The following is a 54,077-nucleotide window of genomic DNA, read 5'->3' as shown; positions in this document are numbered from 1 at the left end:
CTTTATTGGTTTGGTCGTCCCCGCAGAGGTATCGGCCAATCCATCGGCGAGGCTTTTTTCTCTGCCGCCGGGACACCATGAGCGAGCGTGACCGTACGGGCAATCGACTTCGGCGTCCCGGAGCCGTCGCAGATCGGCTTCCGCAAGAGCTGTTGCCCGCCCGCAACGCTTTGTTCCCGCTGGAAAACAAATCTCGCTGCCGGCGCGCGGTTTCGAGCAATGATGTTGTCGTGCGCCGTCGACGGAAGCTGACGTCCGGAGCTGTCGCCAAGACGCTGCCTGCCCCGTCACGAGTCGAAGGCGGGGTTCGACTCCAGCCTCACTTGCCGCTGCCGGTGCGAAGTCCGGCTCAGGAGGCCTGCGACTCGCGCAACAACTCCAGGGCGAGCCAGCGGTCTTCGGCAGCGCTGAGTTCGGTCTGCGCCGCCGAGAGCATCGACGATGCCTTTTCGAATCGGGCGAAATCGCTGGCGTAGAGGTCGGGATCGTCGAGTACGGTCTTGAGGCGGGCGATGCCGGTCTCGAGTTCGCGCATACGCACGGGCAGCGTCTTGAGCTCGTGCTGCTCCTTGAAGCCCATCTTCTTGCGGGACGATTCGCCTGCGGGTTCGCCCCGGGGCTCCGTGCGTTCGCGGGCTCCGCCGCGCGTCGCCACCGTCCGGGCGTCGACGCCCTTGCCCCGCTGGGTGAGCATGTCGCTGTAGCCGCCGGCATACTCGGTCCAGCGGCCCTCCCCTTCGGAGACGAGGACGCTGCCGACGACGCGGTCGAGGAAGTCGCGGTCGTGGCTCACCAGGATCAGCGTACCGGCATAGTCGTCGAGCATTTCCTGGAGCAGGTCGAGGGTCTCCAGGTCGAGGTCGTTGGTGGGCTCGTCCAGCACCAGAAGGTTCGAGGGCTGGGCCAGGGCGCGGGCGATCAGCAGCCGGTTGCGCTCGCCGCCGGACAGCACCGAGACCGGCGTGCGGGCCTGCTCGGGGGCAAACAGGAAGTCCTTGAGATAGCCGATCACGTGGCGGCTGCGGCCGCCGACCATGATGCTGTCGCCGCGCCCGCCCGTGAGGACGTCGGTCACGGTCATCGTCGGTTCGAGCACGGCGCGGGCCTGATCGAGGAGCATCATCGACAGGTTGGTGCCGAGCCGCGCGACACCGGAATCCGGCGCGAGCTTGCCGGTCAGCAGGTTGACCAGCGTGGTCTTGCCGGCGCCGTTGGCCCCGACGATGCCGAGGCGATCGCCGCGGGTCACCCGGATCGAGAGGTTGTCGACGATGGTGCGCTCGCCGTAGCCTTTGGAGATGCCCTTGGCCTCGACCACCAGCGTGCCCGAGGCTTCGGCTTCCATGGAGGTCATGGTCGCGGTGCCGACCGGCCGGCGCTCGTCGCGGCGCTCCTTGCGCAGGGAATGCAGGTTGCCGAGGCGGCGGACGTTGCGCTTGCGCCGGGCGGTGACGCCGTAGCGCAGCCAATGCTCCTCGTCGGCGATCTTGCGCTCGAGCTTGTGCCGATCGCGCTCCTCCTCCTCGAAGAACGCGTCGCGCCAGGCCTCGAAGGCCGAAAAGCCCTGATCGATCCGCCGCGTCACGCCGCGGTCGAGCCAGACCGTGGCGCGCGTCAAGCCGGAGAGGAAGCGCCGGTCGTGGCTGATGAGCACGAGGGCTGCGCGCGTGCGGCCGAGTTCGCCTTCGAGCCACTCGATCACCGGCAGGTCGAGATGGTTGGTGGGCTCGTCGAGCAGCAGGATGTCGGGCTCGGGCGCCAGCGCCTGGGCCAGCGCCGCGCGGCGCGCCTCCCCGCCCGAGAGTTGGGACGGGTCCTCTTCGCCGGTGAGCCCGAGGCTCTCGACGAGGTAGCGGGCGCGGTACGGGTCGTCGCCGGGGGCGAGACCGGCCTCGACGAAGGCGAGCACCGTGTCGAAGCCGGAGAGATCGGGTTCCTGCGCCAGATAGCGCAGGGTCGTGCCCGGCTGCAGGAAGCGTTCGCCGCGGTCCGGCTCGACGAGCCCGGCCGCGATCTTCATCAGCGTCGACTTGCCCGAGCCGTTGCGCCCGACGAGGCAGGCGCGCTCGCCCGGTGAGATCGCAAGCTCGGCGGACTCGATCAGCGGCGTACCGCCGAAGGTCAGCGCGACGTCTTTGAGAGTGAGAAGCGGGGGAGCGGCCATGGCCGGGGCTTAACCCGGCGCAGGGCCGTGACGCCAGAGCGGTTCAGGCGGTGGGATTCGCCGGGCCGGTCGGGGTCGGCTCCGAGGGCGGCGGCAGCGGCACCTCGACAGGGCTCTCGGTCGGCGCTTCGGCCGGCGATCCGCCGGGGATCTCCGGGGACGGACCGGGCGGCGGTGCCTGCGGCGGATCGTAGGGGGTGTCCGGTGGCGGCTGCGGGGTCGGGGTCTCCGGGATCGGACCAGGATTCGACATCGGGACTCCAGAAGCGCGGGACGAGGCGCCAGAAGGCGCCTTCGGGTTCAGCCCAAACGGACGCGGCAGCGCGTCGGTTCCGGCTGTCTACTTCTTCGTGAGGAGCTTGGTACCTTCGTTGCCGACCATCTTCTGCAGCTTCTCGGCGAAGAACGAGAGCAGTAACGGCAGCCGGACTTCGACGCGGACGCTGTCGGGGTTCACGTCGACCTGCCCGCCCATCTTCTGGCCGAAGCTCGACACCGCGAAATCCAGGCGATCACCGGTCCAGGTCATGGTCTCGACGGTGATGCCGCTCTTCTGCAGGAGGGCCTTGCCCTTCTCGGTTCCCTCCTCGAGCCGGCGCTTGGCCTCGTCGCGCCCGAGTTCGTGGGGGATCTCCATCACCAGCGGCTTGGCCATCGCGCGGTCGTCTCCCTGTGCGTTGCAAGCCCCGCAAATGGGAACCGGCCAGCGTCTCGACAACGCCGGCCGGTGGGAGTCTGCGATGATGGCCCGTTCGGCCGATGCCTTCGAGGGCCGTCCGCCGCACCGGCGGCGGCGCGCAGTCGCGCCTGCCGACGGTGGTCGTGAACGCGTCAGTCGCCGAAGTTCAGCGCACCACCGCCATCGAGACGTAGCTGGTGCCGCTCATGCCGATGGCGCGGGCCGCACCCGCGGCCAGATCGATCTGGCGGCCGCCCACGAACGGTCCGCGGTCGTTGATGCGCACGACGACCGAGCGGCCGGTGGCGTTGTTGGTCACCCGGACGCGGGTGCCGAAGGGAAGGCTGCGATGCGCGGCGGTGAGGCCGCCCGAATTGAAGCGCTCGCCGCTGGCGGTCTTCCGGCCCTGGAAGCCGGGGCCGTACCAGGAGGCATTGCCGCCCGACGCGTGGCGGACATGGCGGACGCGGTTGGCGAAACGAAGGGCGAAACGACCGGAATGGGCCGAGCGGATGCGGTGGCTGAAATGCGCGTGACGGATGGAATGGACGTGATGTCCGCGAGCGTGAAAACCGGCATGCCCGGCCCGGGCTTCGGCAGGTGCAGCCAGCGTGAGCGCGGCGAGCACGAGGCCGAAGAGGGCCACGGCGTTTCGGATGACAACCTTCATGTGCGATCGCTTTCCCTTGTTGTTGCGAACGCCGCGGAAAATGATGCGGAAGGCGGCCAAATTACGACACCGATGGTGCGGCGCAAAAAACGTCGATATCAGGCTATTCGACAGTTTAGACTTCTGAGGTCAGCGGCGAAGCATCGCGAAGAATTGGGTTGTTGTGCCTCTGCGCTGCGGTGGCATCGCTCATCTTGGCCTGGAAGCATTCGCAAGTCGCTTATCGAGCATTTGGGATATCGATCCATTACTGCGGTGCATGCGCGGCGCCAGCCTTACGGTTGCAGCGAGCGCGGGGCTCGCCGGTCGCAGGAGACCATGGAGGTGAGGTGGAGACCGCGCAGCCGGGCACCCGGCAAAAACTGCAGCCCCAAACTGAGACGCGCCGACAAATTTTCGAGGAACCCGGCCTTTACCCTAGCTGGGCCATTGTCCGGTGGTCAGTCGCGTAACCGGTGTTTGCCATGGCTTCCCCGCGTACCGCGGTCGCCGGCGCCACCGCCCGGGTTCAAGTCTCGCGTTCCGGGCGGGCAGCGTCGGCGCCGCGGATGGGTCTCTCGCCCTCCGTCCAGCGTCTTCCCACCACTTTCCCTCTCGACGAGATCCTGGTCGGCGACTGCATCGCCTCCATGAACGCGCTGCCGCCGTCGAGCGTCGACTGCGTCTTCGCGGATCCGCCCTACAATCTCCAACTCGGAGAAGGGGGGCTTCTGCGTCCAGATCACAGCTTCGTCGACGCCGTCGACGACGACTGGGACAAGTTCGCGACCTTCGAGGCCTACGACACCTTCACCCGCGCCTGGCTCACCGCTGCGCGCCGCGTGATGAAGCCGAACGCGACCCTTTGGGTGATCGGTTCGTACCACAACATCTTCCGGGTCGGCAGCGCGCTCCAGGATCTCGGTTTCTGGATCCTTAACGACATCGTCTGGCGCAAGGCCAACCCGATGCCGAACTTTCGCGGCAAGCGGTTCACCAACGCCCACGAGACCCTGATCTGGGCCTCCCGCTCGGCCGAGTCGAAGGGCTACACCTTCCATTACGAGGGGCTGAAGGGCGGCAACGACGACGTCCAGATGCGCTCGGACTGGTTCATCCCGCTCTGCACCGGCGACGAGCGTCTCAAGGGCGCCGACGGGCTGAAGGTCCACCCGACCCAGAAGCCCGAGGCGCTGCTCGCCCGCACGCTGCTTTCGGCGACCAATCCCGGCGACGTGATCCTCGATCCGTTCTTCGGCACCGGCACTACCGGCGCTGTCGCCAAGCGCCTCGGCCGCCGGTTCATCGGCTGCGAGCGCGATCCCGTCTATGCGGACGCTGCGCGGAAGCGGATCGATGCGGTCGAGCCGCTCTCCACCGCCGCCCTTCTCGTCGCGCCGACCAAGCGCGCCGAGCCGCGCGTGGCCTTCCTGAGCGTGATCGAGGCCGGGCATATCCGCCCGGGCGAGATGCTGAGCGACGCGCGCGGCCGTCACACGGCGATCGTGCGTCCCGACGGCACCCTGATGGCCGGGCCGGTGGCGGGGTCGATCCACAAGATCGGCGCCCTCGTCCAGGGCCTCCCCTCCTGCAACGGCTGGGATTTCTGGCACGCCACGCGCGGCGGCAAGCCAGTGCTCATCGACACCTTCCGTGCCAAGATGCGCGCCGCGATGGGCTCGGCTGCCTGAAGGATTGCTCCGCCCTCGCTGACCGCGGGGTCGATCAGCGCGGACGCGTCCGAAGTCTTCCGCGCTTGCGCTTCGCGGCCGGGGGCGGTTCGGTCTCGGCGGGGCTTTCGAACTCTCTGTCGATCACATCCGCCGGCGGGGCCACGACGACGCGCGGTGCCGGCTTCGGCACCGGGCGAAAGGTTCTGTGCGGTCCGGCCGGCTGCGGTTCGGGCTCGGCGAAGAGCGGCGCGGGGGCCAATACCGGCACTGGATCGACCCTCGGTCCCTTGGCCTTCGGATCCGGCTTCGGATCGAAGGCGTGGGCGATCACCTTCTTGATCACGCCGGGCAGCGGCTCTTCGTCGAGATCGCGCCGGGGCGTGAAGCGCATGCCGGGCGGCGGCGCGGTGCCCAGCGAGACGCGGGCGGCGAACACCGTCAGTTCGAGCGGGAAATGCGTGAAGCCATGGCGCACCAGCCCCGGCAGGCGTTTCCAGCGGGCGTCGAGCGGCGCATCGAGCAGCGCGCGGGCCGGGTCGTAATCCGGCTCCCAGGGACTCATCGGCGGCTCGGCCATCGAACCGAGCAGCCCCTCGGGCGGGCGGGTCCGCAGCAGGATCGCCTCGTCGCCGGCGCGGATCGCCACGAAGGCCGCCCCCCGCCGCAGCGTGCCCTTCACCGCCTTGATCTTGCGTGGAAACGTCTCCTGCAAACCGAGGCCGCGCGCCCGGCAGGGCGCCATCCACGGACACAGCGCACACGCCGGGCGCTTCGGCGTGCAGATCGTCGATCCGAGATCCATCAGGGCCTGTGCGAAGTCGCCCGGCCTGTCCGCCGGGACGAGGGCCTGCGTCAGGGACCGGATCTCGGGGCGCGCGGCGGGGATCGCCGTCTCGACCGCGAACAGCCGGGTCACCACTCGCTCGACATTGCCGTCCACGGCCGCGGCCTGCTGGTCGAAGGCGATCGCGGCGATGGCGCCGGCCGTGTAGGCGCCGATCCCCGGGAGTTTTCGCAGGCTCTCCTCCGTGTCCGGAAAGGCACCCGCAGCGGCCACCGCCTTGGCGCAGGCGTGGAGGTTGCGGGCGCGGGAGTAGTAGCCGAGGCCCGCCCAGGCGGCCATCACGCTTTCCTCCGGGGCGGCGGCGAGCGCCGTAACGTCCGGAAACAGCCCGAGAAACTTGGCGAAGTACGGTTTGACCGCGGCGATGGTGGTCTGCTGCAGCATCACCTCGGACAGCCAGATCCGGTAGGGATCCGGCGTCTCGCCCGGCAGCGCCCGCCACGGCAGTACCCGGCGGTGGCGATCGTACCAGACGAGGAGATCGAGGGCTCTGGGCTGGACAGGCGCGCGAGAGGTGTTGGCGGGCGCGGGCATGGCAAGCGTCTTATCGGCAGCGCGGGTCGCGGCAAAGCCGGCAACGAGGCCTGATGAAGAAGATCGCGGCCGGTGTCGGAAGCCGGCGGGCTCGATCGTCCTGCGATGGTTCGATCGCCCCAACGAGGAGGTTCGCATGCCCTATGTCGACGGGTTCGTCGTGCCGGTGCCGAAGGCCAAGCTCGACGCCTACAAGGAGCTGGCCCGCAAGGCGCGCGACGTCTGGATGGAATACGGTGCCACCGGCTTCGTCGAGTGCATCGGCGACGACGTGCCCCATGGCGAGTTGACCTCCTTCCCCCGCGCCGTTCAGCTCAAGGACGACGAGGTCGTGGCGTTCTCCTGGATCCTCTATGAATCGCGGGCGAGCCGCGACGCAGTCAACGCCAAGGTGATGGCCGACCCGCGCATGAAGCCCGACCCGGACGGTATGCCCTTCGACGGCAAGCGCATGATTTTTGGTGGTTTCATTCCATTCCTCGACCCGTAGCGCAATCATCGCGACGCGCGGCTCCGCTTGCGCTATCCTCGGCGTACGGCGCGTTTCGCGCCGCTTCAGCGATGGGCACCCACAGACCATGGCCCGCGTCAAACCGCTCGCCGATCTGATCGAGGCCTGCATCGGCCCGGCCTTCGCCGCGCAGGGTTTCGCCTCGACCGACATCCTCGCGGCGTGGCCCGAGATCGTCGGCGAGCGCCTTGGCCGCGCCTGCCAGCCGGTGAAGCTCGAATGGCCGCGTCGACCGCGCGGCGAGGCCAATGGGCGCACCGAATCCGGTACGCTTGTGGTGCGGGTCGAAGGCGCCTTCGCGCTCGAACTCCAGCATCTCGTGCCGGTGGTGATACAGCGCATCAACGCACATTACGGATGGGCCTGCGTCGGCCGCATCGTGATGAAGCAAGGCCGCGTCCAGTCCGGCCGGCGCCGAACGGTACCGCCCACGATCGATTCGGCCCGGCGCGGCGAAATCGCGCTGGCGGTCTCACGGATCGAAGAGCACGGCCTGCGCGACGCCCTCGATCGCCTCGGCATCGCCGTGATCGCCTCGGAGCCGCCCCGGCGCTGATGCCGCACGGTTCCGCGCTCGGCCTTTCCGAGCCTGCCGGCGGCTTGCCTTCGCCTGTTCCCGGTTCTACCGCACGCCTATAGAGTGCGTGTCGTCCCAGCGGAGCCTGCCAACGCCATGATCACCCGTCGCGACGTCGTGAAAGCCACCGGTCTCGCCGTCGGCGCGGCCGCTCTCCTGCCCCGCCTGTCGCTCTCGGCGCTGGCCCAGTCGGCCGACACCGCGGCGCTGATGCAGGCCGGTCCCCTCGGCGATGTCTGGCTCGGTCCGGCGGACGCCAAGTGCACGATCATCGAATACGCGTCGCTGACCTGTTCGCACTGCGCGCACTTCCACAAGGTCACCTGGCCGGTTCTGAAGGAGCGCTACATCGATACCGGCAAGGTGCGCTTCACCCTGCGCGAGTTCCCCCTCGACCCCCGTGCGACGGCTGGCTTCATGCTGGCGCGCTGCGAAGGTAATGACAAATACATTCCGATCACGGACCTGCTCTTCGACCAGCAGGAGGCCTGGGCCTTCGTGAAACCGCCGGAATCGCCGATCGACGCCCTCGAGAAGCTGCTGCGTCAGGCCGGCTTCACCAAGGACAAGGTCGAGGCCTGCCTCAAGGACCAGAAGATCTACAGCGCCATCAATGCCGTGAAGACCCGCGGTCTCGACGTGCTGAAGGTCGAGTCGACGCCGACCTTCTTCATCAACGGCCAGAAATTCTCCGGCGCCATGACCATCGAGGACATCGAGAAGGTCATCAAGCCGATCCTCGGCGCCTGACCGAGCGCGAGCGGACCCCTGGCCGGGACGGTTCGAAAAATCGACGATTCTTCAGATTCTGGAATGACTTGGCGGAAAGCGTGGCCGCCTTGACTCGGCATGGGGGCGAAACTATGGTCCGCGCCGTTCGAGGGGTGACCGAACGGTACCCCTTGCTCCCACCGATGTGAGTGGCCTTTGAGCGGCAACGAAGCAGGGGACGGGAGCGGGAACACTCCCGGCGGCTCCGACGGCGACCTCTCCGAGAGGCTGAAGCGTCTCGGGACGCAACTCGATCGGAAGCGGCCCCCGGCCGCTCCTGCATCGTCGCCTCGCTCCGGTGGGTCCGACGGGTCCGCTCTCGGACGGGCCATGCGGCTCTCGACCGAGTTCGTGGCGGGCGTGATCGCCGGAGGGATTCTGGGATGGATCTTCGATCGGCTCCTCGGCACCGCGCCGTGGGGGCTGATGGTCTTCCTCCTGCTCGGGTTCCTCACGGGCATCTACAATGTGATGCGCCTGAGCGGGTTCACCGGGCAGGCGGGCGGAAAAGACCCGCGTTAGGGCATTTTCCGTCGAAACGACGCCGGGGGTCTTGAGACTCGGGGCGCATCGTGTATGGCCACGCGCACAGACCGGTGCGGACGTCGGCACGAAGGATAAGGGGCGGAACAAGGCATGGCGGGCAGCATCGACCCGGCGCACCAGGTAGCGTTGCGACCGGACCCGATCCATCAGTTCGAGCTGCATTCGCTCGTGCCGTTCGGTCATATCGGCAACCAGCAGATCGCTTTCACCCAGTCGGCGCTGTACATGTTCGCAGCCGTCGCGGTGATCACGCTGATCACCATCGTGGCCACTTCCTCGCGCTCGGTCGTTCCGGGCCGCATGCAGTCGCTGGCCGAGATCTTCTACGAGTTCATCGCCGATACCGTGCATCAGGCTACCGGCGACGAGGGCAAGCGGTTCATGCCGCTGGTGTTCTCGCTGTTCATGTTCGTGCTGGTCCTGAACCTCTTCGGCATGATCCCCTACGCCTTCGCGGTGACGAGCCACCTCGTCGTGACCTTCGGCCTCGCGGCCCTGGTGATCGGTGTTGTCGTGGTCTTCGGCGTGATGAAGCACGGCACCCACTTCTTCGGTCTGTTCGTGCCGTCGGGCGTACCGAAGCCGCTGCTCGCGCTGCTGGTGCCGATCGAGATCATCTCCTTCATCTCGCGTCCGATCAGCCTCTCGGTGCGTCTCTTCGCGAACGTGCTCGCCGGCCACATCGCGATGAAGATCTTCGCCTTCTTCGTCGTCGGGCTCTTCTCGGCCGGCGCCTGGGGTCTCCTCTTCCCGCTGCCGCTCTTCCTGACGATCGCGCTGACCGCACTCGAATTCCTGGTGGCGGCGCTTCAGGCCTACGTCTTCGCGACGCTGACGGCGATCTACCTCAACGACGCTCTTCACCCCGGCCACTAACGCCGGCTTTTCCCGCCCTAACGCACACCAGATCAAGGAATCAGGAGTTCATAATGGATCCCGTCGCAGCGAAGTACATCGGTGCCGGTCTGGCTTGCCTCGGTATGGCAGGCGCAGGCATCGGCCTCGGCAATCTGTTTGGTCAGTTCCTTGCCGGCGCCCTTCGCAACCCCTCCGCCGCCGACGGCCAGCGCGCCACCCTGCTGCTCGGCTTCGCACTGACGGAAGCACTCGGCATCTTCTCGCTGCTGATCGCGCTGCTCCTGCTCTTCGCCGTCTGATTCTTAGTGAGTGTGCCGTCCCGGGCTTCTGGCCGGGGACGGCGGCTCTCTTCTCAGATCGTGAAGGCGCTCCGCTTGTCGGAGCCGCAAAACTCCGTCACCGGACGAGGCCATGGCCGAGCACAAATCCCTCACGACCCCGCCTGCCAATTCCGACGTGAAGGTCGTCCCGTCTCAAGGCGGGCACGATGCCGGCCACGGCACGGCTCACACCGGGCAGCCCGCGCATGGCGCAGCCTTCCCGCCCTTCGAGACCCATACCTTTCTCGCGCAGCTGATCTGGCTCGCGATCTCCTTCGGCCTGCTCTACTACCTGATGGCCAAGATCGCCCTGCCCCGGATCGAGGCGATCCTGCACGCGCGCTCCAGCCGCCTCGCCACCGATCTCGACGAGGCGCAGCGCATGAAATCCGAGGCCGATGCCGCCGGCGTCGCCTACGAAACCTCTCTGCGTGACGCTCAGGGCAAGGCCCAGGGCATCGCCCAGGAGGCTCGCGCCAAGCTGGCCGCCGAATCCGACAAGCGCCGCAAGGACAAGGAAGCGGAGCTCAACGCCAAGATCGCCGCCTCCGAGACGACGATCCGCGAGAGCACCGCCCGCGCCATGGGCAACGTCCGCGAGATCGCCGGCGAGACCGCCGCGAGCATCGTCGAGCGCCTGACCGGCCACGCGCCGGATCGCGACAGCCTCGACCGTGCCCTCGGCGCCGTTCACTAGAGCGCTCTCAGCCGAAGCAGATACCGGTTCGGTGGCAGAGAGCGCGGCACAACAAAACTAGACGCGCGTATTTCGTAAGGACTTGTGACCGGCATGTTGATGACCGCGGAATTCTGGGTCGCCGTCGCCTTCGTGATCTTCGGCGGGATCGTCTGGAAGGTCGGCGGCTTCGGCATGATGACCAAGGGCCTCGACGGCCGCGCCAAGCGCGTCCGTCACGAGCTCGACGAGGCCAAGCGCCTGCGTGAGGAGGCCGCCGCCGTCCTCGCCGACTACAAGCGCCGCCGCACCGAGGCCGAGAGGGACGCCGAACGCATCGTCGCCGACGCCCACGAGGAGGCCAAGCGCATCGACGCCGAGGGACATGTCCGCCTCGAGGACTACATCGCCCGCCGCACCAGGTCGGCCGAACAGAAGATCGCTCAGGCCGAGGCCCAGGCCGCCGCGCAGGTTCGCGCTGCTGCCGCCGACGCCGCGGTGAAGGTCTCCGAAACGATCCTGCGCGAGCGTCTCCAGGGCCAGACTGCCCAGGACCTCGTCAAGTCGAGCCTCGGTGAGGTGAAGACCCGCCTCCAGGCGTGATCGACTTCGCACGTATGATCGACCAAGCCGCCTTCGGGCGGCTTTTTCGTTTGGGAGATATGCGACCGTGAGCGCGTTCCTGATCTACGGCGCGACCGGCTACACTGGCCGGCTCTGCGCTGAGCATGCGGTCGCGCGCGGGCTGCGCCCCGTCCTCGCCGGGCGGAACGTCGATACGCTGCGAGCGCTCGCCGAAGGCCTGGGGCTCGAATGGCGCGCCTTCGGCCTCGACGCGTCGGCCGTGGTCCGGGACGGCCTCGCCGGGATGAAGGTGGTGCTGCATGCCGCCGGCCCGTTCTCGGCGACCGCCCGGCCCATGGCCGAGGCCTGCCTCGCGACGGGCACACACTACGTCGACATCACCGGCGAGATCGACGTGATCGAGGCGCTCGCCGCGCGCGGCCGCGAGGCCGAAGCCGCCGGGGTGATGCTTCTGCCGGGGGCAGGGTTCGACGTCGTGCCCAGCGATTGCCTCGCCGCCCATGTCGCGGCGCGGCTCCCCGGCGCCACGCGGCTGCGAATTTCGATCGGCGGTTTCCAGGGAATCAGCCGCGGCACGGCCAAGACCATGCTGGAAGGCGTCGCCTACGGCACCCGCGTGCGCCGGGGCGGCCGCATCGTCGAGATCGCCGACACGCCCCGCGCCAGCGCCGATTTCGGCTCCGGCCCGCGCCCCACCATCGGGCTCGGCTGGGGCGACGTCGCGACAGCGTGGTATTCGACGAGGATTCCCGACATCGACGTGTTCTTCCAGGCCTCCCCTGCACTCGCTCGCGCGGCGGTGATGCCGCGTCCCTTCAAGCGGATCCTGGCGGCGGGGTTCAGCCAGCGCCTGCTCAAGCGCGGCATCGAGCGCCGCATGCCGCCCGGCCCGACGCCTGAGGAGCGCGCCCGTTCACGATGCCTGTTCGTTGCCGAGGCATGGGACGATAGCGGCCGCCGCGTCGCCAGCCGGATGGGATCGCCAGAGGGCTACACGCTGACCACGCTGACGGCAGTGGAGATCGCGCGTCGGGCTGCCGAAGGCATTGCCAAACCAGGATTCCAAACGCCGGCAACGGCTTACGGAGCAGACTTCATCCTGTCGTTCGCGGGTATCGAGCGACAGGACCTGTAATTTTTGCCTGTGCTGCGCTCGCAAAGACGGCGAGGACGGTCGGTCGGCTGGACGGCAGGTACCCTCGCCCGCTATTCCCCCGGCGAGCAAGGCGAGGGGCGGCGGCGACGCCGATCGAAGCATGCACGACGACGAGTCCCGGCCGCGCCGGCCCGCGACCCACGAGATCGGGCAGAAGCTCGACGAATTGTCCGTCGGCGACCTCGCCGAGCGCATCGCGCTACTGCGCGCCGAGATCGATCGGCTGGAGGCGGCGAAGACCGCGAAGGAGGCGGCACGTCAGGCAGCCGGCTCGATCTTCAAGAGCTGAACCGGGAGGCCATCGCCCGGTGCCGTCCTGCGACACCCACGGGTCCGACCGCGTCCCGAGGGACGTGCTATAGCCGCCCTCCCCGCGATGGCGGGTCGATTTTGCACATAAAGGCCGCGATGCAGCCGATCATCACGATCACCGATCTTTCAAAGACCTATGCCTCCGGCCTCGCCGCGTTGAAGAACGTGAATCTCGAGATCCGGCGCGGCGAGATCTTTGCGTTGCTCGGCCCCAACGGTGCGGGCAAGTCGACGCTGATCAACATCGTCTGCGGCATCGTCACGCCGACCACAGGCACCATCGTCGCCGACGGGTACGACATCGCCGCCGATTACCGTGCCGCACGCCGTCTGATCGGACTCGTGCCGCAGGAACTCACCACCGACGCCTTCGAGACGGTGTTCAACACCGTGAGCTTCAGCCGCGGCCTGTTCGGCCTGCGCAAGGATCCGGGCCATATCGAGCGGGTGCTCAAGGAGCTGTCGCTCTGGGACAAGCGCGACAGCAAGATCATGACGCTGTCGGGCGGCATGAAGCGCCGGGTGCTCATCGCCAAGGCGCTCAGCCACGAGCCCAAAATCCTCTTCCTCGACGAGCCGACGGCGGGCGTCGACGTCGAGCTGCGCCAGGACATGTGGCGGATGGTGCGGCGGCTTCGCGAATCGGGCGTCACCGTCATCCTCACCACTCACTACATCGAGGAGGCCGAGGAGATGGCCGACCGGGTCGGCGTGATCCGCAAGGGCGAGATCGTGCTGGTGGAGGAAAAGGCCGAGCTGATGCGCAAGCTCGGCAAGAAACAGCTCACGCTGCACCTGCAGGACAAGCTTGACACGATTCCCGAGCTGCTCGCCGACCACGACCTGAACCTCGCCGGCAACGGCAGCGAGCTGGTCTATACCTATGACACCAGGGGTGGGCGCACCGGTATCACCGGGCTCCTCACGGATCTCGCTGCCGCCGGCATCCGCTTCCAGGACCTCCACACCAGCCAGAGTTCGCTCGAAGAAATCTTCGTGGATCTGGTGAGGGAACAGGCATGAACGCCCCCGCGATCCGCGCCATCTACGGCTTCGAGATGACGCGCTTCTGGCGCACGGCGCTGCAAAGCATCGTCGCACCGGTGGTCTCGACCTCGCTCTACTTCGTGGTGTTCGGCGCGGCCATCGGCGCGCGCGTGCAGGAGGTCGACGGCGTCCCCTACGGCGCCTTCATCGTGCCGGGGCTGATGATGCTCTCGCTTCTGACGCAGAGCATCGCCAACGCCTCTTTCGGCATCTACTTCCCGCGGTTCTCCGGCACGATCTACGAGCTGCTTTCGGCGCCCGTCTCGCCCTTCGACATCGTCGCCGGTTATGTCGGCGCGGCGGCGACGAAGTCGATCCTGATCGGCCTGATCATCCTGGCCACGGCGGCCGTGTTCGTGCCGCTGCACATCGCGCATCCGGTCTGGATGATCTTCTTCCTGCTGCTCACGGCCCTGACGTTCAGCCTGTTCGGCTTCGTCATCGGCCTCTGGGCCGACGGCTTCGAGAAGCTGCAGCTGGTGCCGCTGCTGATCGTGACGCCGCTGACCTTCCTCGGCGGCAGTTTCTACTCGATCGACGTGTTGCCGCCGTTCTGGCGGGCCGTCAGTCACCTCAACCCCGTCGTCTACCTGATCAGCGGATTCCGCTGGGCCTTCTTCGGCCGCGCTGACGTGAGCATCGGCATCTGCCTCGCCATGGCGGCCCTGTTCCTGGTGCTCTGCCTCGGGGCGGTGACCTGGATGTTCAGGACGGGGTATCGGCTGAAGAGCTGACGGATCACGTCCGCTTCTTCAGGAACTCCAACACGCCCGCCCGGTGCGCGCGGTCGCCCACTGCGGTGCTGTGGTCGCGGTTCGGCAGTTCCAGATAGCTCGCGTTGGGCATCAGCTTGGCCAGCGCCTCGCCTGAGCCGGCCACCGTGTCGAGGGTTCCGACCGAGACCAGCGTGGGCGTCTCGATCAACGCCAGTTCCGCCCGCGACAATCGCTGACGCGCGCAGCGGATGCAGGCGGCCAGCGCGCGCAGGTCGCTCTTGGTCTGTTCGGCGAAGGCGCGGAAGGCGGCGGCCGTCGGGTTCGCGGCCGGCGTGCCGGGGGGCGCTTCCAATGCCTCGGCGATGCCGTCGGGCAGGCCGCCCTTGCCGTCGACCATGTAGAGGCCGAGCCCACCCATCAGCAGCGAGCGCACGCGGTCGGGATGGTCGAGCGCCAGCACCGCGCTGATGCGCGCGCCCATCGAGTAGCCCATCACGTCGGCCCGTTCGATGCCGAGATGGTCGAGGAGCCGAAGGGCGTCGCCGGACATGATGTCGGTGCCGTAGGCCTCGGGCGCGTAGAGTTTCTGGCTCTGGCCGTGGCCCCGGTTGTCGAGCGCGATCACCCGGTAGCCGGCATCCGTCAGCGTGCGCACCCAGAGCGTGTTCACCCAATTGACCGCGTGGGTCGAGGCGAAGCCGTGGACGAGCAGCACGGGATCGCCTGTGCCGCCTCTGGCCGAGACGTCGATGAAGGCGATGGTCACGCCGTCGGAATCGAAGGTCTGCACGGTGTTCGTCCTCGCTTTGCGGTCTCTTGGCGCGACGGCCGGCAAAAATCAAAGCGCCCGCGGCGCTTTGCACCCGACTTGCCGCGGATCGATCCGGCTGGCATCACCCCTCGGCATGAAGGACACGCAGCCCTACGGCACCTACGCCCCGACCGGGCTCGTCGCCCGCATCGCCGCTCACACGCAGACGCTGCCCGAGGGGAGTTGGCGCGGGCGCCGCACGGCGATGCTGCTGCGGCGGATCGCGATCTCGATGCTGCGGGGCAAGCCCCTCGACGTCGAGCGCTACGGCGCACGGATGCGGCTGCACCCCTACGACAACAATTGCGAGAAGAAGGTGCTGTTCACGCCGCAGTTCTTCGATTCCGAGGAGCGGGCGATCCTCAAGGCGCGGATGCCGGAGAACGGCGTGTTTCTCGACATCGGCGCGAATATCGGCGCCTACGCGCTGTTCGTCGGAGCCTTCGCCGGGCCGCAGGCCAAGATCCTGGCGGTCGAGCCGCAGCCGGCCGTGTTCGACAAGCTGATCTACAATATCGGCCAGAACCCCTACGGCACCATCAAGGCTGTGGCCTGCGCTGTCGCCGACAAGGCCGGCGAGCTGACCCTGTTCATCGACATGCGCAACCAGGGCGAGTCGAGCGTCAAGATCGTCGGCACCAACCAGGGCGCCGAGATCAAGGTGCCGGCGGTGACGCTGCTCGGGCTGTGCCACTCCGAGGGGATTTCCAAGATCGACGCGGTGAAGCTCGACGTCGAGGGCGCCGAAGACCTGATTCTCGAGCCGTTCCTGCGCGAGGCGCCGAAAAGCCTGCTGCCGAAGCTGCTCATCGTCGAGAACGGCACCGAGCAATGGCACATCGATCTGCCGGCACTGCTCGAAGGCTACGGCTACCGCCGTCTCGCCAAGACCCGGCTGAACCTGATGTTCGAGCGGGATTGATCTTTCGTACTTTGGCAGAGCTTGCGTGATGGTATTTGAGCACTGCGCTGTCTTTCCGGGGCTCGCCAAAGGCGAGAACCCGGAATCCAGAGCCGCACACGGATCCGAATGTTGCGGGACAGTGCGTTTTTCGGCGACCGTCGGCGGCTCTGGATTCCGGGTTCCGCTGCGCGGCCCCGGAATGACGGAGCGGAGCCCCGAGCCGTCAGATTCAGCCATGACAGCGGGCTAGCCGGGCGTGACCACGGGAACCGCGTCTGCGATGACGACCTCGTCCGGCCCGACCCGGCAGCGATAGGCGTGGACTTCGACTCCGGCCGCACGAGCCGCCTGAAACGCCCGGTCGAAGGCCGGATCGATATCGCGGGCGACGTCGAAGGCTTGCGCCCGCATCTGCACCACGACGATCAGCATCGCCCGGCCGCCCGACGCGACGACGTTGGCGAGTTCCGCCATGTGGCGGGCGCTGCGGGCGGCCTTGCAATCAGGGAACTCGGCGAGGCCGGCCTGCCGCATCAGGTGGCAGTTCTTCACCTCGACATGGCAGGGTGGCAGCCCCTCCCCCGTCGCCAGGAAGTCGACCCGGCTCGCCGTTCCGTAGGCGACCTCGGGCCGTAGCCCGGTATAGCCGGCGAGCGGACCCAGCGCCCCGGCATGAAACGCCTCCGCCACCAGGGCGTTCGGGCGCATCGTGTTGATCCCGACCCATTGCGGCCCGCCCGGCAGGTCGGCCTCGATGAGCTCCCAGGAATACGGAAGCTTCCGCGTCTTGCTGTCGGAGGTCGAGAGCAGCACGCGGCTCCCCGGCGCGTTCAGCCCGAGCATTGCGCCGGGATTGGCGCAATGGGCGGTGACGGTGGTGCCGTCGGAGAGCACCACGTCGGCGAGGAAGCGCTTGTAGCGCTGGACCAGCCGCGCTTCGATCAGGGGTTTCGGGAAACGCATCGCGGCCGCGTAGCACCGGAGTGCCGCGACGCGAAGCTGCTGGTGCCGAGCTCGGGGCGCGCTACTTGCCACGCTCTGCCGTCCCTTGCCCGCCCCAGAGTTCCGATGCCCGAGCCGACCCCCGCCGTCACCGCCGCCGTGCTCGTCATCGGCGACGAAATCCTGTCCGGCCGCACCAAGGACAAGAACATCGGATCGATCGCCGAGCGGCTCACCGCAATCGGCATCGACCTGCGCGAAGTCCGCGTCGTGCCCGACGTCACGGAGGAAATCGTCGCGTCGGTGAATGCCCTGCGCGCCCGCTACACCTACCTGTTCACCACGGGTGGCATCGGCCCGACCCATGACGACATCACCGCCGACAGCATCGCTGCCGCCTTCGGAGTCGGCATCGGCATCGACGAGCGCGCTCGCGCGATGCTGCTGGAGCGGCACAGGCCGGAGGACCTCAACGCGGCACGCCTGCGCATGGCCCGCATCCCCGACGGGGCCGACCTGATCCCGAACCCGGTCTCGAAGGCGCCGGGCTTTTCCATCGGCAACGTCTTCGTCATGGCGGGCGTGCCGCAGATCATGAACGCCATGCTCGACGCGATCCTGCCGGGCCTGTCGCAGGGCGTCCCCGTGCTCTCGGAGACCATCGAGGCCGGGAAGCTCCCCGAAGGCGCCTTCGCGGGTGGCCTCGCGACAATCGCGGCGGCGCATGGGAGCGTGTCGATCGGCTCCTACCCTTCGATGACACAGGAGGGTTTTGCCAACCGCATCGTCGTGCGTGGCCGGGAGGCCGAGGCTGTGGCGGCTGCGCGCGCCGAGATCGAGGCCCTGCTCGCCGGCCTGCTTCGGTGAGATCCGAACCGACGTTCCACGGCGCGCGCGTCCGGGGATAGAATCCGCCGTCCCGGACGTTTGGCTCCATCGTCGATCGTTCGAGAATGCCATGACCGAGGTAGACCGCGCCGAAGCAGCCGAAAAGCAGCGGGAGACCGAGGAGGAAGTCGAAGAAGCGCATCGCCCGGATGCGCTGTTGCTGCACGAGATCATCCGCGCCGAGGGCGAGGAGGAGTTGCGTCGCACGGTGACCGCGCTTGCGCTGTCGGGCTTCGCAGCCGGACTCACGATGGGCTTCTCGCTGATCGTGCCGGGCGTCCTCAAGGCGCACCTGCCGGAATCGCCCTGGGCCGAACTGGTCTCCAGCTTCGGCTACTCGATCGGCTTCCTGATCGTCGTGCTCGGGCGCCAGCAGCTCTTTACCGAAAATACGGTCACGCCGATCCTGCCGCTGCTGCACGAGCGCACCCTCGCCAACCTCTGGCGCGTGGCGCGGCTCTGGGTGATCGTACTCGTCGCCAACATCGCGGCGACCCTGCTGATCGCCTATGCCCTCGGCCATTCCGACGCGTTCAAGCCCGAGGTCCGGGCGGCCTTCACCGAACTCAGCCGCCATGCCGTCGAAGGGCCGTTCCTGACGACGCTGGTCAAGGCGATCTTCGCCGGCTGGCTGATCGCACTGATGGTCTGGATCCTGCCGGCCACCGGCTCGGCCGCCCCGTTCATCATCATCCTGATGACCTGGCTCGTCTCGATGTGCGGGCTCGCCCACATCGTCGCCGGCTCGGTCGACGCGTTCTACCTCGTCGTGACGGGCTCGATCGGGATGGGCGAATATGTCGGGCACTTCTTCGTCCCGACGCTCGTCGGCAACGTGATCGGCGGCGTCGCCCTGGTCTCGGTGCTGAACTACGGCCAGGTCGCGCCCGAGGTCGCGGAGAACGATGCGGCTGCGGGCAAGACCTAACGCAGCACGTAGCCTTTCGGCTTCGGTGGCATCGGTGCGGCCTCGCCCAGCGCATCGAACACCGCGGCATCGACGACGCTGAGCAGGGCGTCCAGCGGCAGGTCGTTGGCGTCGGTGCCGAAGGGCTCCTCCAGCTCGTCGCCCAGCGCATCGAGGCCGAAGAAGGTGTAGGCGACGAGGGCCGCTGCCAACGGCGTCGTCCAGCCGAGGGAGGCGGCGAGGCCGAAGGGCAGCAGAAGGCAGTAGAGCCAAGCCGTCCGGTAGAGCAGCAGCGTGTAGGCGAAGGGCAGTGGCGTGCCGTGAATGCGCTCGCACACCGCCTGGATCTGCGACAGAGCCGCGATCTTCTGTTCGATCACCCCGAAGAGCACGTCCGTGAGCGCCCCCGTGCGCTGGACCGTACCAAGATCGACGGTGAGATCCGCGAGGATGGCATCGGCCACGCTGGGGCGCTGCGCCAGCGTCCCGGCCTCTGCGACCGGGAGCCAGGGCGTGGCAGCGGCCACTACGTCGCCGCCCCGCAACGAGGCATGCAGCGCATGCGAAAACCCTGCGATCCGGCGCAGGGCGCGCCGGCGGAACGCTTCGTGCTCCGGCCCCGGCAGCAGCGCCGGCAGCGTCCGGGCGAGGCCGCGAACCTCGACGATCAGCGCGCCCCAGGCCTTCCGCGCCTCCCACCAGCGGTCGTAGCAGGCGCCGTTGCGGAAGCTCAGGAAGATCGACAGCGCCAGACCGATCAGCGTGAACGGCCCGACGCCGACGGCCTCCGGAAAGCGCCCCGGCCATTGCCGCTCCGCCGCCGTGACGAGGCAGGCGACGAGGGCGATGCCGAGCACCTTCGGCGCCACCTGCGGCAGAATCGAGCCGCGCAGGGTGAACAGGATCGCGACGAGGCCGGGACGGGGACGAATGATCATACGCCTCTGATCGACGAGGATCGGGCGTCGCGCCAGAGGGGTTTTTCAAGTCCGGCGACTTCGAGCATTTTCGAGCGAAGCGGCTGCCGGTTCGCGTGAAGAAAACGCGACCACCCATCGAGATTGGCGTGGATTTCTCGAACCGGAGATCACGAAAACCGCTCCAACCCCCCGCGCACGTAGCCATGCGAGATCAGCCGGTCACGGCGCAGCGTCCGGCGCTCGGCCTCGCAGAGATCGACGAGGGCGTCCTCGATCACCCGGCGCATCGCCTTGACCGGATCCTGCCCGGCGGCCTCCATGTAGGCGGCTGCGATGCTGTCGACCGTGGCGTGCGGGGCCGGCGACGGTCCGTGGGATGGGCGGACACGCGGGGACATCGGCACTCCGTCGGTAAGAACATAAAGCGAACAAACGCGCATGGCGTGATTCAGGCAAGTGGGCGGTTGCGATTTCGGTGAACGGTCGGTTGAAGCTGAACGGTTTCCGTGTGCCGGCGCACGGATCCGTTCAGCTCGGCGGCGCGATGATGCCTGTTGCAACGGCGGCGCGTCTTGCGACCGCTCGTGGCTGTTCAGGAATCTCGACCATGTCGCACCCTGTCGTGAGACGGCTTGCCGGTCTCGGCTTCGGCACCCTGGCTTTGCTCGCTGCCGTGCCCGCCCTCGCCGCGGATTTCGCCTATCCGCCCTATCCCGGCGTCGAGCCGGCCCCGCATCGGGTTTACCGGGAAGAGCGCATCGATGAGGAGCTGCCGCCGCCGCCGCCGCCGCCTCCCCCGCGCCGGCCCGTCGCGTATGGACCCCGCTTCGTGGCAGGTCCGCATTTCGCTCCGCCTCCGCCGCCCGACGAGGAGTGCCGGACCATCGTCAAGCACCGCATCGACGCGTTCGGCGAAGAGGTGGAACGGCGCGTGCGCATCTGCGACGAGCGCCCCGGACCGCGCTTCCGGCCGAGCTTCTACCGGCCGCATCCGGTGCCGCCGGCCGAGGTGCCGTATGGCGACTGGGATGGCCCGCCGCGCTGGTAGCGGAGGCTTCGCCATCGGAACGAGAAACGGGCGCGTCCGGTGAGGACGCGCCCGTTTTTTCCAGGTCTGCGACGGCTGCCTCCGCGGCCGTCATCCCAAAACCTCTACGCCCGCAGGGCGGCCGGCTTCGCCTTAAGGGCGGCGGCCAGCGCCTTGAGCTGGCGATCGAGGTCGGCCAGCTCGTTGAGGGCGATGGTCTTGTGACCGTCCTTCACCGCACGCGTGATGTCGCTGACCTGCGAGGAGGCCATGCGCTTCAGCTCGGCGGCGAGTTGCTCCCTGGTCATCGGCGCTCCTTGTCCTCACCGGGATCGTGAGTCCGGTGATACGGGCACATGCTTAACCGCTGGTTTTTCCGGCGCGGCTCCGTCGCCCGCCAGCCGCGTCCCGTCGGCTGCCGGTTCTGGCTCTTGCCGCTCGTAGCGTGCGTCCGGTTTAATCCCGCGCCTTCGCGATGACGGCCACAGTGTTGCGGTCGGGCGACAGACTTGGACCGAGCTTGGCCGCATAGATCCAAGCTCAGGCTTTAAGGACCGTCATGCGCGCCGCGCTCTTCGCTCTTCCACTGGCAGGACTGAGCGCCGCCGCGTTCGCTGCAGATCTGCCGGCGCGCGCCGCGCCGCCGCCCATCGCAGCGCCGTTCTTCACCTGGACCGGCTATTACGGCGGCCTTTTCGCCGGCCACGGTGCGATCTTCAACGATGTCGACCCGGTCTGTGTGAGCCCGACGGGGCTGCGCGGCGGAGCCGGCTGTGCGACGGTCGGGAAACTTCGGCCGGACGCCGGGGACTTCGTCGCCGGCAGCGAGCTCGGCTACAACTACCAGCTCACCCCCGGCTCCGGGTTCGTGCTCGGCGTCGAAGGCGACGTCCAGTTCCCGCGGCTTCGCGGGTACGGCACCGTGCAGGGCAGCTTCCCCGTGGTCGGCGGCGGCACTACCGGCCCGAGCATCGTCCATGCCGGCCAGCGCCTCGACTCGTTCGGGACCGTGCGCGCCCGGGTTGGCTACGCGCTCGATCACACTCTCGTCTATGTCACGGGCGGTGTGGCCGGCGGCGAGGTCCGCATCGACACGAACGCATCGTTCCCAGGGCCGATCGCCTATGATGGGCGCCAGGGCGGTTTCCGCTACGGCTACGCCGTCGGCGCCGGCATCGAACACGCGTTCACCGAGCGGCTCTCCGCCAAGGTCGAGGGCCTGTACTACGACCTCGGCACCCGCACCGTGCTCGGCACCGACACGCTCGGGGGCGCCACGGGCACGCTCTACGGCAGCCGCATCGAGACGAGCGGCTACCTCGCCCGCGTCGGCCTGAACTACAAGCTCGGCAACGAGATCGGCGACGTGCTGCCCGGTTTCGGCATCATCAACGACATCCTCCACCCAGCGACGGCCGCGCCCCGCACCGTGACGACCTGGGATTTCGAGACCGGCGAGCGCTATTTCTACAGCACCGGCACGCATCGCAACGGCGTGAGCGACCCGGCCGGATCACGCGTGAACTACGAGAACTTCGGCGCGCATTCGGGCGAGACCTTCGCCCGCCTTGATCACGTCCCGACCGGCTTCTTCCTGAAGGGCTTCTTCGGTTCCGGCTTCGTGAAGTCGGGACGGGTGAACGAGCAGACGCTCGCCTCGACGGCCACGCACAAGGTCAAGGACGGCGACATCGCCTACGCGACGATCGATGCCGGCTACGCCTTCCTGCGCGGCAGCAACTACCGCGTCGGCGGTTTCGTCGGCTACCAGTACTTCTCGGAGCTCGCCAACGGCTTCGGCTGCATCCAGAACGCCGGCGGTGCGGCCTGCAACGGCGCCGTGGCCGTGCCGAACAGCGTGAAGGTGCTGAGCGAGGACGCACACTGGAACGCGATCCGTGTCGGGCTGGACGGCGAGGTCCGCTACGACCGCTTCAAGCTCGCCGTGGAAGGCGCCTACCTGCCCTACGTGACCCTCGAAGGTTACGATCGGCATTGGCTGAACCCGGCGATCAACCCGACCCCGCAGCGGGGAACCGGCGACGGCTACTTCGCGCAGGGCCTCGTGTCCTACGACCTGAGCCCCGTCGTCAGCATCGGTGTCGGTGCCCGCTACTGGAAGATGAACGCCGAGAGCAACCGCAGCTCGTTCCTGGGTGCGATCGCGAGCCCCGCGAAGTTCGAGACCGACCGCTACGGCGGCTTCATCCAGATCGCTCACAAGATCCCGGATCTCGGGCTGAGTTCGCTGATCACCAAGTGATCGTCGGGGCTCGGCCCCAGGGTCCGAGCACCCACGCCCGCTTGTAAAAAAGCCGCCCCGGTTATCCGGGGCGGTTTTCTGTCGATCAGGTCCGCCAGGGGTGCTCGGGTAGCTCGGTGTTGCCGATGGCCTTGGCACCGGCCAGCGCCACCGCATCGTCGTTCTCGACCGACGAGCCGCTGACGCCGATGGCGCCGGACATCTCGCCGTCGGTGTCGACGATCGGAATGCCGCCGGGGAAGGTGATGAGGCCGTCGTTCGAGTGCTCGATCCCGTAGAGCGGACCGCCGGGCTGCGAAAGGCCGCCGATGGCGCCGGTCTTCATGCCGAAGAACACCGCGGTCTTGGCCTTCTTCTGCGCGATGTCGATCGAGCCGACCCAGGCGCCGTCCATCCGATAGAACGCCTTCAGGTTGCCGCCGGAATCGACGACGGCGATGCACATCTGCGTGCCGAGTTCGACGGCCTTCTGGCGCGCGGCTTCGATGGCCTTTTCGGCGTGTTCGATGGTGACGTGCATGGTTTGTCGCCTTTCGGACGGTGTGGAGGAGCGGAGGGTGACGTCGTCATCGCCGGCTAGGAAGGCAAGCCCTTCTCAACCGGCCAGAGTCGGATAGAGATCGATCCATTCGGGATTTCACTCTTCGATCAACACGACCTTCCAATCGCGGCGCCACGTCTTGAGCGCCTTCTCTCGGGTGATCGCCTCGTCGATACGTTCGTAGGTCTCGTACCAGATCAAGCGTTCGACCCTGTAACGGGCGGTGAAACCTCTGTGAGCCGTGGTTTTGTGCTCCCAGACACGACGCGCCAGGTCGTTCGTGACGCCGATGTACAACGTGCCGTGCCGACGGCTGCCGAGCATGTAGAAATAGTAGGGCATCGGTCCTTGAGCCCTGCTCCGTCATTCCGGGGCCGCGAAGCGGAACCCGGAATCCAGAAACGCCGACGGCGCATGGCTTGCCAAGACCTGTGTTTCTGGATTCCGGGTTCGCCTTCGGCGCCCCGGAATGACGGTTGTGGACTTGATTTCGGCTCTTACAAAAAAGCCGCCCCGGTTGATCCGGGGCGGCTTCGCAGTCAAAGCGAACGCGGAAAAATCACTTGGCGGACATCGCGTCGGCCTTCTGGATCAGGGCCTCGGCCATCTTGATCGAGGCGATGTCGATCAGGCGGCCGTCGAGGGCCACGGCGCCGCGGCCGGCCTTGGCGGCCTCTTCCATCGCCTCGAGGATGCGGCGGGCCTTCTCGACCTCCTTTTCGGAGGGCGTGAACACGTCGTTGGCGAGGTCGATCTGCGAGGGGTGGATCGCCCACTTGCCCTCGTAGCCCGCCGAGGCGCAGCGCCGGGCGGCCGAGATGTAGCCGTCCTGGTCGGAGAAGTCGCCGAAGGGACCGTCGATCGGGCGCAGGCCGTAGGCGCGGCAGGCGACCAGCATCCGCTGCTGGGCGAAGAGCCACGGATCCTGCCAATGCGTCTGGCGGTTTCCGGCCTCGTCCTTGTCGGTGAGCACGCTGTAATCCTCGTTCACGCCGCCGATCACCGTCGAGCGCGTCCGGCAGGAGGCCGCGTAGTCGGCGACGCCGAAGGACATGGCTTCGAGGCGCTTCGAAGAGGTCGCGATCGCCTCGACGTTGGCCATACCGAGCGCCGTCTCGATCAGAACTTCGAAGCCGATCTTCTTCTCGCGCTTCTTGGCCTGCTCGATCTGGGTCGTCAGCACGTCGATGGCGTAGACGTCGGCCGGCACGCCGACCTTGGGGATCAGGATCATGTCGAGACGCGGACAGTTCTCCACGATATCGACGACGTCGCGATACATGTAGTGCGTGTCGAGACCATTGATGCGGATCATCATGGTCTTGTTGCCCCAATCGATATCGTTGAGGGCCTGGATGATGTTCTTGCGGGCCTGCTCCTTGTCGTCGGGAGCGACAGCGTCCTCGAGGTCGAGGAAGATCACGTCGGCGTTCGACGAGGCCGACTTCTCCATGAAAGTCGGGTTCGAGCCGGGCACGGCCAGCTCGGAACGGTGCAGGCGCGCCTTGGCCTGCGGGATCAGGGTGAAGCTCATAGGTTTCCTCCGTGTTTGACGATTAGCCGGTGGCTCCGAAGCCGACGGCGATGCAGTTGATCGAGAGAAGCAGCGCGGACTTCACAGCCTCGCGTCGGTCCTCGTCCTCCTCGCTGCGATAACGACGCAGCAACTCGACCTGTTCGCGGCTGACCTGGTTGATGGTCGGCAGTCGCCCGTTGAGGCGATCGCGGAACAGCGGGAAGCGCTCGGCAAGCTCGGTGTCGCCGCTGACCCTCAGCACCATCTGCTTGGTCAGCTCGTATTCCGCCTCGATCATCGAGAAGACGTCGTGGCGGATCTTTTCGTCCGCGACGAGCCCGGCATAGTCGCGGGCGATGTCGAGGTCGACCATGAGCAGCGTCTTCTCCACCTCGTCGAGGACGAGGCGGAACACACGCGACTCCTGGAAGAGCCGCTTGAGCTGGCGTTCACCCTGCTCTCCGCGGATCTCGATGAAGCTCTGCAGGCCCGAGCCGACGCCGTACCAGCCGGTAATGGCGTGCCGGTTCTGCGACCAGGCGAAGACCCAGGGAATCGCGCGCAGGTCATCAAGCGACTTGGCGCCGAAGCGCCGGGCCGGCCGCGAGCCGATGTTGAGCAGCGCGATCTCGTCCAGCGGGCTCGCGGACTGGAAGTAATCGACCAGCCCGTCGTGCTGGAGGAGGTTGACGTAGGCTGCGCGCGAGGCGCCGGAGAGGGCTTCGAGGACGTCGTCGAACTCGTTGCGGGGCTGGTTGCGTGTCTCGCGCTCGGATTGCAGAGCGTGCTCCAGCACGGACGAGGCGAGCAGCTCCATCTGGTAGGCCGCGGTGCCGCGGTTGGCGTATTTGAACGAGACCACCTCGCCCTGCTCGGTGGTGCGGAAGCGCCCGTTGATCGAGCCGGGCGGCTGCGCCAGGATTCCGCGTCGCGTCGGCACGCCGCCGCGGCTGACCGATCCGCCGCGGCCATGGAAGAAGGCGATGGGCACGCCGGCCTGCTTGCCGAGATCGGTCAGCCGGCTCTGGGCCTTCGACAATTCCCAGTTCGAGGCGATGAAACCGCCGTCCTTGTTCGAATCCGAGTAGCCGATCATCACCTCCTGCACGCCGCCCTGCCAGCGGGTGGAACGGCGCACGACCGGAACGTTCAGGAGCTCCTTCATGATCGTCGGTGCCGCGCGCAGGTCGTCGATCGTCTCGAACAGCGGCACGATCGGCAGCGGGCAGATCTCGGTGCCGGCGGTATCGAGGAAGATGCCGGCCTCCTTGGCCAGCAGGTAAGCGCCGAGCACGTCGTTGGTGGAGCGCGTCATCGACAGAATGAAGCTGCCGAAGGCCTCGCGGTCGAGCTGCTCGCGCATCTCGCCGACGAGGGCGAAGGTCTCCAGGGTCTCGCGGGCCTCGTCGGGGAGGTCGTCGAAGCTGGCTTCCGGGTTGCGCGGCCGCCCGAGCTCGGTCAGCAGCCATTCGCGCCATTCCGGCGTGTCCTCCTTCGGCATCGGCTTGCGGTCGCCGACCTTCTGCTTCCAGAGCGCCTGCAGCGTCTTGGTGGTGCGCGTGGTGTTCTCACGCAGGTCGAGGCGGACTGTCGAGAACCGGAAGATCTCGACCATGCGGCGCGCGGGACGGACCATGTCGGTTGCGAGGGACTGGCACTTCGCGTCGGTGAGCCCCTGCTCCAGCACGCGCAGGTCGTTGATGAGGCCGTCGGCGCTCGGATAGTCGGCGCCGGTGGAGCGCGAGCCCTTGTTGCGTTGGATGGTGGCTTCGAGCTTGCGCAGGATGCAGGTGAGGAACTGCCGGTAGGGCTCGCCGGGATTGCGATTGGCTATGGCCCGGCCGTCGCCGCTCTCGGAGAGGGCCTGAGTCAGCTCCTTCTTGAACGACTCGGGCACCGGCAGCGAGCGTTCGGTGATCGAGAGCACGCGGCCGAGATGGGTGATGCGATCGCGGTAGCGTCGCAGGCTCGCCAGCGCGTTGCGCTGAAGCGTCTCGCGGGTGACCGAGGCGGTGACATAGGGGTTGCCGTCGCGGTCACCGCCGATCCAGGAGCCGAACTGGAAGAAGGCCGGCACCTCGAAGGTCTCGTCCGGATAGTACTGCGCCAGGCTTTCCTCGAGGGAATACAGCACCTCGGGCAGCATCTCGAACAGCGACTCGTCGAAGAAGTGCAGGCCCCAGGCGACCTCGCGCTCGACGGTGGCCTTTTCCAGATGCAACTCGCCGGTCATCCAGATCAGCTCGATCTGGTCGCGCAGCTCGTTCATCAGGCCGTTGCGCTCGCGCTCGGTCCAGCGTGGGATCTCGAGCTCGCGCAGGACGAGGTAGATCCGGCGCAGCTTCTCCAGCACCGTGACGCGCTTGCCCTCGGTGGGGTGCGCGGTGATGGTCGGACGGATGCGCAGGTCCTTCAGCAGCGCATGGATCTGCGGTCCCGCGATGCCGTTGGCGGATGCCTCCGCCAGCACCTTCGCGAAGGAGCCGCCCAGCGCCGAACGTCCCTCGTCGCGCTCGATATGGCGGCGGCGGCGCATGGCGGCGTTCTGCTCGGCGATCGAGAGCAGCTGAAACCAGATGCCCTGCACCTGGAGCGCGCGAGCCAGCATCTCGGGCGTGAAGGTCGAGATGTCTGCGCGGCCGTGCAGCACCTCTTCCAGTTCCGGATCGTGACGCCGGGCGACGTCGACCAGCGCGTGGAACAGGATGTCGAGGGCATCCTTCGACGACGTACCCGTGATCACGGGCGGGGCGAAGGTGTCTCCGATGCTCGGAGCCGGTGATGGGTGGAGGGTGACGGTCATTGGAGGGTCACCTTGGAATTGATGGGTGTCGCGATGCTAACCCTCCGCCCGTCTGTGGGAGAGGGTGGCCCGCGATAGCGGGTCGGGACAGGGGTGCGCCGGTTCCGGAAAGGGATTGCCCCTCTCCCGCCTCGCATCCGCGAGGCACCCTCCCCCGACTGGATCGGGCTTGCCCGATCCAGTCGAACGACTGCGTATATCGGGCGAGCCTGACGTCTGTCGGGGAGAGGGTTCGGCGCCTTTTCAGGCCGCCTTGCGCCGGTTCAGGACCTGCGCGACGGTCTCGCCGAACGAGCCGGGATCCGGCGCGACGGTGAGGCCGAAGGACTTCATGATCTCGGCCTTCTCGGCGGCGCTGTCGCCCGATGCGGAGATGATCGCGCCGGCATGGCCCATGCGGCGTCCCTTCGGGGCCGTGAGGCCCGCGACGAAGCCGACCACCGGCTTGGAGAAGTTGTCCTTGATCCAGGCCGAGGCCTCGGCCTCTTGCGGTCCGCCGATCTCGCCGATGATCAGCACAGCCTCCGTCTCCGGATCCTCTTCGAAGAGCGCGAGGTGGTCGAGGAAGGACGAGCCGTTGATCGGATCGCCGCCGATGCCGACCGAGGTCGAGATGCCGATCCCGAGGGCCTTCATCTGCGCCGCGGCCTCGTAGCCGAGGGTGCCGGAGCGCGAGATCACGCCGACATTGCCCTGCTTGTAGATATGGCCGGGCATGATGCCGAGCATCGACTTGCCGGGCGAGATGATGCCGGCGCAGTTCGGGCCGACGACCATGGTGCGGCGGTCCTTGGGGTAGCGCATCAGGTAGCGCTTGACCCGCATCATGTCCTGGGCCGGGATGCCGTCGGTGATCGAGCAGACGAGCTTCAGCCCGGCATCGGCCGCCTCCATGATCGCGTCCATGGCGAAGGGCGGCGCGACGAAGGTGATCGAGGTGGTGGCGCCGGTCTCGCGGACCGCGTCCTTGACGGTGTTGAACACGGGTACGCCGACATGGGTCTTGCCGCCCTTGCCGGGCGTCACGCCGCCGACGACGTTGGCGCCGTATTCGATCATCTCCTTGGCGTGGAACGTACCCTTGTCGCCCGTGATGCCCTGGACGATGATCGGGGTCTTCTCGTCGATGAGAATGCTCATGGCGTAATCCTCCCTTTCGCGGGCTTAGTGATTGGCGCTCTTGCTGGCTTCGACCGCCTTCTGGGCAGCCTCGGACAGACTGTCGGCGGTGATGAGGTCGAGCTTCGAATCCTCGAGGATCTTCTTGCCGGCCTCGACGTTCGTGCCGGCGAGCCGCACCACGAGCGGAACGGTGAGCTTCACCTCCTTGGCCGCCTGCACCACGCCCTCGGCGATCCAGTCGCAGCGGTTGATGCCGGCGAAGATGTTCACGAGGATCACCTTCACGTTGTCGTCGGACAGGACGAGGCGGAACGCGGTCGCGACGCGCTCCGGCGAGGCGCCGCCGCCGACGTCGAGGAAGTTCGCCGGCGAGCCCCCCGCGTGCTTGATCATGTCCATGGTCGCCATGGCGAGACCGGCGCCGTTGACGATGCAACCGATCTCGCCGTCGAGGCCGATGTAGTTGAGCGCGTGCTCGGCGGCTTGGGCCTCGCGCGGGTCGCCCTGCGACGGGTCGTGCATGTCGGCGATGTTGCGGCGGCGGAACAGCGCGTTGTCGTCGAACGACATCTTGGCGTCGAGCGCCAGGACGCGGTCGTCCTTGGTGACGACGAGCGGGTTGATTTCCAGCATCGTGCCGTCGCAATCGCGAAAGGCCCGGTAGGCGTTCATGATGGTCTTCACGGCGGCCGAGACCTGCTTGATGTTCAGGCCGAGCTGGAAGGCGATCTCGCGGGCCTGGAACTGCTGCAGGCCAACAGCCGGCTCGACGACGATCTGGATCAGGGCCTCGGGGTCTTTTTCAGCGATCTCCTCGATGTCCATGCCGCCGTGCTTGGAGGCGATGACGCGCACGCGCTCGGCCTTCCGGTCGAGGACGTAGCCGAGATAGAGTTCGCGATCGAAGGGGTCGGCGGTCTCGATGTAGACGCGCTGCACCGGCTTGCCCTCGGGGCCGGTCTGCGAGGTCACCAGGCGCTTGCCGAGCAGGTTCTTGGCGGCGTCGCGGACCTCGTTGTAGGTCCGGCACAGCTTGATACCGCCAGCCTTGCCGCGGGCGCCGGCATGGATCTGCGCCTTCACGGCCCAGAACGAGCCACCGAGCTCGGTCGCCGCGTAGACGGCCTGGTCCGGACTGAAGGCGACGGCGCCCTTGGCGACGGCGACACCGAAGCTCGCGAGAAGCTCCTTGGCCTGATACTCGTGAACGTCCATCGAAGACCTCCTTCGCGTTTCCTTTTGCGAAGCATCCTCGCGTAAAAATCAGTTCACGTGAAGCTGCCTGCGCCTAAACATTTTCTTGATTGAGAGTTTAATTTTGCCTGCTCAGCAGTCGTTCAGAGATTTTCTGAGAAAGGAAGCCGGCAGGATAAGCCGGCTCAATTGACCTTGTTCTTGACGACTTCGTAGACGCGCTCATTCAAACCAGCAGCTTCACCGAGCAAGCCTTCGAGCTCCTTGAGGCGCTCGTCGGCGAAAGCACGATCGTCCAGGCCCTTGGCGTTGACATAGACGTTGAGCGCCGCGCTGCGGAGACCGGCAAAGGCCGAAAGGACGGCCACGCCCGCATCCGAGATGACGTTGAGGTTGCCCTTGTCGGCGACGATCTCGGCGAGATCGATGACCTCGCGGCAGGTCCGGCAGCAGGCGAGCGGCACGTCGGTCGCCACCTTGAGCGCCGACTGGATTTTTTCCGCCCGCGCTGCCTTCTCCTCGTCGGTTCCCTTCGGCAGACCGTACGCCGCCATCACGGCATCGAAGGCCTCGACATCGTCGGCGATCATGCCGGTCAGGGTTGCGCGGAGCGCTTCAGACTTGGCGAGGACGTCCTTCAGCTCGGCCTCAACCTCGACGTACTTCTTCTTACCGATGGTGAGGTTGCACACCATCGATACGAGGGCCGCGCCCATGGCGCCGGAGATGGCGGCGGCACCGCCGCCGCCGGGGGTCGGGGCCGAACTCGCCAGCCCGTCGAGGAAGTTCGCGATGGTCTCGTTCTGCGCCATGGCTCAGGCCAATTCTTTCGCGAGGGCGTAGATCTCTTCGGCGTCGAACACCTTGTCGCTCGATTCGAAAAGCTTGCCGATACACGTCCGATGGAGCTTGAGCTTCAGGCCGCCGATGCCGAGGGCGCCGAAGGCGAGCTTGCCGGAATAGTCCTTGCCCTTGTCGGTGGCCTCGATGGCGCCGATGCCGAGCGGGGGCTGGGCGTTGTAGTCGGCGACGATCTCGATCGAGCTCTCGTTCTGCCAGGCGGCGGCAGGCACCAGTTCCAGGCCGATGGCGCCGGCGGCGAACACGAGATGCGCGCCCTTGACGATCTCGGAGCGCGAAGCGTCGTCCGGCGTCTCCGCCGCGGTGACGCTGACGTTGAAGCGCTTGTTCACGGCGTCCGCCGCAGCCTGCGCCTTGTCGAGCTTCCGCCCGCACAACACGACCTCGGCGCCTTCGCCGGCGAGCAGGGCCGCCGAGCGCATGCCGACCGGGCCGGTGCCGGCCAGGACGACCGCCTTCTTGCCCTTCACCGAGCCGCCGGCCGCCTTGACGACGAGGGCGACGCCGGCCGCGGCCGTGGTGTTCGAGCCGTTCGAGTCGAGCATCGAGGAGACGCGGAACGGGCCGAAGAAGCGCTTCTTCACCGCCTCGAAGACCTTCTCGCCGGCCGCCATGTCGCCGCCGCCGACGAAGATCGCCGTCGACTGCTTCTCCTTGCCGCCGCGGGTGTAGATCGTGCCGTCGACATAGGCGCCGACGTTCTCGGGCGTGACGTTGGCATAGCCGGTGATGTGATCGGCGCCACCGTCGTAGCCGACGACCACGTCGAACACGCTCGGCGCGGCATCCGTATCGAATTGGAAGAGAAGTTTCTTGGACATCGTTCCTCTGAGCTCAGTGCCCGCGTGATGCGCGGTGCGTTTCCATCGGGCGACTCTGCGGCCGCCAGTTTTCAATCGTCATTCCGGGGCTCGCCGGAGGCGAGAACCCGGAACCCACCCGTGTTACGGATGGTGGAGGTTCATGCCGTCGCGCCTGATCGTAGGTTCCGGGTTCGCCTTCGGCGCCTCGGAATGACGACGGCCAGGTATCTTTACGCCTCGACCACGTTCTGCGGCTTGCCCGCGACGTAGGCCTCGACATTATCGACGAGCTGGTCGGCGAGGATCTGCATCGCCTCCTTCGAGGCCCAGGCGACGTGCGGGGTGACGATGAGGTTCGGCAGATCCTGCTCGCACAGGATGTTGCCGTTCTTCGGCGGCTCCTGGGCGACCACGTCGAAGCCGGCGCCGCCGATCGTGCCGCTCTTCAGCGCCTCGACCAGGGCCTCCTCGTCGACGAGCCCCCCGCGGGCCGTGTTGATGAGGAGCGCATGCTTCTTCATCTTCTTCAGCTGCTCGGCGCCGATCAGGCCCTTGGTGTCGGGCGTCAGCGGCACGTGCAGGGTGATGACATCGCTGTCGCGCAGGATCGTGTCGAAATCGACGAGGCCCGGCTGCTCGAACACGTCGTAGGCGATGACCTTCATGCCGAGCGCTTCGGCGAGCTTCCCGATCGACTTGCCGAGCGCACCATAGCCGACGATGCCCAGCGTGGAGCCAGCGATGTCGTGGATCGGATAGTCGAAGTAGCAGAACTGGCTCGACTTGGCCCAGTCACCCCGGCGCACGGAATTCGCGTAGGGGACGATGGCCCGGCGCAGCGCGAACATCAGCCCAATCACATGCTCGGGCACGGTGTTGAAGGCGTAGTTGCGGATGTTGACGACCGTGATGCCCTGTTCCTTGGCCTGCTTCTTGTCGACCACGTCGGTGCCGGTGGCGGCGACGGCGATGAGCTTGAGGTCGGGAAGCTGCTTCAGGACGTCGGCGCGCATCGGCACCTTGTTGATCAGCGCGATCTCGGCGCCCTGAAGGCGCTCGACGATCTCTTCCGGCGTCCAGGTCGAGTCGTATTCCTTGTAGTCGTGCGGAAATCCGAACGCCCGCACCTTGGCGTCGAGGGACTCGCGGTCGAGGAAGACGACTTTCTTGCTCATCGGTGATCCCTGCTTTTGCCCGTGGCGGTGGCGCCCACCCGAGTCTTTTGATGGTCTCGTTCAGGGTACCCCGGGGCCAGACGGACCGGCCCCGGAGCCGTGTCTTACGACTTCGAGAGCGGGTTCTCGCGCAGGTAGCTCGACGCGGCGGCGACGCCCGAACCCGGGGTCACGTTGATGCCGTTGTCGATCATCGACATCTCCGCGCCGGCGATGGCGCCGAGCAGCGAAAGCTCGTTCAGGTCACCGACGTGACCGATGCGGAACACCTTGCCGGCGACTTCCGACAGACCCGCGCCGAGGGCGAGGTTGTAGCGGACGAAGGCGTGCTTGATGATCTTGGCGGCGTCGACGCCCTCCGGCACCACGATCGCGGTGACGGTGTCGGAGTTCCACTTGGGCTCCTTGGCGCAGGTCTTGAGGCCCCAGGCTGCGACGGCCTGACGGGTCGCCTCACCGAGCACGTGGTGCCGGTGGTAGACGTTCTCGAGACCTTCCTCGAACAGGCAGGCCAGCGCCTCGCGCAGGCCGTAGAGCAGCGGCAGCGACGGGGTGTAGGGGAAGTAGCCGAGGTGGTTCTGCTTCTTGTGGTCTTCCCAGTCGAAGTAGACGCGGGCGAGACGGTCGTTGCTGCCGGCGGAGCCTTCGGCGGCCTTGATCGCCTTGGGGCTGACGCAGATCACGCCGAGGCCGGCGGGGAGCATCAGACCCTTCTGGGAACCGGCGATGGCGCAATCGACCTTCCATTCGGTCGCGTTGAACGGCAGCGAGCCGATCGAGGAGACGCCGTCGACGAAGAGCAGGGCCGGGTGGCCGGCCGCGTCGATCGCCTTGCGGACGGCGCCGATGTCCGAGGTCACGCCGGTGGCGGTCTCGTTGTGGACGACCATGACGGCCTTGATGTCATGGTTCTTATCGTCGCGCAGGGCCTGCTCGATCTTGGCCGGATCGGCGCCGGTACCCCAGGCCTCTTCCTGCACCACGACATCGAGACCGAGGCGCTTGGCCATGTCGATCCAGAGGTGGCTGAACTGGCCGAAGCGCGAGGCCAGCACCTTGTCGCCGCGAGCGAGCGTGTTGGTGAGCGCCGACTCCCAGATGCCCGTGCCGGAGGCCGGGAACAGGAAGATCGTGCCGTCGGTCGAACCGAACACCTTCTTGGTGTCCTCGAACAGCGGCTTCGTCAGCTCCGGGAACTCGACCGAGCGGTGATCCTCGGAGGGCACCAGCATGGCACGCTGCACGCGGTCCGGGATGTTCGTCGGGCCCGGAACGAAGAGGTGGTTGCGACCCGGCCGTCTCTTTGCCGCCATGAGTGTGTCCTCCAAATCCTGTTTATACCGGTCGGGAGCAAGCCCGATCCTGTCGTCAAATCGTGCTGGCGGGGCACGCCCGCCGTGAATGCGATCCCGCAGGGGAACGGCCGCTCAGCCCCGGTCCAGGGATGACGTTCGTTCACCCGAACGCCTCGGCCCGTGCGTCGTTCCCGCGCACCCGCGGAGACCACGTGCTCTGGTGACGTCCGTCTGACCTGTCGGAAACGCCGAGATCTGCGGAGCGGCGAAACGGCCTTGGCCGTCCGCGTCACGGCGTGCTCGTCACGCCGGTCGCCTCCGAATTCTCACTGCCCTCGATGCCTCAGCCGGCCCTCGTCTTCAAGGGCGCTACGCGAGCCGTCGAACGCTTCCACCCCGTGTTTTCGGGGTCCGGCTGCTCCCACGGCATTCCGTTCGAAACGCCGCCGCGGACCTCATTGGCGCGGAAGATGCCCGCCTTCTCCGCGAAAGGAAAACTGAAAAAACTCAATCGGATGGCAAAAAGAATTTCCTCGTCGCCGCGGCTCCTTCGACATCCCGGCCTATCGATCCGGCGCAGGCCGTGACGATGCCTGCGTCATCAAACTGAGATGGGAATTCGGTTTGGCTCCGGTGTTTTGAAGATGCCGGAGGCGCGGTTGGCAGAGGATCCGGAGACGACGATCCGCGTGCGGACGCTCTTTCTGTCCGACACGCATCTCGGCACCAAGGGCTGCCAGGCCTCGCTGCTGCTCGACTTCCTGCGCGACGTCGACGCGGACGCGATCTACCTCGTCGGCGACATCGTCGATGGCTGGCAGCTCAAGTCCGGCTGGTACTGGCCGCAGGTCCATAACGACGTGGTGCAGAAGATCCTGCGCAAGGTGCGCAAGGGTGCCCATGTCGTCTACGTGCCGGGCAACCACGACGAGTTCCTGCGCGACTATATCGGTACCACCTTCGGCGGCATCGAGATCGCCGAAAGCCGCATGCACGTCGCCGCCGACGGCAAGCGCTACCTCGTCATCCACGGTGACCAGTTCGACATGGTCGTGCGCCATTCGAAATGGCTCGCCCATCTCGGCGACGGTGCCTATACGGCCGCGCTCACCGTCAACACCCTGCTCAATCTCGTGCGACGCCGGCTCGGCCTGTCCTACTGGTCGCTCTCGGCCTGGGCGAAGCTGAAGGTGAAGAACGCCGTCAACTTCATCGGAAAGTTCGAAGAGTTCCTCGCCGACGAGGCTCGCCGGCAGGGCGCCGACGGCGTGATCTGCGGTCATATCCACCACGCCGCCAACCGTGACATCGACGGTCTCGCCTACATAAACACCGGCGACTGGGTGGAATCCTGCACGGCGGTGGTCGAGCATTACGACGGTCGCATGGAGGTGCTGCACTATCCGAGCCTGCTGCGCGCCCGCGCCGCCGCCGAGACCGAGATGGCCGGCTATGCCGAGTCCCCGTCGCGGGCCGTCGCGTGAAGCTCCTGATCGCCACCGATGCGTGGCACCCACAGGTCAACGGCGTCGTGCGCTCCCTGGAGCAGATGGCGCGGGCCGGCGAGGCGCAGGGCGTCGAGCCGATCTTTCTGACGCCGCAGGATTTCCACTCGCTGCCGCTGCCGGGCTATTCGGAGATCCGGCTCTCGCTGGTGACGCGCTCAGGCGTGTTGCAGGCCTTCGACGGTCACGCGCCGACCCATGTCCACATCGCCACCGAGGGGCCGATCGGCCACGCCGCCCGCCGGGCCTGCCTCGCCCGGGGGCGCCCCTTCACCACGAGCTACCACACCCGCTTTCCCGAATACCTCGCCGCCCGCGCGCCGGTGCCGCAATCCTGGAGCTATGCCTGGCTGCGCCGCTTCCATGGGGCGGCGAGCGGCACCATGGTCAGCACGCCTTCGCTGGAGCGCGAACTCGCCGGCCGCGGCTTTTCGAACCTCATGACCTGGACCCGCGGCGTCGACACCGCGCTGTTCCGCCCGCAGGCGAGCGATGCGCTGGCCGGCATCCCCGGCCCGATCTTCTTGTTTGTTGGTCGGCTCGCGGTGGAGAAGAACCTGCAGGCGTTCCTTGGCTTGGACCTGCCGGGCACCAAGGTCGTCGTCGGCGACGGGCCGGACCGGGCGCGCCTGCAGGGACTGCATCCGGAGGCGCGCTTCCTCGGCACCCGGACCGGAGAGGACCTCGCCGAAATCTACGCCGCCGCCGACGTGTTCGTGTTTCCGAGCCTCACCGACACCTTCGGCATCGTGCTGCTGGAGGCCCTGGCCTGCGGCCTGCCGGTGGCGGCCTTCCCGGTGACCGGCCCCCTCGACGTGATTTCGGGAACGGGCGCCGGCGTGATCGCCGCCGACCTGCGCGAAGCCGCCCTCGCCGCCCTCGCGATCCCGCGTGAGCGCTGCCGTGCGGAGGCCCTGCGTCACACCTGGGCCGAGAGCGCGCGCCAGTTCTACGCGAATATCGAGATTGCCCATGCCGTCGGCCCGATGCGCGCGGCCAAGCCCGCGAAGCAAGCCGCGAGGCTCGTCGAACTCGGGTGACGGGATCCGCGCGGGATGCGAGAAGCCGCCATGCGTCCTCGCGTCCCCGGCCCCAAGCGGCCCTTTGATCCCGCCCTGGTCGCCGAATACCCGGCCGTGATCGGCTGCGACGAGGTCGGGCGCGGGGCCTTGTGCGGGCCGGTCATGGTCGCGGCGGTCTGGTTCAACCCGCTGCTGTTTCCGCCACACCTGCTGGCCCGGCTCGACGACAGCAAGCGGCTCGACCGGACCACGCGCGAGATGCTGACGCCGTTGATCCGCGCCCATGCCCGGGTGTCGCTGGCCGCCGCCTCGCGCGGCCTCGTCGACCGCATCAACGTACGCGCCGCCACCCTCGACGCCATGTGCCGGGCTGTGACCCGGCTCGGCGTCGAGGCCCCGGTTCTGGTGGACGGCCCGGACGGGATTCCGGGGCTCGCGCTGCCCTGCCGGGCGGTAATCGGCGGCGACAGACTGATTCCACAGGTCGCCGCGGCTTCCATCGTCGCCAAGACGTTTCGCGACGATCTGATGCGGCGGCTCGCGCTGCGCCACCCCGCCTATGCCTGGGAGCGCAACGTCGGCTACGGCACCGCCGCGCATCTCGCCGGGCTGACGGCGCAGGGGCGCAGCCCGCACCATCGCCTGAGCTTCACCAGCCGGTTCTAAGGGCTAGAACAACGCGAGCTGATCGCCGGCCCTCTCGGGCCTGCGAAACAGGTCCGTCCTCTGCCGCAGCCTCTCCGCGGGATAGCCGAGGCGCACCTTAGCCAGTGCGAACCGGCGGCGGATGAGATCGGCATAGGGCCCTTCCCCGATCATCCGCGTGCCCCAGGCCGCGTCGTAGCTTTTCCCGCCGCGCGCCTGCGTCAGCAGCGAGAAGACGTGGTTCCGGCGGCCGGGATAATGCTCGGAAAACCAATCCCCGACGAGGCCTTCGAGCTCGCGTGGCAGGCGCAGCAGGACGTAGTTCGCTTCGCTCGCACCCGCCTCCCGAGCGACTTCCAGAATGCCCTCGATCTCATGGTCGTTGAGGGAGGGGATGATAGGGGCGACGATCGCCATCACCGGCACGCCCGCCTCGGCCAAGCCCCGAATCGCGGCGAGGCGCTTCTGCGGGTGTGGCGCGCGCGGCTCCATCCGGCGGGCCAACTCGGGATCGAGGGTGGTCAGCGAGATCGCGACCTTGACGAGGCCGTCCGCCGCCATCTTAGAGAGGATGTCCCGGTCGCGCAGGACGAGACCGGATTTCGTCACGATCCCGACGGGATGGCGGAAGCGGGCGAGCACCTTTAGCACGCCGCGGGTGAGCCGGTGCTCCCGCTCGATCGGCTGGTAGGGGTCGGTGGCAGTGCCGAGCGCGACAGTGCGCGGTATGTAGCCCGGATGCAGGAGTTCCTTCTCCAGAAGCGCTGCCGCTTGGGGCTTGGCAAACAGTTTCGTCTCGAAATCGAGGCCCGGTGACAGGCCGACATAGGCATGGTTCGGCCGGGCGAAGCAGTAGATGCAGCCGTGCTCGCAGCCCCGGTAGGGATTGATCGAACGGTCGAAGCCGATGTCCGGCGACGTGTTGCGCGTGATCAGCGTGCGTGCCGCTTCGAGACTCACCTGCGTTCGCGTTATCGGCGGTGCGAACCCATCGTCCTCCTGCTGATCCCAGCCGTCGTCGAACGCTTCCCGGTGCGCAGGCTCGAAACGCCCGTCGGGATTGGCCGTGGCGCCACGGCCGCGCCGGGTCTCGGGCCGGCTCAGGCTGCCGGCGATCCGGCGCGCCGTCTCGACCGGATCGGGCTTCGGGGAGGCCATGGCATCCTGAGTCTCGAAGACGGAACTCCTAGAACATAAAGCGAACATACGAAGGGGTCGATGCACATATTTCGGTCATCGGCTCGATTCATCCGGGAAACCGTGTCGGCAGCCTTCCGGATCTCAGGGCGGGCGGTTGGCGCGTCGCGAAAATCGGTTAAGGGCGCGGGATGATCTCGGCCTTGATCCACGTCGCGCGGCCGGCCGATCCGGAGGCGATCGAGCGCCTCGCCGACACGCTCAGCGCCCTGGTGGCCGGCGTGGCGGCGGGCTTGGTCGCCGATGCGGTGATCGTGTCGGCGCGCGCCTGCGACGCTCTTGAAACGATCGCGGACGCCTCGGGCGCGACGCTCGTCCAGAGCGGGCCGGCCGGTCCGTGGCGTGCGGCCGCGCAAATGGCGCGGCATGATTGGGTGCTCTGTCTCGAGGCCGGCGATCTGCCGCGTGAGGGCTGGATCCGAAGCGTCGACCGGTTCGTCGGCACGGCCCGGCCGGAGGTCATCCTCGCCCGGCTGCGCCGCCCCCATGCCGGGATCGGCGACCGCCTCGCGGCGCGCATCGAGCGCCTGCTCGGCGCCAGGAATCCACGAGCCGGGGATCTCGTACGCCGCGACAGCCTGCTTGCCGGATCGGGCTTCTCACCGCGCCAGAGGCCGCGGGCGATGTCGGCGGGGCTGGAGCGGACGTGAGGGTTTGGCGGACGGTCGCGCCCCCGCCCTCCTCGGCCGGCCGTGTGAGACGCGCCACTCGCGTGATTGCGAACGCCCCGGAATCACGGCCCTGCCGTCACTCATAGGCCCCGGTTTGCTTCACTCCGCTCGCAGTGACGGAGGTCAGTCGGTTACGGTCTCGCTGTGCCGGATCGGGCGAACTCCACCGAAAAGCTCAGCTCCGTAAAGCCCTCCAGCGTCAGCAATTTCTCCGGCGGCGGCGCGAACGGCGCGGCGGCCTTGGCGGCTTCGAGCGCACGACCGTCGAGGGCGGGCGAGCCCGAGCTTTCCTCTACTGCCGCGCCTTCCAGCGTACCGTCGATGCCGATGCGGACACGGATCGTCACGGTGCCCCCGGGGTCTCCGGCGGCGGTGGTGCCGCCGGCCTGCGTGATCCGCGTGACCACCATCGCGACCCAGCGGTTCGGTGTGAGCTTTTCGGTACGCCGCTCGCGCTCGGGAACTCCGGCAGCGGGTCGGGCCTCGCCATCGCTCGGGGCGCCGATCAGCGCGGCCAGAACGATCATCGAAGAAAGTGTTCGCAACACCATGATCGCGGGGCCTCGGTGGCGGGAAAAACGCAACAAAAAAGGGCGCCCTGAGGCGCCCTCACCGTAAGCGTTCGGGCTCACATCTTCTTCTTCTTCATCGACTTCTGCTGCATCTTGCCACCGGACATCTTTCCGCCCGACATGCTGCCGCCCTTGGTGTCGGTCGCGTTCGAGCCGGTCTCCATGGCGCTTTTGCCGGCGGCGGAGGCGCCCGTCATGCCCATGCCGAGGGTGCCGAAGGCGAGAGCCGCTGCGAGGGCGAGGCCGAATTTCATTGTTTCACTCCCTGAAGGTGACCGAGGCAAACGTTGTTGCCCTGGAACAACAGGGTGGTGCGGTTCAGGTTCCTCGGGGCGGCTGCCGAGGCCGGATTCGGTGTTCAGACACTGATGGTGGCGCCGCGCCTGAGATGTTCGTCCAACCGCGGCAGGATCTCGACGAAGTTGCAGGGCCGGTGGCGGTAATCGAGCTGCGCATCGAGAATGCCGTCCCAGGCGTCCTTGCAGGCGCCGGGCGAGCCCGGCAGCACGAACACGTAAGTCGCCCGGATCACCCCCGCCGTCGCCCGCGACTGCAGCGTCGAGGTGCCGATCTTTTCGTATGAGATCTTGTGAAAGACCACCGAAAAGCCGTCCATCCGTTTTTCGAAGAGCGGCTCGATCGCCTCCGGGGTGACGTCGCGGCCCGTGAATCCGGTGCCTCCGGTGGTGAGGATCACGTCGATGTCGGGATCCCGTGTCCAGGCCTCGACCCGAAGACGGATCGCCGGCACCTCGTCCGGCACGATCGCCCGCGCCGCGAGCCGGTGCCCGGCCGTTTCGAGCCGTCCGACCAAGGTGTCGCCGGAGCGGTCGTCCTCGACCGTCCGGGTGTCGGAGACGGTCAGCACGGCAATGGCGAGGGGGATGAAGGGGCGTTCGAGGGCGGTGTCGTTCATGGGAGTCTCGTGCGCAGATGCTGGTCCGTTTGCTTATACGACACGCGACGGCTCGGTCCCGAGGGCGGCGTTCGCCGGTCCATTCAAACAAAAGGGTGCCCAACTGGAGCACCCTTCGGTTTTCGACATGAGCTTCTGAAGCCGGCTCAGGCCGCCTTCGCTGCCGCGTTCAACTTCTGCGCAATCTTCGACAGCAGCGCATCGGCCTTCTTCTCTTCCTGCAGGGTCTCGTCCAAGAGCTTGGCGGCGTCGGCGTGGCCGAGCTGCGTCGCCCAGGTCTTCAGCGTGCCGTAGCGAGCGATTTCGTAGTGCTCGACGGCCTGGGCGCAGGCAGCCAGCACGGCGTCGCCGGCGGGCGTGCCGCCGAAATCTTCCAGATCCTCCTCCATCTCGGAGGTGATGCCCTGCATCGCTTCGCAGGTCTTGGCGCGCGCCGGCTTGCCGATCAGCTCGAACACCTGCTGCAGGCGCTCGACCTGTACGGCGCTCTCCTCGCCATGGGCGATGAAGGCCTGCTTCAGGTCGTCGTGCTCGGCCGATTTCGCCGACTTCTTGAGCGCCTTCACCGACTGCTTCTCGGCATAGTAGACGTCCTTCAGGGTCTCGTAGAACGCGTCGTCGAGGGTCTTTTCCTTGGTGGCCATGGGGGCGTGCCTTCCAATTGGTGACGGGGATGCGCGGGCGCCGATCGGCCCGCATCTCGCCACCGGGAACGTGCCCTCGCCCGGATAGGTCCCGATTCGATGTGGACCCGCGGGCTCCGTACGGTTTGCGACGGTTACGGCCGGGAAAGCCTGACCGCGAACCCCCGCGGCGATCTTGGCGCAGGGGCGCCCGCCGTCGCCGGGCGTAGCGCGCCGCCGGCTGCGCCCTTATACCGCCGCCCAAACTCCTTCGCGCGAGACCGCCCATGATCCCCCGTTATTCCCGCCCCGAGATGGCCGCGATCTGGTCGCCGGAGAGCCGGTTCCGGATCTGGTTCGAGATCGAGGCGCACGCGACCTCGGCGCTGGCCGAGATCGGCGTCGTACCGAAGGAGGCCGCCGACAAGGTCTGGGAGAAGGGCCGCGACGCGGTGTTCGACGTGGCGCGGATCGACGCCATCGAGGCCGTGACCAAGCACGACGTCATCGCCTTCCTCACGCATCTCGCCGAGATCGTCGGGCCGGAGGCGCGCTTCGTCCACCAGGGCATGACCTCGTCGGACGTGCTGGACACCTGCCTCAACGTGCAGTTGACCCAGGCCGCCGACATCCTCATCGCCGACCTCGACAGGTTGCTCGCCGCTCTCAAGCGCCGCGCCTTCGAGCACAAGCTGACCCCGACCATCGGACGCTCGCACGGCATCCACGCCGAGCCGGTGACCTTCGGGCTGAAGCTCGCCCAGGCCTATGCGGAATTCTCGCGCAACCGCGAGCGGCTCGTCGCCGCGCGAAAGGAGATCGCCACCTGCGCGATCTCGGGTGCGGTCGGCACCTTCGCCAACATCGACCCGCGGGTGGAGGAATACGTCGCCGAAAAGATGGGCCTCGCGGCTGAGCCGGTCTCGACCCAGGTGATTCCGCGCGACCGCCACGCCATGTTCTTCGCCGTGCTCGGCGTGATCGCGAGCTCCATGGAGCGCCTCGCCATCGAGGTGCGCCACCTGCAGCGCACCGAGGTCCTCGAGGCGGAAGAGTTCTTCTCCGAGGGCCAGAAGGGCTCGTCGGCCATGCCGCACAAGCGCAACCCGGTGCTCACCGAGAACATCACCGGCCTCGCCCGCATGGTGCGCGGCTACGTGGTGCCGGCGCTGGAGAACGTGGCGCTCTGGCACGAGCGCGACATCTCGCACTCCTCCGTCGAGCGCATGATCGGCCCCGACGCGACGGTGACGCTCGACTTCGCCCTCGCCCGCATGACCGGGGTCATCGACAAGCTGCTGATCTACCCCGAGCAGATGCAGAAGAACCTCGACAGGCTCGGCGGCCTCGTCCACTCGCAGCGCGTGCTGCTGGCGCTCACTCAGGGCGGCACGTCGCGCGAGGACGCCTACCGGCTGGTCCAGCGCAACGCGATGCCGGTCTGGCGCGGCGAGGGCGATTTTCTGACGCTGCTCAAGGCGGATGCCGAGGTGACGGCGGTGTTGAAGCCGGAGCAGATCGAGGATTGCTTCGATCTGGGGTATCACCTGAAGCACGTCGATACGATTTTTCGTAGGGTGTTCGGGGAGGCGTAGAGCCCGCAACCCGTCATCGCGAGTGTCGGCGAAGCGATGCAAGGCAACACCCGCGACGTCGGCCTGTCGGCCCTGGATTGCTTCGGCTTCGCCTCGCAATGACGGCGAGTCCGCACGGAACGTGCATCAGGCGTGTCGCGCAAGGAACGAGAGCGAGTCCGAAAAGTCATGTCCCGCACCGCATACGTGAACGGCGAATACCTGCCCTTGGATCAGGCCCGCGTGCCGGTGATGGACCGCGGTTTTCTCTTCGCGGACGGGATCTACGAGGTCGCCGCGGTGCTGGGCGGGCGGCTTGTCGACAATGCCGGGCATCTGGCGCGGCTGGCGCGCTCGCTGTCGGAGATCGGCATCGACAACCCGCATACGGTCGAGGAGTGGGTCCGGATCGAGACCGACCTCGTCGCCCGCAACGAACTCGCGGAAGGCCTCGTCTACCTCCAGGTTACCCGCGGCGTGGCCGAGCGTGACTTCTCGTTTCCGGCTGCCGGTACGCCTGCGACCGTGGTCGCATTCACCCAGGCGAAAACCATCACGAACAACCCGCTGGCCGAGACCGGCGCCAAGGTCGTCACCGTGCCGGACCTCCGCTGGAAGCGGCGGGACATCAAGTCGGTGGCGCTGCTGGCGCAAGTGCTGGCCAAGCAGGCCGCGAGCGAGGCCGGGGCGGCCGAGGCCTTCATGGTCGAGGACGGGGCGATCACCGAGGGCTCGTCCTCGACCGCCTTCATCGTCACGCGCGACGGCACCATCGTCACCCGCCCGCTCTCGAACGCGCTGCTGCCCGGCATCACCCGCCGCGCCGTGATCGCGCTCGCGACCGAATTCGGTCTGCGTCTGCAAGAGCGGCTGTTTTCCGTGGAAGAGCTGCACGGAGCCGCTGAGGCTTTCTACACCAGCGCATCGGCCTTCGTGATGCCGGTGGTCTCGGTGGATGGCAGGACGCTCGGCGACGGACGGCCCGGGGCGGTCGCGCGCCGCCTGCGCGAGCTCTACTTCACCTTCGCGGAATCACGCGACTGAGCGTCGGCCCTCGGCCGCAACGCCAGCACGATCGCTATCCCGACGAACAGCGCGAGCCCGGTCCAGAGACCACCATCCGTCACCTTCGCGAAGGCCACGGAAGGCCAGTCGTCCACGGTGGACGCCGCCACGATGAGCAGCAGGGCCAGGGGAACGGCGGCGAGGATGGCGAGCCAGCGGGGCATGCGCTCTGCGTAGCACCTGACGCGTTCGGACCGAAGCACCAAGTCGCGGTGGCCGGAACGCACGGCGCGCACCGTCCGTTCTCCTCGCAACGATCGCCTTGTGGGGAAGAGCCTTGTTGAAATCATTGCCCGCGGCACTTGCCGCGACGATCCTCTCGACCGCCGCCTTCGCGCAGACCCAGGACAGCGACCCGAAGCTGCCGCCGCCGACCCAGCAGGTGCCCGAGAAAATCCGTCCGCAATCCGATGGTGGTTCGGGGGGCGCCACGCTCAGCGAAAAGCTCGAGAAGTCCGACGGGGTCATCAAGCCGCCGGGCGGCGTGGATCCGGAGATCAAGACGATTCCGCCGGACACGTCCGGCAGCTCTATGCCGATCATCAAGCCGCAGGGTGACGCGAAATAGGGTCGATGGATTAGGCGGGATGCCCTGCCGGCACCGCGAGGTCTGCTTGACCTGCCTCGTCTGATCGCCGAAGACGCGCCCTATCCTCGCCCCGGCTTCGACGCCGGGGTTTTTGCGCGTGGCGAGACGATCCGGCCACGCGGTCACGGGAAGCGATCGAGACCGGAATGGCGAACGTCGTCGTCGTAGGCGCCCAGTGGGGTGACGAGGGCAAAGGTAAGATCGTCGACTGGCTCTCCGAGCAGGCCGATATCGTGGTCCGCTTCCAGGGCGGACATAATGCCGGACATACGCTCGTCGTCGGCAGCAACGTCTACAAGCTCTCGCTGTTGCCCTCGGGCGTGGTCCGCCCGAACACGCTCGGCGTGATCGGCAACGGCGTCGTGCTCGACCCCTATGCGCTGGTCTCGGAGATCGAGCGCATCACGGGCCAGGGCGTCGAAGTGAGCCGCAAGAACCTGCGCATCGCCGACAACGCCACGCTGATTCTGTCGCTGCACCGCGAACTCGACGCGCTGCGCGAGGACGGTGCGCCCGGCACGAAGATCGGCACGACCAAGCGCGGCATCGGCCCGGCCTACGAGGACAAGGTCGGCCGCCGCGCCATCCGCCTGATGGACCTGTCCGAGCCGGATAACCTCGGCCCCAAGATCGAGCGGCTGCTCGCCCACCACAACGCCCTGCGCCGCGGCTTCGGCCTGCCGGAGATCGCCGAGCAGACGATCCACGACGAGCTGATCGGCATCGCCGACAAGGTCTTGCCATACCAGGACACGGTCTGGCGCCTGCTCGACGAGGCCCGCCGCGCCGGCAAGCGCATCCTGTTCGAAGGTGCCCAGGGCGCACTCCTCGACGTCGATCACGGCACCTATCCTTTCGTGACTTCCTCCAACACGGTGGCGGGACAGGCAGCGACGGGCTCCGGCCTCGGCCCGGGTGCCGTCGGCTACGTGCTCGGCATCGCCAAGGCCTACACCACCCGCGTCGGCGAAGGCCCCTTCCCCACCGAGCTGTTCGACGAGGACGGCCGCCGCATCGGCGAGCGCGGACACGAGTTCGGCACGGTCACCGGCCGCCAGCGCCGCTGCGGCTGGTTCGATGCCTGCCTCGTGCGTCAGACCGTGCGTACGTCGGGTATCGACGGCATCGCCCTGACCAAGCTCGACGTGCTCGACGGGTTTGCCGAGATCCGCATCTGCACGGCCTATGATCTCGACGGGACGCGCCTCGATCATCTCCCGGCGAGCCAGGGGGCGCAGCAGCGCGTGGTGCCCGTCTACGAGACTTTCCAGGGCTGGGAAGGCACCACGGCCGGCGCCAGATCCTGGTCCGAGCTGCCGGCGCAGGCGATCAAATACGTCCGGCGGATCGAGGAGCTGATCGGCGCACCCGTCGCCCTGCTCTCGACATCGCCGGAACGCGACGACACCATCCTGATGCACAACCCCTTCGAGGATTGAAGCATTCTCCGATGACGTGGATGCCGGTTCGTCGTCAAAAGGCGCAGCTAAACGAAAGCTTAGCGCCGAAATCCGATACTCTCGGATCGCGGCTTTAGGCGCGGGCAGCGGGAACGGGCGGATCAGGGCACGATGGCCGACTACTATCCGTTGCTGGCACGGGCGCTGGACGCCCTGCCGGATCGCACCCCGGCCCTGCGCAAGGCCGTGTACGACCGCGCCCGTTCCGCGCTGATCGGGCAGCTGCGCACCCTCGAACCGCCGCTGCCCGACGAGGCGATCGAGACCGAGCGCAAGGCTCTGGATTCCGCGATCGAGCGCCTGGAGGCCGCCTACGGCACGCCGGTCGCGCCGCCACCGCCACCGCCGCCGCAAGCCGTGGCGCCCTTCCCAGTCGCGCCCGCTCCGCAGCCCGAGGTACCGGCACCGCCCGCTGCACCACCCTCTCCTCCTGAGCCGGCGCCGGAACCCGCGCCGCCGCCTGCATCACTGCCCGAGACGGCAGCGCCGTTCATGCCGGAGCTCTCCACTCCGGTGGAACGCGAAGCGCCGGCCGAGGAGCCGCTGCCCGAGCCCGGACCGCCGCCGGCCTTCACGCCCTTCGTGCCGCCGCCGCGGCGCCAGAGGATCGACGAGACGCCCGCCGCCGTGGCGGATCCGGTGCAGGACATCGATCCGGCCGCCGGTCCGGCCGCGGACGTCGTGCCGCCCGAGGGTGGCAACGGCCGCCGCCGGCCCAAGCTCGACGTCAAGGCGCCCCGGACCGGGCGCTCGCGCCAGCTGCGCAACCTGTTCGTCGGCGCCGTGCTGGCCGTGGTGATCGGCCTCATCGCCGTGGCCGCGATCATGCTCGCCGACAAGCGATCCGACCTGCCGCAAAGTGCCGGTGGCACGGAGGGCGGCCCGGCCGCGGCGCCGGACGCGAAGCTGTCCGACCGGGTCGGCAGCGACCGGCTCGACGCCGAGCCGCAATCGGCTCCCGCGGAATCCGGATCGCGGTCCGAGCTCGCCGTTGCCCAGCGCGCCGTGCTCTACGAAGAGAATGCCAACGATCCCAAGGCCCAGCCCGCCGCCACCCAGGGCCGCGTGGTCTGGCGCCTGGAGGCGGTCAACGGCGAGCAGGGACAGCCGCTGCAGAGTGCCATCCGCGCCAATGTCGAGTATCCGGATGCGGGCCTGACGCTGTCGATGACGATCCGCCGCAATCTCGACGCGACGCTTCCGGCCTCCCACACCATCGAACTCGCCTTCACGAATTACGGTCCCGGCGAGAAGCGCGCCGTGCAGGAGATCGGGCTGCTGCAGCTCAAGGACGAGGAATCGGGCCGCGGCTCGTCGGTCTCCGGCCTGCCGGTGCGTGTGCGGGACAACCTCTTCCTGATCGGTCTCTCGAACCTGCCGGCCGATATCGAGCGCAACACCGAGATGCTGACCCGCCGCAATTGGATGGACCTTGCGGTGAAGTACAAGGCAGGCCCTCGGGCGATCCTCAACTTCGAGAAGGGAACGGCCGGAAGCCGCGTCGTGCAGGACGCCTTCAACCAGTGGCGCTGAGTGTTCGTCCGGCTCGGTAGCCGGACTGTTCAAGTCTTCGCAATCATGAGATCTTGGATCGCCTTCGAGGAGGTGATCCCATGGGCGCGCTCGAAACCCTCGGACACATCCAGGTCGCACGCGCCGGCGTCTTTGCGGAGAAACTCGCGGCCAATCCAATCCGCGCCGTCGCCCTCGGCAGTTTCCGCCAGCGCAACACCCTTCTCGACGCGGTATTCTACGACGTCGATGCGGTGACCCCCGCGGAGACGGACGCTCTCGCCGCCGACCTCGCTCATGAAGGCGCCGTCGTCCTGGTGCCTTCGACCGGCCAGGGGGTGCTGACGGTCTACGAGGACGCCTCGGCATATCTCGCCGGCAGGGCCGAGGTCGACGCTCTCACGGTGGCCGGCGTCGGCAGTTCGGCCCTCGGCGCGGCGGCCTTCGCCCGCAACGTCGCCGACGCGCTCGGCGGGCCGGTGGCCGCGGTGGTGTCCGGTTACGGGCTCGCCGACGTACTCACCGAGGCGCTCGGCGGCTTCTTCCTGTTCGGCGGCCTCAACAGCATCCGGCACGTCTTCGAGCCGCTCGACGGCGTCTCGCGGCTGTTCTCGGCGGACAGGGCATCCCTCGAACTCGCCGACGGCGTCGCCTGGGCTCGCACCAGTCAGGATACGCTGACGGTCCGCGCATTGCTCTCAGACAAGCGCTTCCGGCCGCGCCACCTGATCGGCCATTCCAAGGGCAACCTCGTGATCTCGGAGGCGCTCTACACGATCGCATCCGAAAACAACGTGCTGGCCAAGAGGCTGGCCGAGCGCACGCGGATCGTTACCTTCAGCGCCAAGATCGGCATGCCGGCGCCGTTTCGCGACGTGATCGACGTCATGGGCGGCATGGACTGGTTCGGCGCATTGAACTCGCGGCCGGACATCCCGGCGGACCACGTCGTGCCGCAGGCCGGCCACAGCACCAACCCGGACATTCCCGTCTGGATGGGCCTCGGCGCTGGGATCCGGGTCACGCCGACCTTGCGCGACGTGCTGTCGCCGGCCGCAGAACGCATCGCAGCGCCCGCTCCGCTGGCGGCATCCGCGATCTTCGATCTGCCGCAGCGCATGACCGTCGCACTTCATGACGGAGCGGCGCTCCGATTGGCGTGACGAAAAACGCCGCAGGACAGGTCCTCCGGCGTCGACGTTAAAGCTCAGGCGCGGGCTTCGGCGCGGGGCATCTCGCGGGTCGCCAGGTTGCGCTTGACCGCCTCCTGGATCTTCTCGAAGGCGCGCACCTCGATCTGGCGAACGCGCTCGCGCGAGACGCCGAACTCGCCGGACAGGTCCTCGAGCGTGATCGGATCGTCCGCGAGGCGACGGGCCTCGAAGATGCGCCGCTCGCGCTGGTTGAGGACGGAGAGGGCGTCGCGCAGGGCCGAGAGCCGGTTCTGGCCTTCCTGCTCGCCCGCGAGCACCGTCTCCTGGCTGGGACTGTTGTCAACGAGCCAGTCCTGCCATTCGCCCTCGCCTTCTTCGCGCAGGGGCGCGTTGAGCGAGGTGTCGCCGGACAGGCGCCGGTTCATGTCGATCACGTCCTGCTCGGGCACGCCGAGGTTTTTCGCGATGGTCGCGACGTGCTCGGGGCGCAGATCGCCCTCGTCGAGGGCCGAGATCTTGCCCTTCGCCTTGCGCAGATTGAAGAAAAGCTTCTTCTGGTTCGCCGTGGTGCCCATTTTCACGAGGGACCACGAGCGCAGGATGTATTCCTGGATCGCCGCCTTGATCCACCACATCGCGTAGGTGGCGAGGCGGAAGCCCTTGTCCGGCTCGAAGCGCTTGACGGCCTGCATCAGGCCGACATTGCCCTCGGACACGACTTCGCTGATCGGCAGGCCGTAGCCGCGATAACCCATGGCGATCTTGGCCACCAGACGCAGGTGGGACGTGACCAGCCGATGCGCAGCATCGCGGTCGCCCGCATCGCGCCAACTCTTGGCCAGGGTAAATTCTTCCGTCGGTTCCAGCATCGGGAACTTGCGGATCTCGTCGAGGTAGCGCGAAAGGCCACCTTCGTTGGCGAGCATGGGTAATGCTCCGGCCATGGACACCTCCTTCGTCGGCCCCCCATGCGGGCAGGCCCTGTGCGATCGACCGCTCCTCTTGAGCCGGCCGTTGCGCCTCCCATCTCTACAGGGAAGCCACGACGTTCGGTAGCGGCGGTCACCACGCGAATGGCTTCAACGCACGAAACGAACTTCGGGCTGGAGTCTGCACGGCGAGTCACCGCGTCGCGGTGCCGAAACGCACCGGGTCATGGAGCGTCTGCTTGACCGGTGCGCCCGCGCAACGCCGCACGGTTATCCGGACTTTCGCGAGAGCGCGCTCAGCAGCGCCGCCAGGTCCGGCGGCAGCGGGCTTTCGAAGCGCAGCTTCTCGCCCGTCCGCGGATGGTTGAACCCGAGCAGCGTTGCATGCAGCGCCTGCCGCCCCAGCGCCAGGAGCGCGGCGCGCGCCGCCTCCTCGAGCTTCACCGCCTTGGTCTTCAGCGCGCCGCCATAGGTGTCGTCCCCGAGCAGCGGGTGGCCGCGATGGCTGAGATGCACGCGGATCTGGTGCGTTCGCCCCGTCTCCAGCACGCAGCGCAGCAGCGTGACGATGCCGTCGGCATCGGGTTGCGCCTCGACCCGGTAATGCGTCACTGCGTGGCGCCCCTCCCCCTCCCGCACCACCGCGATCTTTTCGCGATTCTTATGGCTTCGGGCCAAATTGGCGGTGATCGTGCCGGTGCGCGGCTCCGGCATCCCCCAGACGAAGGCGAGGTAGGCCCGCTCCAGATCGCCGCTGCGGCCGTGATCGGCGAACTGCGCCGAGAGTCGCTGATGCGCCCGGTCGTTCTTGGCAACGACGAGCAGTCCGCTGGTGTCCTTGTCGAGCCGGTGCACGATGCCCGGCCGGCGCACCCCGCCGATGCCGGACAGACTTTCCCCGCAATGCGCTACGAGCGCATTCACGAGCGTGCCGGTCTCGTGCCCGGCGCCCGGATGCACCACGAGCCCGGCCGGCTTGTCGATCACGATCAGATCCTCGTCCTCGTAAGGAATGACCAGCGCCATCGCCTCGCCCTGCGGCTCGGCCGGCGCAGCCTCCGGCACCGCGACCTCGAGCAGCGCGCCCGGCCCGACCTTGCGCGAGGGATCGAGCACCACGGCCCCGTCGCAGAGCACCTGGCCTTCGCGCACCAGCGCCTGCAGCCGCGAGCGCGACAACTCGCCGAACGCTGCCGCCAGCACCCGGTCTAGCCGTTCCATGGTCGCCTCCGGCGCTAGGGTCACGCTCAGGCGCTCCGGCCCGTCTTCGTCCTGCGCACCTGTGATGACCGTGGCTCCACTTAAGCTGACTCGAGGCCTTGCCGGCCCCTGATCGCGTCGGTATAGGAACCGTCGCCGGCCCGGAAGCTCCCATCGTCTAGCGGTCTAGGACGTCGCCCTCTCACGGCGAAAACAGGGGTTCGATTCCCCTTGGGAGCACCAGCGGCATCAAGCACTTAGCCGATCCGGCGGCCTCATCTCACATAGCTGTCCAGCGCTCGCCGCCGATAGACGAGGCAGGTCACGCGGCGACCGCAACCGTTCCTAAACCGATCTGGACGAGCCTGCGTGTCTCGCTGGCGCGCTTCAGGGATTATCCCGGCTCATGCTCCGTCGTTTCACACACCCGATCGCTTCTCTCGTTGTGGTGCTGGCCGGCTGTAGCGGAGCCTACGCCGCCAAGGCGGCCCGCAGGGCTGTCTCGGACGACCGTGCCGCCGCGGTCGCGATCAGCCGGTACCGGGCGCAATATGGCCTCGGGCCCGTTCAGGTCGACGCGGGCCTGACCCGAGCCGCAGCCTATGCCGCGAGGGCGAACGCCGCGGCCGGCTCGCTCAGCCACGATGCCGGCGGCTCGTTCCAGGCCCGCATGGCGATGACCGGGCTCGCGAGGGGCCTGAAGGCCGAGAACCTCGGAGCCGGTACGGCTACGTTCGATCAGACGCTGGCCATGTGGCAGGCCTCATCGGGCCACAACGCGAATCTGCTCCTGCCCCAGGCTCGTCGCATCGGCATCGCGCATGCCGATGCACCGGGCTCGTCCTACGGCCGGTTCTGGGCTCTGGTCGTCGCGCAGTAGGCCGTGCTGGATGCGACTCGATCACACTGGTGATCGATCTGTCCCTTCGTGGAGGAGAGCATGTTCACTCACGTCATGATCGGGAGCAATGATCTCGAGCAGGCCAAGGGCTTCTACGACGCCACTTTCGCTGCGTTGGGCGGCGCCCCCGGCGAGACGGACGCCCGAGGGAGGCTGATCTACGCCCACGGGGGTAGTCGCCTGATGATCACGAAACCCATCGATGGCAATCCGGCGACCGCAGCGAACGGTGGAACGATCGGTATCGCCGCCGCAAGCCGCGATCATGTTCTTGCGTGGCACGAGGCCGGCACCGCGCATGGTGGTGCCGCGATCGAGAGTCCGCCCGCCGAGCGCCCGAACGGGTCGTTCGTCGCTTACCTTCGCGATCCGGACGGAAACAAGCTCACCGCACGGAGTCAGCCGACCAGGTGATCCGAGCCACAATCGCCTCCGCACGGCCGCTCGTGATTTGGCCGGCCCGCAGCGAGTACGGTCAGGTAACGAAGCATCGCGCCGCCGCGCAGTACGACTCAATGGTGTCGGCGACGGTCTGCATTGTCAGGCGCGGCTCAGCGCAGACGCGAAAACACGTGTGCGATCGCGCTCCCGATTGTCGCCGCGGCCGTGCCGACGAGGGCAAGGACTGCCACGACCACAGCTACGACGGCGGCGACGAACACAGCTACGACTGCGGCGCCGAGTAGGATCAACCCGACGACGTTGCCGATGGCCCCTGGGGCGAACCACTCCGTCGCGTACCCCACGAGAGCGAGAAGAGGCGACAGCAGCACGAACGCAGCGGGCGGCCCCGCGACGAAGCCGAGCAGGAGCAGCCCGGTTCGTTTCCAATTTCGCGACCGATCTGGCTCACTGCTCATGCGAGTCTCGACACTGCTTGCACATCGAGCTTGGCAAATTCTCGGACGCACATAACTTCATGCGCCGATCGAGTTCGCGAAAAAACCCGTCCCGGCCGCCAGCAGCGCACCGGAAAGCCACGCGAAGCCCGTTGCGCCTACGCCATCGTCGAGCGTCCGAAGGTGCGCGACTTGGGCAAACATCGCGGCCCAATAGGCGGCCCACAGGCTCAGGATGGTGGTGCTCCAAGTCGACATGGATGCGAGTGCCAATCTGCCGCTGGCCTTGCCGGCCCACCAAACGAACCATCGTCGGCGGCCTCGGTTGCTTCAGCTCCGGATCGAACCGCTTCGGCCGGCTGAGCGGGGAGACCAACTCGCATGCCCCAGCCGACCGAGAGAGCGCCGCGCTGCATTCACTACGTGGGCTTCCGGGACGATCGCTACTGGAACGCCTACCGGATCTTCGGCGGTCCGCGGGTCATTCATCGTCGCTGGGACTTCTACGCGACGCGGGACGTCGGGCCGGACGATGTGGTGGTCTTCGCCGAGGGCGATGCGGCCCAGCCCGTTGCCGATCGGAACGCCACCGATCTCGACGAGCGATGGCTATGAGCTCGCGTCCCGGAACGGTTCCGACGAGGGGCGGTTGCACCGTCATATGAACGGGCGGCAGCGAGGCACCTTGTGCGCGACGATGAGCGACCGACCCGACGCCTGATTTTGCAATCCGGAGGCCTTGCCGCTGCCGGAGCAGTGCTGGGCGTAGGGAGCGCTGCTGGCCAGGGATCCGACCCGAGCATGCCGGCCGTCGCCCCAACGGCACGTCGTCCCGCCTCGCTCGATCCGGACTTCTTCGAGGGCATGTACGCCACAGATCCGGATCCGTGGCGCTTCGCGACGAGCGATTACGAGCGCGCAAAATATGCGGCGACTCTCGCTAGCTTGCCGCAGACCCACTACACGTCAGGTCTCGATGTGGGTTGTTCGATCGGCGTCTTCACGCGTCAGCTATGCCCACGCTGCGATGCGTTGATCGGGCTCGATGTCGTTCCGTCCGTGCTGGACAGCGCACGTGTGCGCTGCGCCGATTATCCGAACGTTCGCTTCGAG

General features: G+C 67.5%; 61 protein-coding genes, 1 tRNA gene and 1 pseudogene (1 of these 63 only partly in view). 33 read left to right on the top strand and 30 right to left on the bottom strand.

All coding sequences use genetic code 11. The features are described 5' to 3' along the window. Positions 1-349: 349 nt before the first annotated feature. The 4 genes and pseudogenes from MHA02_RS02965 to MHA02_RS22940 all read right to left on the bottom strand — a co-directional run. On the bottom strand, positions 350-2,164 hold the full coding sequence (locus tag MHA02_RS02965) for an ABC-F family ATP-binding cassette domain-containing protein (protein WP_147076473.1): 1,815 nt from the start codon (positions 2,162-2,164) through the stop codon (positions 350-352). 43 nt (positions 2,165-2,207) lie between these two features. Then, entirely contained in the window at positions 2,208-2,417 is a 210-nt protein-coding gene (locus tag MHA02_RS02960; RefSeq protein WP_147076472.1) for a hypothetical protein, read from the bottom strand. A gap of 87 nt (positions 2,418-2,504) precedes the next feature. After that, complete coding sequence (locus tag MHA02_RS02955; protein WP_147076471.1) at positions 2,505-2,819, bottom strand: polyhydroxyalkanoic acid system family protein; 315 nt, start codon at positions 2,817-2,819, stop codon at positions 2,505-2,507. Positions 2,820-3,009: 190 nt separating this feature from the next. Next, positions 3,010-3,291: pseudogene (locus MHA02_RS22940) on the bottom strand (septal ring lytic transglycosylase RlpA family protein); the annotation flags it as partial. Positions 3,292-3,977: 686 nt separating this feature from the next. Here MHA02_RS22940 and MHA02_RS02945 point away from each other — a divergent pair. Next, entirely contained in the window at positions 3,978-5,183 is a 1,206-nt protein-coding gene (locus MHA02_RS02945) for a site-specific DNA-methyltransferase (protein ID WP_147076470.1), read from the top strand. 34 nt (positions 5,184-5,217) lie between these two features. Here MHA02_RS02945 and MHA02_RS02940 read toward each other — a convergent pair whose 3' ends face one another. After that, positions 5,218-6,543 (bottom strand): A/G-specific adenine glycosylase, encoded by a 1,326-nt coding sequence (locus MHA02_RS02940; RefSeq protein ID WP_147076469.1) that lies wholly within the window; start codon positions 6,541-6,543, stop codon positions 5,218-5,220. Positions 6,544-6,679: 136 nt separating this feature from the next. Between MHA02_RS02940 and MHA02_RS02935 the strand changes: the two genes are divergently transcribed. From MHA02_RS02935 to MHA02_RS02880, 12 genes are all read left to right on the top strand, one after another. Beyond that, positions 6,680-7,033: a DUF1428 domain-containing protein gene (locus MHA02_RS02935; protein WP_147076468.1), complete on the top strand. Its 354-nt coding sequence runs from the start codon at positions 6,680-6,682 to the stop codon at positions 7,031-7,033. Between the two features lie 88 nt (positions 7,034-7,121). Beyond that, the gene (locus MHA02_RS02930) at positions 7,122-7,610 is read left to right on the top strand and encodes a DUF721 domain-containing protein (protein WP_147076467.1); all 489 of its coding nucleotides are present in this window, start codon (positions 7,122-7,124) and stop codon (positions 7,608-7,610) included. A 117-nt stretch (positions 7,611-7,727) separates the two neighbouring features. Beyond that, positions 7,728-8,381: a thioredoxin domain-containing protein gene (locus MHA02_RS02925; RefSeq protein WP_147076466.1), complete on the top strand. Its 654-nt coding sequence runs from the start codon at positions 7,728-7,730 to the stop codon at positions 8,379-8,381. Between the two features lie 351 nt (positions 8,382-8,732). Then, the gene (locus MHA02_RS22935) at positions 8,733-8,924 is read left to right on the top strand and encodes an AtpZ/AtpI family protein (RefSeq protein ID WP_373318371.1); all 192 of its coding nucleotides are present in this window, start codon (positions 8,733-8,735) and stop codon (positions 8,922-8,924) included. Positions 8,925-9,038: 114 nt separating this feature from the next. Next, positions 9,039-9,824 (top strand): F0F1 ATP synthase subunit A, encoded by a 786-nt coding sequence (locus tag MHA02_RS02915; protein ID WP_147076464.1) that lies wholly within the window; start codon positions 9,039-9,041, stop codon positions 9,822-9,824. Positions 9,825-9,877: 53 nt separating this feature from the next. Then, entirely contained in the window at positions 9,878-10,105 is a 228-nt protein-coding gene (locus tag MHA02_RS02910; protein ID WP_007566773.1) for a F0F1 ATP synthase subunit C, read from the top strand. Between the two features lie 112 nt (positions 10,106-10,217). Further along, on the top strand, positions 10,218-10,823 hold the full coding sequence (locus MHA02_RS02905; protein ID WP_147076463.1) for a F0F1 ATP synthase subunit B family protein: 606 nt from the start codon (positions 10,218-10,220) through the stop codon (positions 10,821-10,823). A 96-nt stretch (positions 10,824-10,919) separates the two neighbouring features. After that, positions 10,920-11,405 (top strand): F0F1 ATP synthase subunit B family protein, encoded by a 486-nt coding sequence (locus tag MHA02_RS02900; protein ID WP_174804641.1) that lies wholly within the window; start codon positions 10,920-10,922, stop codon positions 11,403-11,405. 67 nt (positions 11,406-11,472) lie between these two features. Beyond that, the gene (locus MHA02_RS02895) at positions 11,473-12,522 is read left to right on the top strand and encodes a saccharopine dehydrogenase family protein (protein ID WP_147076461.1); all 1,050 of its coding nucleotides are present in this window, start codon (positions 11,473-11,475) and stop codon (positions 12,520-12,522) included. A gap of 121 nt (positions 12,523-12,643) precedes the next feature. Next, on the top strand, positions 12,644-12,832 hold the full coding sequence (locus tag MHA02_RS02890; protein ID WP_147076460.1) for a DUF1192 domain-containing protein: 189 nt from the start codon (positions 12,644-12,646) through the stop codon (positions 12,830-12,832). 119 nt (positions 12,833-12,951) lie between these two features. Further along, positions 12,952-13,878 carry an ABC transporter ATP-binding protein gene (locus tag MHA02_RS02885; RefSeq protein WP_147076459.1) on the top strand — a complete coding sequence of 309 codons (927 nt, stop codon included), beginning with the start codon at positions 12,952-12,954 and terminating at the stop codon, positions 13,876-13,878. Next, a complete protein-coding gene (locus MHA02_RS02880) occupies positions 13,875-14,636 on the top strand; it encodes an ABC transporter permease (protein WP_147076458.1) in 762 nt (253 codons plus the stop codon). Before MHA02_RS02885 ends, MHA02_RS02880 begins: the two co-directional genes overlap by 4 nt. A 4-nt stretch (positions 14,637-14,640) precedes the next feature. Here the strand turns inward: MHA02_RS02880 and MHA02_RS02875 are convergent, their stop codons facing one another. After that, a complete protein-coding gene (locus MHA02_RS02875; RefSeq protein WP_147076457.1) occupies positions 14,641-15,408 on the bottom strand; it encodes an alpha/beta fold hydrolase in 768 nt (255 codons plus the stop codon). A gap of 115 nt (positions 15,409-15,523) precedes the next feature. On the opposite strand from MHA02_RS02875, the gene MHA02_RS02870 reads away from it, so the two are divergent. After that, entirely contained in the window at positions 15,524-16,351 is an 828-nt protein-coding gene (locus MHA02_RS02870; protein ID WP_147076456.1) for an FkbM family methyltransferase, read from the top strand. A 228-nt stretch (positions 16,352-16,579) separates the two neighbouring features. Here MHA02_RS02870 and sfsA read toward each other — a convergent pair whose 3' ends face one another. Then, positions 16,580-17,296 carry a DNA/RNA nuclease SfsA gene (gene sfsA / locus MHA02_RS02865; RefSeq protein WP_147076455.1) on the bottom strand — a complete coding sequence of 239 codons (717 nt, stop codon included), beginning with the start codon at positions 17,294-17,296 and terminating at the stop codon, positions 16,580-16,582. Positions 17,297-17,401: 105 nt separating this feature from the next. On the opposite strand from sfsA, the gene MHA02_RS02860 reads away from it, so the two are divergent. Next, on the top strand, positions 17,402-18,142 hold the full coding sequence (locus MHA02_RS02860) for a competence/damage-inducible protein A (RefSeq protein ID WP_147076454.1): 741 nt from the start codon (positions 17,402-17,404) through the stop codon (positions 18,140-18,142). Between the two features lie 91 nt (positions 18,143-18,233). Next, complete coding sequence (locus MHA02_RS02855; protein WP_147076453.1) at positions 18,234-19,091, top strand: formate/nitrite transporter family protein; 858 nt, start codon at positions 18,234-18,236, stop codon at positions 19,089-19,091. On the opposite strand, the gene MHA02_RS02850 is transcribed toward MHA02_RS02855, so the two are convergent. Both MHA02_RS02850 and MHA02_RS02845 read right to left on the bottom strand, forming a co-directional pair. Further along, positions 19,088-20,008, bottom strand: a complete 921-nt coding sequence (locus tag MHA02_RS02850; RefSeq protein WP_147076452.1) for a bestrophin family protein — start codon at positions 20,006-20,008, stop codon at positions 19,088-19,090. The two genes, MHA02_RS02855 and MHA02_RS02850, sit on opposite strands and share 4 nt — an antisense overlap. A 149-nt stretch (positions 20,009-20,157) precedes the next feature. Then, a complete protein-coding gene (locus tag MHA02_RS02845; RefSeq protein WP_147076451.1) occupies positions 20,158-20,388 on the bottom strand; it encodes a DUF1178 family protein in 231 nt (76 codons plus the stop codon). Between the two features lie 209 nt (positions 20,389-20,597). Between MHA02_RS02845 and MHA02_RS02840 the strand changes: the two genes are divergently transcribed. Next, a complete protein-coding gene (locus tag MHA02_RS02840) occupies positions 20,598-21,038 on the top strand; it encodes a hypothetical protein (protein WP_147076450.1) in 441 nt (146 codons plus the stop codon). 104 nt (positions 21,039-21,142) lie between these two features. Here the strand turns inward: MHA02_RS02840 and MHA02_RS02835 are convergent, their stop codons facing one another. Continuing rightward, positions 21,143-21,325 carry a hypothetical protein gene (locus MHA02_RS02835; protein ID WP_147076449.1) on the bottom strand — a complete coding sequence of 61 codons (183 nt, stop codon included), beginning with the start codon at positions 21,323-21,325 and terminating at the stop codon, positions 21,143-21,145. 251 nt (positions 21,326-21,576) lie between these two features. On the opposite strand from MHA02_RS02835, the gene MHA02_RS02830 reads away from it, so the two are divergent. Continuing rightward, positions 21,577-23,280, top strand: coding sequence for an outer membrane beta-barrel protein (locus MHA02_RS02830; protein WP_147076448.1), 1,704 nt, complete (start codon positions 21,577-21,579; stop codon positions 23,278-23,280). 85 nt (positions 23,281-23,365) lie between these two features. Here the strand turns inward: MHA02_RS02830 and MHA02_RS02825 are convergent, their stop codons facing one another. From MHA02_RS02825 to MHA02_RS02780, 10 genes are all read right to left on the bottom strand, one after another. Continuing rightward, positions 23,366-23,800 (bottom strand): GlcG/HbpS family heme-binding protein, encoded by a 435-nt coding sequence (locus MHA02_RS02825; RefSeq protein WP_147076447.1) that lies wholly within the window; start codon positions 23,798-23,800, stop codon positions 23,366-23,368. A 117-nt stretch (positions 23,801-23,917) separates the two neighbouring features. After that, positions 23,918-24,163: a GIY-YIG nuclease family protein gene (locus MHA02_RS02820; protein ID WP_147076446.1), complete on the bottom strand. Its 246-nt coding sequence runs from the start codon at positions 24,161-24,163 to the stop codon at positions 23,918-23,920. 217 nt (positions 24,164-24,380) lie between these two features. Continuing rightward, positions 24,381-25,355 carry an HpcH/HpaI aldolase/citrate lyase family protein gene (locus tag MHA02_RS02815; protein ID WP_147076445.1) on the bottom strand — a complete coding sequence of 325 codons (975 nt, stop codon included), beginning with the start codon at positions 25,353-25,355 and terminating at the stop codon, positions 24,381-24,383. A 22-nt stretch (positions 25,356-25,377) separates the two neighbouring features. Beyond that, the gene (locus tag MHA02_RS02810; protein ID WP_147076444.1) at positions 25,378-28,140 is read right to left on the bottom strand and encodes a phosphoenolpyruvate carboxylase; all 2,763 of its coding nucleotides are present in this window, start codon (positions 28,138-28,140) and stop codon (positions 25,378-25,380) included. A 243-nt stretch (positions 28,141-28,383) separates the two neighbouring features. Further along, a complete protein-coding gene (sucD, locus tag MHA02_RS02805) occupies positions 28,384-29,280 on the bottom strand; it encodes a succinate--CoA ligase subunit alpha (protein WP_147076443.1) in 897 nt (298 codons plus the stop codon). Between the two features lie 24 nt (positions 29,281-29,304). Continuing rightward, positions 29,305-30,477 (bottom strand): malate--CoA ligase subunit beta, encoded by a 1,173-nt coding sequence (locus MHA02_RS02800; protein WP_147076442.1) that lies wholly within the window; start codon positions 30,475-30,477, stop codon positions 29,305-29,307. A 164-nt stretch (positions 30,478-30,641) separates the two neighbouring features. Continuing rightward, positions 30,642-31,268, bottom strand: coding sequence for a methenyltetrahydrofolate cyclohydrolase (fchA, locus tag MHA02_RS02795; protein ID WP_147076441.1), 627 nt, complete (start codon positions 31,266-31,268; stop codon positions 30,642-30,644). Between the two features lie 3 nt (positions 31,269-31,271). Continuing rightward, complete coding sequence (locus MHA02_RS02790; protein WP_147076440.1) at positions 31,272-32,138, bottom strand: NADP-dependent methylenetetrahydromethanopterin/methylenetetrahydrofolate dehydrogenase; 867 nt, start codon at positions 32,136-32,138, stop codon at positions 31,272-31,274. 212 nt (positions 32,139-32,350) lie between these two features. Further along, positions 32,351-33,295 carry a D-2-hydroxyacid dehydrogenase gene (locus tag MHA02_RS02785; RefSeq protein WP_147076439.1) on the bottom strand — a complete coding sequence of 315 codons (945 nt, stop codon included), beginning with the start codon at positions 33,293-33,295 and terminating at the stop codon, positions 32,351-32,353. A 104-nt stretch (positions 33,296-33,399) separates the two neighbouring features. Further along, on the bottom strand, positions 33,400-34,608 hold the full coding sequence (locus MHA02_RS02780; RefSeq protein WP_147076438.1) for an aminotransferase class V-fold PLP-dependent enzyme: 1,209 nt from the start codon (positions 34,606-34,608) through the stop codon (positions 33,400-33,402). Positions 34,609-35,249: 641 nt separating this feature from the next. Here MHA02_RS02780 and MHA02_RS02775 point away from each other — a divergent pair. From MHA02_RS02775 to rnhB, 3 genes are read left to right on the top strand one after another with little or no spacing between them, the layout of a single operon-like run. Then, positions 35,250-36,074 (top strand): UDP-2,3-diacylglucosamine diphosphatase, encoded by an 825-nt coding sequence (locus MHA02_RS02775; RefSeq protein ID WP_147076437.1) that lies wholly within the window; start codon positions 35,250-35,252, stop codon positions 36,072-36,074. Continuing rightward, entirely contained in the window at positions 36,071-37,135 is a 1,065-nt protein-coding gene (locus tag MHA02_RS02770; protein ID WP_147076436.1) for a glycosyltransferase family 4 protein, read from the top strand. The genes MHA02_RS02775 and MHA02_RS02770 overlap by 4 nt, the downstream gene beginning before the upstream one ends. Before the next feature lie 30 nt (positions 37,136-37,165). Beyond that, positions 37,166-37,783, top strand: a complete 618-nt coding sequence (gene rnhB, locus MHA02_RS02765) for a ribonuclease HII (protein WP_147076435.1) — start codon at positions 37,166-37,168, stop codon at positions 37,781-37,783. Between the two features lie 3 nt (positions 37,784-37,786). On the opposite strand, the gene MHA02_RS02760 is transcribed toward rnhB, so the two are convergent. Then, positions 37,787-38,920: a PA0069 family radical SAM protein gene (locus MHA02_RS02760; RefSeq protein ID WP_147076434.1), complete on the bottom strand. Its 1,134-nt coding sequence runs from the start codon at positions 38,918-38,920 to the stop codon at positions 37,787-37,789. A 170-nt stretch (positions 38,921-39,090) separates the two neighbouring features. Here MHA02_RS02760 and MHA02_RS02755 point away from each other — a divergent pair, with 170 nt between their 5' ends. Continuing rightward, complete coding sequence (locus MHA02_RS02755) at positions 39,091-39,609, top strand: hypothetical protein (RefSeq protein WP_147076433.1); 519 nt, start codon at positions 39,091-39,093, stop codon at positions 39,607-39,609. A 152-nt stretch (positions 39,610-39,761) separates the two neighbouring features. On the opposite strand, the gene MHA02_RS02750 is transcribed toward MHA02_RS02755, so the two are convergent. The 4 genes from MHA02_RS02750 to MHA02_RS02735 form a co-directional block, all read right to left on the bottom strand. Continuing rightward, positions 39,762-40,157, bottom strand: coding sequence for a TonB family protein (locus MHA02_RS02750; protein ID WP_147076432.1), 396 nt, complete (start codon positions 40,155-40,157; stop codon positions 39,762-39,764). 101 nt (positions 40,158-40,258) lie between these two features. Further along, complete coding sequence (locus MHA02_RS02745) at positions 40,259-40,456, bottom strand: hypothetical protein (protein ID WP_147076431.1); 198 nt, start codon at positions 40,454-40,456, stop codon at positions 40,259-40,261. 104 nt (positions 40,457-40,560) lie between these two features. Continuing rightward, entirely contained in the window at positions 40,561-41,118 is a 558-nt protein-coding gene (gene moaB, locus MHA02_RS02740; RefSeq protein WP_147076430.1) for a molybdenum cofactor biosynthesis protein B, read from the bottom strand. 146 nt (positions 41,119-41,264) lie between these two features. After that, on the bottom strand, positions 41,265-41,762 hold the full coding sequence (locus tag MHA02_RS02735) for a YciE/YciF ferroxidase family protein (protein ID WP_147076429.1): 498 nt from the start codon (positions 41,760-41,762) through the stop codon (positions 41,265-41,267). 266 nt (positions 41,763-42,028) lie between these two features. Between MHA02_RS02735 and purB the strand changes: the two genes are divergently transcribed. Further along, the gene (gene purB / locus MHA02_RS02730) at positions 42,029-43,336 is read left to right on the top strand and encodes an adenylosuccinate lyase (RefSeq protein WP_147076428.1); all 1,308 of its coding nucleotides are present in this window, start codon (positions 42,029-42,031) and stop codon (positions 43,334-43,336) included. A gap of 168 nt (positions 43,337-43,504) precedes the next feature. After that, on the top strand, positions 43,505-44,359 hold the full coding sequence (locus tag MHA02_RS02725; RefSeq protein ID WP_147076427.1) for a D-amino-acid transaminase: 855 nt from the start codon (positions 43,505-43,507) through the stop codon (positions 44,357-44,359). Here the strand turns inward: MHA02_RS02725 and MHA02_RS02720 are convergent. Further along, positions 44,329-44,544, bottom strand: coding sequence for a hypothetical protein (locus MHA02_RS02720; protein ID WP_147076426.1), 216 nt, complete (start codon positions 44,542-44,544; stop codon positions 44,329-44,331). The two genes, MHA02_RS02725 and MHA02_RS02720, sit on opposite strands and share 31 nt — an antisense overlap. A gap of 116 nt (positions 44,545-44,660) precedes the next feature. On the opposite strand from MHA02_RS02720, the gene MHA02_RS02715 reads away from it, so the two are divergent. The 4 genes from MHA02_RS02715 (at position 44,661) to MHA02_RS02700 (ending at position 49,104) form a co-directional block, all read left to right on the top strand. Further along, the gene (locus MHA02_RS02715) at positions 44,661-44,948 is read left to right on the top strand and encodes a hypothetical protein (protein WP_373318351.1); all 288 of its coding nucleotides are present in this window, start codon (positions 44,661-44,663) and stop codon (positions 44,946-44,948) included. A gap of 167 nt (positions 44,949-45,115) precedes the next feature. Further along, positions 45,116-46,408: an adenylosuccinate synthase gene (locus MHA02_RS02710; protein ID WP_147076424.1), complete on the top strand. Its 1,293-nt coding sequence runs from the start codon at positions 45,116-45,118 to the stop codon at positions 46,406-46,408. Positions 46,409-46,540: 132 nt separating this feature from the next. Then, complete coding sequence (locus tag MHA02_RS02705) at positions 46,541-47,962, top strand: histidine kinase (protein WP_147076423.1); 1,422 nt, start codon at positions 46,541-46,543, stop codon at positions 47,960-47,962. Between the two features lie 80 nt (positions 47,963-48,042). Next, positions 48,043-49,104 carry a hypothetical protein gene (locus MHA02_RS02700; RefSeq protein WP_147076422.1) on the top strand — a complete coding sequence of 354 codons (1,062 nt, stop codon included), beginning with the start codon at positions 48,043-48,045 and terminating at the stop codon, positions 49,102-49,104. A gap of 44 nt (positions 49,105-49,148) precedes the next feature. Here the strand turns inward: MHA02_RS02700 and rpoH are convergent, their stop codons facing one another. Both rpoH and MHA02_RS02690 read right to left on the bottom strand, forming a co-directional pair. Then, entirely contained in the window at positions 49,149-50,039 is an 891-nt protein-coding gene (rpoH, locus tag MHA02_RS02695) for an RNA polymerase sigma factor RpoH (RefSeq protein WP_147076421.1), read from the bottom strand. A gap of 255 nt (positions 50,040-50,294) precedes the next feature. Further along, a complete protein-coding gene (locus MHA02_RS02690) occupies positions 50,295-51,245 on the bottom strand; it encodes an RluA family pseudouridine synthase (protein ID WP_147076587.1) in 951 nt (316 codons plus the stop codon). Between the two features lie 146 nt (positions 51,246-51,391). Here MHA02_RS02690 and MHA02_RS02685 point away from each other — a divergent pair. The 3 genes from MHA02_RS02685 (at position 51,392) to MHA02_RS02675 (ending at position 52,539) form a co-directional block, all read left to right on the top strand. Next, positions 51,392-51,467, top strand: a tRNA-Glu gene (locus MHA02_RS02685). Positions 51,468-51,630: 163 nt separating this feature from the next. Further along, entirely contained in the window at positions 51,631-52,104 is a 474-nt protein-coding gene (locus tag MHA02_RS02680; RefSeq protein ID WP_147076420.1) for a CAP domain-containing protein, read from the top strand. A 60-nt stretch (positions 52,105-52,164) separates the two neighbouring features. Continuing rightward, entirely contained in the window at positions 52,165-52,539 is a 375-nt protein-coding gene (locus MHA02_RS02675; protein WP_147076586.1) for a VOC family protein, read from the top strand. A 137-nt stretch (positions 52,540-52,676) separates the two neighbouring features. On the opposite strand, the gene MHA02_RS21960 is transcribed toward MHA02_RS02675, so the two are convergent. Then, on the bottom strand, positions 52,677-52,985 hold the full coding sequence (locus MHA02_RS21960) for a hypothetical protein (RefSeq protein ID WP_170248984.1): 309 nt from the start codon (positions 52,983-52,985) through the stop codon (positions 52,677-52,679). A 57-nt stretch (positions 52,986-53,042) separates the two neighbouring features. After that, positions 53,043-53,222, bottom strand: coding sequence for a hypothetical protein (locus MHA02_RS02665; protein ID WP_147076585.1), 180 nt, complete (start codon positions 53,220-53,222; stop codon positions 53,043-53,045). A 123-nt stretch (positions 53,223-53,345) separates the two neighbouring features. On the opposite strand from MHA02_RS02665, the gene MHA02_RS02660 reads away from it, so the two are divergent. Together MHA02_RS02660 and MHA02_RS02655 are read left to right on the top strand one after the other, a co-directional pair. Next, positions 53,346-53,579, top strand: a complete 234-nt coding sequence (locus MHA02_RS02660; RefSeq protein ID WP_147076418.1) for a hypothetical protein — start codon at positions 53,346-53,348, stop codon at positions 53,577-53,579. A 186-nt stretch (positions 53,580-53,765) separates the two neighbouring features. Continuing rightward, positions 53,766-54,077, top strand: the start of a protein-coding gene (locus MHA02_RS02655) for a class I SAM-dependent DNA methyltransferase (RefSeq protein ID WP_147076417.1). The gene runs 315 nt beyond the window's last position; only the first 312 of its 627 coding nucleotides appear in the window; its start codon is at positions 53,766-53,768; the stop codon falls past the right edge of the window.

Origin of the sequence: Methylobacterium haplocladii, from assembly GCF_007992175.1 — a bacterium.
GTDB lineage: Bacteria > Pseudomonadota > Alphaproteobacteria > Rhizobiales > Beijerinckiaceae > Methylobacterium > Methylobacterium haplocladii.
This window is presented reverse-complemented; position numbering and strand designations above follow the sequence as displayed.

Coding starts and splice junctions, on each gene's coding strand:
- MHA02_RS02755 (WP_147076433.1), top strand. CDS start 39,091: ATGATCTCGGCCTTGATCCACGTCGCGCGGCCGGCCGATCCGGAGGCG.
- MHA02_RS02680 (WP_147076420.1), top strand. CDS start 51,631: ATGCTCCGTCGTTTCACACACCCGATCGCTTCTCTCGTTGTGGTGCTG.
- fchA (WP_147076441.1), bottom strand. CDS start 31,268: ATGGCGCAGAACGAGACCATCGCGAACTTCCTCGACGGGCTGGCGAGT.
- MHA02_RS02665 (WP_147076585.1), bottom strand. CDS start 53,222: ATGTCGACTTGGAGCACCACCATCCTGAGCCTGTGGGCCGCCTATTGG.
- MHA02_RS02830 (WP_147076448.1), top strand. CDS start 21,577: ATGCGCGCCGCGCTCTTCGCTCTTCCACTGGCAGGACTGAGCGCCGCC.
- MHA02_RS02930 (WP_147076467.1), top strand. CDS start 7,122: ATGGCCCGCGTCAAACCGCTCGCCGATCTGATCGAGGCCTGCATCGGC.
- MHA02_RS02750 (WP_147076432.1), bottom strand. CDS start 40,157: ATGATCGTTCTGGCCGCGCTGATCGGCGCCCCGAGCGATGGCGAGGCC.
- MHA02_RS02835 (WP_147076449.1), bottom strand. CDS start 21,325: ATGACCAGGGAGCAACTCGCCGCCGAGCTGAAGCGCATGGCCTCCTCG.
- MHA02_RS02955 (WP_147076471.1), bottom strand. CDS start 2,819: ATGGCCAAGCCGCTGGTGATGGAGATCCCCCACGAACTCGGGCGCGAC.
- MHA02_RS02800 (WP_147076442.1), bottom strand. CDS start 30,477: ATGGACGTTCACGAGTATCAGGCCAAGGAGCTTCTCGCGAGCTTCGGT.
- MHA02_RS02925 (WP_147076466.1), top strand. CDS start 7,728: ATGATCACCCGTCGCGACGTCGTGAAAGCCACCGGTCTCGCCGTCGGC.
- MHA02_RS02935 (WP_147076468.1), top strand. CDS start 6,680: ATGCCCTATGTCGACGGGTTCGTCGTGCCGGTGCCGAAGGCCAAGCTC.
- MHA02_RS02720 (WP_147076426.1), bottom strand. CDS start 44,544: ATGCCCCGCTGGCTCGCCATCCTCGCCGCCGTTCCCCTGGCCCTGCTG.
- MHA02_RS02845 (WP_147076451.1), bottom strand. CDS start 20,388: ATGTCCCCGCGTGTCCGCCCATCCCACGGACCGTCGCCGGCCCCGCAC.
- MHA02_RS02825 (WP_147076447.1), bottom strand. CDS start 23,800: ATGCACGTCACCATCGAACACGCCGAAAAGGCCATCGAAGCCGCGCGC.
- MHA02_RS02940 (WP_147076469.1), bottom strand. CDS start 6,543: ATGCCCGCGCCCGCCAACACCTCTCGCGCGCCTGTCCAGCCCAGAGCC.
- MHA02_RS02760 (WP_147076434.1), bottom strand. CDS start 38,920: ATGGCCTCCCCGAAGCCCGATCCGGTCGAGACGGCGCGCCGGATCGCC.
- MHA02_RS02820 (WP_147076446.1), bottom strand. CDS start 24,163: ATGCCCTACTATTTCTACATGCTCGGCAGCCGTCGGCACGGCACGTTG.
- MHA02_RS02860 (WP_147076454.1), top strand. CDS start 17,402: ATGCCCGAGCCGACCCCCGCCGTCACCGCCGCCGTGCTCGTCATCGGC.
- rnhB (WP_147076435.1), top strand. CDS start 37,166: ATGCGTCCTCGCGTCCCCGGCCCCAAGCGGCCCTTTGATCCCGCCCTG.
- MHA02_RS02910 (WP_007566773.1), top strand. CDS start 9,878: ATGGATCCCGTCGCAGCGAAGTACATCGGTGCCGGTCTGGCTTGCCTC.
- MHA02_RS02700 (WP_147076422.1), top strand. CDS start 48,043: ATGGGCGCGCTCGAAACCCTCGGACACATCCAGGTCGCACGCGCCGGC.
- MHA02_RS02880 (WP_147076458.1), top strand. CDS start 13,875: ATGAACGCCCCCGCGATCCGCGCCATCTACGGCTTCGAGATGACGCGC.
- MHA02_RS02810 (WP_147076444.1), bottom strand. CDS start 28,140: ATGACCGTCACCCTCCACCCATCACCGGCTCCGAGCATCGGAGACACC.
- sfsA (WP_147076455.1), bottom strand. CDS start 17,296: ATGCGTTTCCCGAAACCCCTGATCGAAGCGCGGCTGGTCCAGCGCTAC.
- MHA02_RS02745 (WP_147076431.1), bottom strand. CDS start 40,456: ATGAAATTCGGCCTCGCCCTCGCAGCGGCTCTCGCCTTCGGCACCCTC.
- MHA02_RS02780 (WP_147076438.1), bottom strand. CDS start 34,608: ATGGCGGCAAAGAGACGGCCGGGTCGCAACCACCTCTTCGTTCCGGGC.
- MHA02_RS02725 (WP_147076427.1), top strand. CDS start 43,505: ATGTCCCGCACCGCATACGTGAACGGCGAATACCTGCCCTTGGATCAG.
- rpoH (WP_147076421.1), bottom strand. CDS start 50,039: ATGGCCGGAGCATTACCCATGCTCGCCAACGAAGGTGGCCTTTCGCGC.
- MHA02_RS02885 (WP_147076459.1), top strand. CDS start 12,952: ATGCAGCCGATCATCACGATCACCGATCTTTCAAAGACCTATGCCTCC.
- MHA02_RS02710 (WP_147076424.1), top strand. CDS start 45,116: ATGGCGAACGTCGTCGTCGTAGGCGCCCAGTGGGGTGACGAGGGCAAA.
- purB (WP_147076428.1), top strand. CDS start 42,029: ATGATCCCCCGTTATTCCCGCCCCGAGATGGCCGCGATCTGGTCGCCG.
- MHA02_RS22935 (WP_373318371.1), top strand. CDS start 8,733: ATGCGGCTCTCGACCGAGTTCGTGGCGGGCGTGATCGCCGGAGGGATT.
- MHA02_RS02790 (WP_147076440.1), bottom strand. CDS start 32,138: ATGTCCAAGAAACTTCTCTTCCAATTCGATACGGATGCCGCGCCGAGC.
- MHA02_RS02785 (WP_147076439.1), bottom strand. CDS start 33,295: ATGAGCAAGAAAGTCGTCTTCCTCGACCGCGAGTCCCTCGACGCCAAG.
- MHA02_RS21960 (WP_170248984.1), bottom strand. CDS start 52,985: ATGAGCAGTGAGCCAGATCGGTCGCGAAATTGGAAACGAACCGGGCTG.
- MHA02_RS02945 (WP_147076470.1), top strand. CDS start 3,978: ATGGCTTCCCCGCGTACCGCGGTCGCCGGCGCCACCGCCCGGGTTCAA.
- MHA02_RS02705 (WP_147076423.1), top strand. CDS start 46,541: ATGGCCGACTACTATCCGTTGCTGGCACGGGCGCTGGACGCCCTGCCG.
- MHA02_RS02965 (WP_147076473.1), bottom strand. CDS start 2,164: ATGGCCGCTCCCCCGCTTCTCACTCTCAAAGACGTCGCGCTGACCTTC.
- MHA02_RS02960 (WP_147076472.1), bottom strand. CDS start 2,417: ATGTCGAATCCTGGTCCGATCCCGGAGACCCCGACCCCGCAGCCGCCA.
- MHA02_RS02915 (WP_147076464.1), top strand. CDS start 9,039: ATGGCGGGCAGCATCGACCCGGCGCACCAGGTAGCGTTGCGACCGGAC.
- MHA02_RS02855 (WP_147076453.1), top strand. CDS start 18,234: ATGACCGAGGTAGACCGCGCCGAAGCAGCCGAAAAGCAGCGGGAGACC.
- MHA02_RS02735 (WP_147076429.1), bottom strand. CDS start 41,762: ATGGCCACCAAGGAAAAGACCCTCGACGACGCGTTCTACGAGACCCTG.
- moaB (WP_147076430.1), bottom strand. CDS start 41,118: ATGAACGACACCGCCCTCGAACGCCCCTTCATCCCCCTCGCCATTGCC.
- MHA02_RS02660 (WP_147076418.1), top strand. CDS start 53,346: ATGCCCCAGCCGACCGAGAGAGCGCCGCGCTGCATTCACTACGTGGGC.
- MHA02_RS02840 (WP_147076450.1), top strand. CDS start 20,598: ATGTCGCACCCTGTCGTGAGACGGCTTGCCGGTCTCGGCTTCGGCACC.
- sucD (WP_147076443.1), bottom strand. CDS start 29,280: ATGAGCATTCTCATCGACGAGAAGACCCCGATCATCGTCCAGGGCATC.
- MHA02_RS02690 (WP_147076587.1), bottom strand. CDS start 51,245: ATGGAACGGCTAGACCGGGTGCTGGCGGCAGCGTTCGGCGAGTTGTCG.
- MHA02_RS02850 (WP_147076452.1), bottom strand. CDS start 20,008: ATGATCATTCGTCCCCGTCCCGGCCTCGTCGCGATCCTGTTCACCCTG.
- MHA02_RS02870 (WP_147076456.1), top strand. CDS start 15,524: ATGAAGGACACGCAGCCCTACGGCACCTACGCCCCGACCGGGCTCGTC.
- MHA02_RS02905 (WP_147076463.1), top strand. CDS start 10,218: ATGGCCGAGCACAAATCCCTCACGACCCCGCCTGCCAATTCCGACGTG.
- MHA02_RS02890 (WP_147076460.1), top strand. CDS start 12,644: ATGCACGACGACGAGTCCCGGCCGCGCCGGCCCGCGACCCACGAGATC.
- MHA02_RS02675 (WP_147076586.1), top strand. CDS start 52,165: ATGTTCACTCACGTCATGATCGGGAGCAATGATCTCGAGCAGGCCAAG.
- MHA02_RS02815 (WP_147076445.1), bottom strand. CDS start 25,355: ATGAGCTTCACCCTGATCCCGCAGGCCAAGGCGCGCCTGCACCGTTCC.